We start from the raw sequence: 47,762 nt of genomic DNA on the forward strand, positions 1-47,762 counted from the left end.
ATGTCCTGGCGGTGGTGTGAGTTACAGTCAGCACAGTTCAATACTCGGAAATGAGGAAGCGGATTATGAAATCACTACAACAATTGAAAAGTCAATACGTCCCGGTAGAGGTGCCGAAGCAATCGGCAGAGAAGATGCAGTGGTTCCGGGATGGCAAGTTCGGCATGTTCATCCACTGGGGGCTCTACTCCCTGCTTGGTCGCGGAGAATGGGTCATGTTCAATGAACGGATGGCTGCCGAACAGTATGCCGAACTCGCCAAGCAGTTCGACGCCTCGGGCTTTGATCCGAAAGCCTGGGCTAGAACGGCCAAAGAAGCAGGAATGAAATATATGGTGCTCACGACCAAACATCATGACGGCTTTGCTCTATTTCAGACGGAGGCAAGCGCGTTTAACAGTGTCAATTCCGCTGCGGGGAGAGATTTGGTCGCTGAATACGTGGAAGCTTGCAGAAGCGAAGGGTTAAAAGTCGGCTTCTATTACTCTCCGATGGATTGGCGCTTCCCGGGTTACTTTTTTCCGGAAATGTATATCAGCAGCGCGTTGGAAATGAAAGAACAATGCTGGACGCAAATTCGGGAACTGATGAGCAACTATGGAAAAATAGATATGTTGTGGTATGACGGGGAGTGGTTGGCGCATGGGGGCATTCACTACGACACTCGCATCCCGGGATGGATTACGAACAAAGAATGGATGCACGACGAGACGTATTTCAAAGTGAATTACTTCTGGGAGTCGGAACGGCTCAACGCGATGGTTCGTGAACTTCAGCCAGACATTATGATTAACAATCGGTCTGGTTGGGAAGGCGATTTCGTCGTTCGGGAACGTTCTATTGGAGAAATACGGACGGATAAGCCATGGGATTCCTGCGATTGCTTGGCCGATTCGTGGGGGTGGATGCCGGACCGCCAGATGCTCTCGCTGCGACAGCTTGTCGACAGATTCATCCGCATTGTCACGAGGGACGGCACTTTCTTGTTGAACGTCGGCCCTCAAGGAGCCGGCGAGATCGAGGCGGCGCAAGCGGAGCGCCTCAAGCAAATGGGGGACTGGTTGGCACGCTATGGAGAATCCGTATACGGAACGCGGGGCGGGCCCTTTCTTCCGGCTGCCTGGGGAGGCTCCGTCTACCGCGATTCCACGGTGTACCTGCACATTACGGAATGGGTGGATGATACCATTGTGCTGCGCGATGCGCCTCCCAATTTGTTGACGTCTAGCAGCTTGACTTCCGAGGGCGTCACAGTTAGCCGAACTGACGATAATAAGCTGCTGATAACTGTTCCTGAAGGCGAGCGTCATCCGCTTGATACGATCATCGTGCTGCAGTTCAAAGACCCGATTAAGTGGGAAGGGCATGCCGTTGAAGAACAAATTACGCATGGCCTGGGCGATGGCTTGGCATAACTTTGCACTTAGAGATAGAATAAGCTTGAGAGCTGAGGAGCTGGATCATGGGAAAATCGTTAAAAACCGACCGTTTTACACTAGGCGTCTGCTACTATCCCGAGCATTGGGACGAAGCGTTGTGGGAAGAAGATTTCCAGCGCATGAAAGCGATGCGCTTTGACATCATTAGAATTGCTGAGTTTGCTTGGGCGATTTTCGAGCCGGAGGAAGGGCGTTATGACTTCTCACTGTTCGATCGCGCGCTTGATGCCGCGCATCGCCATGGACTGAAAGTGATCATGGGGACGCCGACTGCGACGCCGCCGGCGTGGCTGACGACGAAATATCCCGAGGTGCTTAACGCGACAATCGACGGTCTGCCGTATCATCATGGGGCGCGTCGCCATTATAACTACAGTTCGACGAAATATCGGGAGCTGTGCGCGAATATTGTACGGCGGATGGCCGTGCATTTCAAGGACCATCCTGCGATTGTCGGGTGGCAGATCGACAACGAGTTCAACTGCCAGATCGATACGTACTACGCTGAAGCCGATCATCTCGCGTTCCGGGAGTGGCTGAAGCGCAAATACGGTACGTTGGACAAGTTGAATCAGGCGTGGGGGACGGTCTTCTGGAGCCAGACCTATACCGATTGGGAGCAGGTTCATCTGACACGTCGTGTCGTGTCCAATACGCCGAACCCACATCAGGCGCTGGATGAGAAACGATTCATTTCTGACAATACGATCGACTTTGCGAAGGTGCAGACCGATATTTTGCGCGACATTGCGCCGCACCACTGGTTGACGACAAACGGTCTGTTCGGTCATTTGGACAGCCATCGGCTGACGGACGAGCAGCTCGATTTTTTCTCGTATGATACGTATCCGTTGTTTGCGACGATTTTTAACGATCCAAATGAAGAGGAACCGCTCCTCGACCGAAAATGGAGTTTGAACCTGAGCGCTGTACGTGATGTAAGTCCTAACTTCTGTGTCATGGAGCAACAGTCGGGTCCGGGAGGATGGACGAACAGCATCGAGTTGCCTACGCCCGAGCCAGGGCAAATGCGGCTCTGGACGTACCAATCGATCGCGCACGGCGCGGATATGGTTCTGTTCTTTCGCTGGCGGACGGCAACGGTCGGTACGGAAATGTACTGGCACGGCATTAACGATTACCATAACCAGCCCAATCGGCGCGTGGCGGAAGCGACCATTATTGGCGAGGAATTGCAACGGCTTGGCGAAGGGCTCGTCGGCCGTCGGTACGTTGCCGAAGTGGCGTTGCTCGACGACTACGACAATGAATGGGACGGCGAGCACGACACCTATCCGGGCGCGCTGCGCGGCGCGAGCTACGGCGCGTGGTACAAGCAGCTCCAATACCGTCACATTCCGGCGGACCGGGTGAAGTTGCGGACGGGGGTCGGGCTGGACGAGCTGCGCAAGTACAAATTTGTCGTCTATCCGCATCCGGCGATTTTGACGGAGGAAACGGCAATGCTGCTGAAGGAGTACGTGAAAGGCGGGGGCAAAGTCGTATTCGGTGCGCGCACCGGGTACAAGGACGAAACCGGCCGGTGTCGGATGATGCCGTTCCCGGGTTATGCAGCCGAGCTGTGCGGCATTCATCTAGAAGACTTTACGCGTATTGCAGGTACAGTGAAGCCTGCGTTGGTCAGGATGGTTGGCGAAGCAGCAGGATTGACGGCGGGAGCGGTCGCGGAGGCTGCCTCAGAATTCCCTGCGATCAAGTTTAATGACATTATTGCGGTGGATCAACCGAGCGTGACGGTCGAAGCGGAATATACGACGGCTTATTACGCGGGCAAACCGGCCATGACCTGCAACCGCGTCGGCGCGGGTGAGGCTTGGTACTACGGCGCGGCGTTCTCAGAGGCGGTCGTCGACAAGCTGATTAATCGGCTCGGGCTGCAATCACCGGTCGCTGACTGGTGCGAGCTGCCGCGCCAAGTGGAGCTGGCTGTCCGCGTCGATGATGCCGGGGAAGCGTGGCATTTCCTGCTGAACTACGGGGCCAACGAAGCGTACATTCGCGTCGCAGAAGAAGTCGAGGACGTCATTAGCGGTGAATGGCTGACTGGCGATGCGACGATACCGGGGTACGGAGTGCGAATTTTGCGAAAGAGCGATAAAAGCTGATACTGGCTTGGAGACAGAGTCGATCAAATAAGTAGATAAAGCTTTGGAAGTTGATGTTATATTGAAGAAACCCGCCGATAAAGCGGGTTCTTTTGTTGTACACCCACATGGACGTCAAAAATCCGCAATGGATGCCGTTTGAGTGAATGTAGGCCCGCTTGTTTCTTGTGGCAGGAAAGCAGAAGTTTAACATCGTACATGCTTTCGTTTAAAGCCAAGTTTTCCTCTCGCTGCAGTCTTTTGAATATTTCCGACAGCGTTTAGGAACTTGCTTTTTCCCGTGTCACTTTTGACCTCTACCGGGCTTACTGCATTCCCTGTAGCCACCGCCTTGTCGTGAAGTGGTAAATAGGAAGTCGCCACCGTGTATATAAAATTGCTCATTGAATATTTCGTTCGCTCGGGAGCAGCGTGGATCGTATTCTCCACCTGTTCAAGCATCTTGGTAAGTTTGCTTTTCGAAAATTCGCTGTCCGGACGGCTCCCCAATAACCAGCAATAGCAACTCCAGCCTGCTGACATTCTCAGATCTTCGCCACTTGCAATCCACTTATCGGCAACCTCTTGCGCAATATCCGCTTCCGACAAAGTGACCGCTACTACAAAATCGGACAACATATAAAAATATGCCGAATCCAGCCAACGGTCATAATCCGCCTCAGTCATGGAATTTGGCTCAGCTATGATTCCGGCAAAGTACATTGCGTCGTAATTCCCCGAGGCATAAAGCTGCTCCGCCAAAGGTTGATTGAGCTTGGTCTTCTTGAAAATTGGTTTCATTTCTCCTGTCGCCACTCCAAAAAGCGGCTCCTGCGCGCCATTGGAAAGGTACATTTTCTTGAGTCGTTCCTTGCCGAGAGCTTCGAGTTCCTGCATCACCGTTTCTGAATTCATCGTTTTACACTTCCTTCGCCTGGAGGGTTGCCGATATATTTCTTAAGTATATGATACCTGACTCCACTCAAAGGTGCCACTGCCTAACCCACTCCCTATCAGCTTGCGCCGCTCGAACACAAGCTTTGCAAAAGGAACATGGGGAGGAAAATTCCATCCTGATTTTCAACCGCAGAAAATGATGTCACCACGTATCGCATTCTATAGGCCTATGGGACGATGAATTGTCCGTAAGTTTACTTTTTCCCAGCTGTCCAATAAATAATTTCAACTACCTGCTATCGAATATATAGTAAAATCATACTACACATATAGACCTATTGCGAGTATACTAAAAGAGTATATTCCAAAAATGGAAGGGGGAGGTAAGCCCTGCGTAGGTAAGTGCTTTTCGGCTTTAAATTTAGGGGAGGAGACATAATGGGGTACGGAATCCGGCTTCTGGTTTGGGGAAGCTATGCTTGCTTTGCCCGTTCCGATTATAAGGATAGACGGGTAAGCTATGATGTAATGACTCCTTCTGCTGCAAGGGGAGTCTTGGAGTCGATTCATTGGAAGCCAGCTATCCGATGGGTAGTCGATCGGATTGATGTCATCAATGAAATTCAGCTGGAGAGGGTTTCACGTATCGAGATGGACCCGACGGCTGCGGTATCCGGGCTCAGGGAGCCGATGAGCGGCAAGCGGCCGTTATTGTCTCCGATGCCCGCGGGAGAGCAGAACCTTCATGAGGGCCTGCTGCTGCGGGATGTGAAGTACGTCATTCATGCGCATTTTGTCATGACGCCGCGCGCTGGGGAGCAAGATCATCCGGAGAAGCACTATAATATTTTTTTGCGGCGCGCCCGCAAACGTCAGTGCTTTTACCATCCGTACCTCGGAGCCAGAGAGTTTCCGGCCATTTTTACCTTGCTTGAGGACCATGACATGACACCTTTATCCTGTTATAAAGATCAGCCCGACCGTGAGCTGGGATGCATGCTGTGGGATTTAGACTTCAAGCATGAAATGAAGCCTTTGTACTTCAAGGCTATTATGAGGGGAGGGACGATTGCCGTCCCGGATCTGCTGCAGAAGGATGCGAAATCCTGATCTGTCACGCAAAATACCCTGCCTGACATTAATGGGGCTTACTATATTAAGGAGGCATGGCAGACCGTAGCTTATGGTACGCGTCTGTCTTTTTTTTCGCGAAACGAAGCCTTCATCCGTCATAGGACGACAAAGCTGTTAACGCTTGTTGCCAATGTACGTCAGCAGCGCGATTCCGATGATGCCAATAATGCTTCCTGCACCTGCCGCTGCGCTGAGAATCCCAAATCCGAGACCGCGAAAGCCTCCCGAAGCCAGACTGATGATCAAGGCGATGATACTGATCAAAAGGACAAGCCCGGACGGGAAGAATAGCGAACGTAAGTTATTTGGTGAGCGCTGATAAGTAAAGTGGGCAATAATTAGCAGTGCGAGTGCAACGCCGCCGCTGACAGCAGCTAAAAACAATATGTCCACGTTCAACATCCCCTTGCAATGGCTATTTTTGTACCAGTATACCACAACGGGAATTCCATTTATTTGAATTGTTCCTTTCAACCGTTTAAAATAAAGATAACAACCAAGCGCCATTCGCGTTCTTCCAGCACCGTGAGGCCCGTTCATCTCAGCCAGCTCTAAAAATATGTAAAAGACAACAAAGAGGCTCTAGCTCGTGAATATCAGCTGGGGCCTCTTATGTTTTATTAATGGACGCCAGATAGAACAAGCGGGCATATAAGCCGACTCGCACATGAGAAGCCTCGGACAGGTTGGCTGACTTGCCAAGCTCTCTATACGAGTGCGAAAAGGAAGGTGATCTCTCCCACTTCAAGCCCAACAGGCTGAGTGAAGGCCGGTCGAAATTGATAGGATGCGGACAACTCGGCTGCACCCTGCGACCCGGACGGAGCCGATATATATTTTTTTCGGCGCGATCTTCCTTTCTTGCCGCGGCCCTTGACGGCTATGCCTTCGGGTTTAGATGGGCGGCGAACGGTCTGCCCCCCTTCAGGTCCGTTCAGCACGACCCGACCGCCGCGGCATGAATGCAGGACGCCGATATAATGGTGGCCTTTTTTGCTCACGGCGCATACAAGCTGTCCCCTAAGGGATTGAAGACGTTCCTCATTAATTGGAAAGATGCGTTCCATTTATAAAACACCTCCATCGAATTCTATGAGCAGTCTATGCAGGGCAGGGCATGTGCGTATAGATGGATACCCATTTTACACGATAAGAATTGAGGCGGAGAAGGAACAAGGCTTGCAATGTTCATAAAAACTCTGCACAGGAGGTAGGAGTCCGTATGGGAGTAAATATCATGCGAGGTCGAGCAGACAGGCGGCGGAAAGATAGAGGAAAGGCAATATTATTCTCCCTTCTTGCCGTACTCGCGTTGGGGGCGTGGCTGATCGGTACAGAAGGCGGTCAAAAAACGATGGATACTGCAATTGGCAGTGTATCGCCGCTTCAGCACGATGCGCTTGTACTTTGGGAGTGGGCGGACCCGCTGCTGGAGGGCGGGTCGACATCGGCAGCGTGGTCTTTCCGATGGGACGCGAAGGGTTCGGCTGCAAGAAGACAGGCGGACGAAGTAGCGGCTGCGCTGGGTCTTCCTGACGGCCCGGACACGCTCAAGGAAAATAGCGGCGGGGAAAAAGTGTGGCAAAGCTCGGATACGATGGAGTCGGCCCGGGTTACGTTATGGTATCGTACTCAGACGGAGGGCAAGGGCGGCGATCAGGGCTTGCTCGTGCTGCTGCTGGACAATGTGGAGGGGACGCCGCAAAGCCAGTTGGAGGAATCGTACGGCAAAATTGAGGAGGCGTTGAAGGATGCCGGTGTATCCGCATCACCAAGCGTGACCTTCCGCGGAATCGCGCAATCTGCGGACGCAGCGAACCAACTGGCGGAGAGGGCGGAGGCCCAGCGGCTAGAAAGTTATTCGGACAAGCATACCTTGAGCGAAACGTACTGGACTGAGCAATTGAACAGCGTGGCACAAAGCGGTATGTACAAGGTCAATTTGCAGCTGGCAACCCGGCAGGATCAAGAGATTGGGAAGACCCGATTGATCGTCGGCGTGCCGTTAATTACGGGCGATTATTTGCAGTAGAAGACAGGGAAATAAATACATTATATTAGAAAAATAATTGAAAATGAGTATGAGCGAGAAGACACAGTGAATTTGAGGATAAACTGTGGCCGAGTGATCAAAAATAATTGATGCTATCATTAGTTTTTTTTATGGAGCAATTCATAGCGATTCAGTGGCATATATGCTACACTACATAACATGTAACCTAATGAGATGGAACCTATAAAATGACATAGGAGAGAGTCTAGTACGATGACAGATCAACATAAATCAGAAGCTCTGCCGGCTTCAGGCGCTGTTTATTACTTATTCGGGGCGACAGGAGACCTTGCCAAGCGCAAGTTGTTCCCCGCGCTGTTCAGCTTATATAAGGAAGGCAAGCTCGCAGAGGATTTTGCAGTGGTCGGATTGGCGCGCCGCAGCCGTACAGATGAGCAATTCCAGGCCGAGGTTTATGAGTCCATCAACGAATTTTGCCGTTACAAGGCAGATGACGCAGAGCTTTGGAATCGATTTGCGCAGCATTTTGTCTATATGTCCTTGGATATCAACGATGTGGAAGGCTTCCGCGAGCTTACCCGTCTGTCTGAGAAGCTGGATGAGCGCTTTGACATTCCGGGCAACCGCCTGTTCTATCTGGCGCTGGCTCCTGAGCTGTTTGGCCCGGTTTCCTTCAATCTTCGCGACGGCGGTCTGCTGGAGAGCAAGGGCTGGCATCGTGTTGTTATCGAGAAGCCGTTCGGATACGACCTCCCTTCTGCCCAGAAGCTGAACGACCAGATCAATCAGGTATTCAAGGAAGAAGAAATTTTCCGTATTGACCACTATCTCGGCAAGGAAATGGTTCAGAACATCGAAGTCATCCGATTTGCGAACGCGTTTTTTGAGCCGCTTTGGAATAACAAGCATATTGCCAACGTGCAAATTACACTATCCGAAACTGTAGGGGTCGAGGACCGCGGCGGGTATTATGACAAATCTGGCGCCCTGCGCGACATGGGCCAGAACCACATGCTGCAAATGCTGACGATGATTGCAATGGAGCCGCCTAGCCGTCTGCATGGCGAAGATATCCGTGACGAGAAGGTGAAAGTGCTTCGTTCCCTTCGCCAATACGAAACGTTTGAGGATGTGCGCAAAAATGTCGTGCGCGGCCAATATTCGGAAGGTGTACACAAGGGCAAGCCGCTTCCGGGCTACCGCCAGGAAGAATCGGTTGCGGGCGATTCGGTCACCGAGACTTATTTTGCTGCCAAGGTTGCCGTCGATAATTTTCGTTGGGCGGGTGTGCCGTTCTACATTCGGACAGGCAAGCGCCTCCCGGTAAAAACTACTGAGGTTGTGATCGAATTCCAGAACATGCCGAACAATGTGCTGTTCGCAAGCCGTCACAATCTGGCGCCGAACTTGCTCGTTATTCGCGTTAACCCGATGGAGGGCATCTACATCAAAATCAATGCCAAGCAGCCGGGCTCGGATACGCAAATTCAGCCGGTGGCCATGGAATTCTGCCAAAGCTGCCAGGTCGGCATCAATACGCCGGAAGCGTATGAGCGCTTGATCTATGACGCGGCACGCGGCGACTCCACGTACTTCACGCGCTGGGATGAAGTATCCCATGCATGGGCATTCGTAGATAAGATCGCCGCTGCATGGCATGACGATACATCGGACATCCGTCCATATCCGGCAGGATCATGGGGGCCGACAGAAGCGAGCGATCTGCTGAAGCAGGACGGTTTCCGCTGGTGGCCGGTGAACGGCCAGGAAGAAGACAATGTCATTTGGGTTAGCAACACAGGCAAATAACGAAGCTGGTGCTTCGTTAATATAATGTACAATAAGGGCTGGGGGTTCTTCGATTGCTGAAGAGTCTCCAGCCTTGCAGCGTAAATTTGACCGAATCGGTCATCATCAATTTACTGAAATCTCAAGACGAGAGGACGGCTGGAATGAGTACGAATTTAGAGAATGACATTAAGCAGGAAGTGGAGCGGAGAAGAACCTTCGCCATTATATCTCACCCGGATGCGGGGAAAACAACACTAACGGAAAAGCTGTTGCTGTTTGGGGGCGCGATTCGTTTGGCCGGTACGGTCAAAGCGAGGAAAGCAAGCAAGCACGCGACGTCCGACTGGATGGAAATTGAGAAGCAGCGCGGAATTTCGGTTACATCCAGCGTCATGCAATTTGACTATCTGGGGCATCGGGTGAACATTCTGGATACCCCGGGTCACCAGGACTTCAGCGAAGATACCTACCGGACACTGACGGCTGCGGACAGCGCGGTCATGCTGATCGACGTCGCCAAAGGGGTGGAGGCGCAGACGATCAAGCTGTTCCAGGTATGCCGCAAGCGCGGGATTCCGATCTTCACCTTCATCAACAAGCTGGACCGCGAAGGGCGCAGCCCGTTCGAACTGATGGAAGAACTGGAGCAGGTACTGGGCATTCGCTCGGTGCCGATGAACTGGCCGATCGGAATGGGCCGTGAACTGTGCGGCGTCTATGACCGCATGAACAATCAGGTCGAGCTGTTCCAGGGGAATGACCATAGCAAGATTGAAGTGCGAAAGGTTGAAGATTACAATGATCCGATTATCCGCGAGATGGCGGGTGACTTTTTGCATGATCAATTGACAGGGGAACTGGAATTATTGGATGTAGCGGGCGATCAGTTCGATTACGAGAAGGTCAGCCGCGGCGAATTGACGCCGATCTTTTTCGGCAGTGCGGTTAATAACTTTGGTGTACAGACCTTCCTGGAGAACTTCCTGAAACTCGCGCCTTCGCCAACTCCGCGACAAAGCACCGAGCGGCTGGTAGAGCCGACAGAAGAGAAGTTCTCCGGCTATGTATTCAAAATTCAGGCGAACATGAACCCGGCTCACCGCGACCGGATTGCGTTCCTGCGCATTTGCTCCGGCCGTTTTGAGCGTGGAATGAGCGTCAAGCACGTGCGCGCGGGCAAGGACATCAAGCTGTCTCAGCCACAGCAATTTTTGGCGCAGGACCGTGATATCGTCGAGTCGGCTTATCCGGGCGACATTATCGGGTTATTCGACCCGGGAATCTTCCGGATTGGCGACACGCTATCCCAGGCGGGCGAGCTGACCTTTGATGAGCTGCCGACATTCTCGCCGGAGATTTTCGCGAAGGTCACGGTCAAAAATGCCCTCAAGCATAAGCAGTATCAGAAGGGAATCGATCAGCTGACAGAGGAAGGCACCATTCAGGTGTTCCACTCGACAAGCGGATTTGATGAGATAATTCTGGGCGTTGTCGGCCAGCTCCAGTTCGAAGTATTCGAATATCGGATGAAGGGCGAATACGGCGTAGATATCCAGCTGCATCGAATGACTTACCAATTCGCGCGCTGGCTGGTGGACGACAAGATCGATCCGTCCAAGTTCCGCATCAACTCGGTGCTGGTGAAGGATAAAAAGGATAATTACGTGGCGCTGTTCGAGAACGAGTACGCGATGCGTACAGCTATTGAGAAAAACCCGACTACGAAGTTTTTGGAGATGGCTCCTTAAAAATATACATGCAAGGCCCGCTATGCGGCATCTGTATGTCCCGGAAAACGTTCCGCAAGACATCTGAAGGCCGAGTGGCGGGCCTTTTGGCTTATCGTTCACTACGAAACGGAGTTTTGCCCGTTCAAGGACGGTAAAGCCGTCTACGCCTGATTCACTGGACGAATACAGATGAGTACTCATAATAGTAAAGCCGGGGTTTGAATTGCTGCTTGCTAGTATCGTTGTAGCGGTGTACCCGTTTGTAGAGGTAAAAGGCATCGATCGCCCACCAGAGCAAGGCAATAGGCAGACCTATAATCGTTAGAGATAATGCCAGAACGCCCCAGCCGCTTTTGCGTCTGCCCGTATAGAAGTGATGGCCGCCAAACAGGCCCAGGAAGTACCAGATCATATAAGCAAACACCACATTCTTGACCAGATGTGCAGGCGGCTGCTGGAATTCATTCAAGTCCGGCTGGGCAGGCCGCAAGGATGGATAATATGGCGTCAATAGAGAATTGTCCAGATTCAAAAGGTTTCACTCCCTTGCAATGCAGCTTGGTGTCTTGAAGCGCTCTTTGTATGCTATGAAGAAATTATATGGAATATCGAACGGTATCACAAGTTCCCCATTGACATGAAACAGCTTTCATGCAACAATGTACGCGTGTACATTATGGGCCAATGAAAGCGGAGGAATGCATCATAAGCAGAAGAGAAGTCGCAAAGCTGGCCGGCGTGTCGGAGGCAACAGTATCGAGAGTATTGAACGGCGTTGGCCCGATTCGGGAGGAAACGAAATTAAAAGTGCTGGAGGCGGCCCGGCAGCTTAACTATGTGCCCAATGTGCTTGCCCAGCAGCTGGCCCGCAGGAGAAGCGGGAACCTGGGCGTCATACTGCCTTACGTGCCGAAGGTCAAACTGTTCTCAACCTATTACTTCGCGGAAATCTTGAGCGGAATCGGGGAGACGGCAAGACGCATGGGCTATGATCTGTTGATTATCCCGCTGTCCCCGGTCGAAGCGCGGAGCTACACGAATCTGTTCCAGACGCAGAAGGTCGATGCTTGTATTATGCTGGGCTCGCAGGATTCGGCAGAGGAGCGGGAGGCGCTCAGACAGCTTCATGAGGAGGGCTATCCTTTTTGCCTGGTGAACCAGCATTTCGATGACGAGCCGTTCAAGACGATTGAGGCTGATCATGTCAAGGGTGGGCAGCTTGCTGCTACTCATCTGATCGAGAGGGGCTGCCGGCGCATTGCCTTTCTCAATGGCCCGAATGTTTATTCCAATAGCCGTGATCGGATGAAGGGCTACAGCCTGGCTCTTCAAGAGTACGGAATAGAACTGGATGAGCAGTTGCTTTATTTGGGAAACTACAGCCGCAAGAGCGGCTACCAGTACGCAGGGCAGCTTGCCGAGGCCATCCGGGAGGGGCAAGTGGACGGTATTGTAGCGGCGAATGATCGGATGGCGATCGGTCTGTTGCAAGGTTTGCGTGAGCATGGCGTAAAGCCAGGCAGGGATGCAGCCTTGATCGGCTATGACGATGCGGAAGGCGCGCGCTTTACAGAGCCGCAGTTGTCTTCCGTGGCCGTTCCCTTCTATGAGATGGGCGAGCAAGCTGCTCAGTGGCTGCTGGATAGCTTGCATGCGCCAAGCTTTCAGCCGGATGCAGCTGATTCTGGAGAACCGGCGGAGCATCAGGGGGCAAAGGATGCGGCGCAATCGGTCGTCCGGCTCCCGGTCCGGCTTGTCCCAAGAGCATCGTCGCTTCGTTATCCGAACTGGCAAGGAGATTCCTGATTTATCGCAAAACCAGTATATATGTGAAAGCCGGAATTATACGAATTGCTTGAATAACAAATGCATTCATTTCAATCGGGAGAGGTGCAAGTTCATGAGTAACGTTCGTATTGGCATGGTTGGCTATAAATTTATGGGTAAGGCGCACAGCAACGCTTATCGCGCGGTGCCGATGTTCTTCCCGGATGCGCTGAAGCCGGAGCCGAAGGTCATTTGCGGACGCGATCCGCAGGCCGTCGAGAAGGCCAGAGCGCAATTCGGTTGGGAGAGCGCAGTGACAGATTGGCGTGATCTGGTTAGCCGGGATGATATTGATCTGATCGACATTAATGCGCCGAGCGATGCGCACAAGGAGATTGCCTTGGCTGCTGCGGCTAACGGCAAGCATATTTTTTGCGAGAAGCCGCTGGCGCTCAATTTGAAAGATTCCAAAGAGATGCTGGAGTCGGCCGAGAAGGCGGGCATCAAGCATATGGTCGGCTTCAACTATCGGTTTGCCCCGGCTGTGCAACTGGCCAAGAAGCTCATCAGTGAGGGACGGATTGGCAAGATTTATCACTACCGCGCCTGGTTTTTGCAGGACTGGATTATTGATGAGCAATTCCCGCTCGTATGGCGTTTGCAAAAGGACATTGCCGGTTCGGGCTCGCATGGTGATCTGGGCGCACATTGTATCGATTTGGCCCGCTACCTGATCGGGGAGTTCAAGGAAGTCATCGGGATGAGCGAAACATTTGTGAAGCAGCGTCCGCTGCCGTCCGAGATGACGGGACTGACCGCCAAAGGCAACAAGGATGCACCGCTTGGAGATGTGACTGTTGATGACGCCACGCTGTTCATGACCCGGTTCGAGAGCGGCGCGCTGGGCAGCTTTGAAGCGACCCGCTTTGCCGCCGGACACCGCTGTACGAATGCATTCGAAATCAACGGGAGCAAGGGCAGCATCAAGTTCGATTTTGAGCGTCTGAATGAATTGCAAGTGTACTTCACCGGTGATGATGAAGATGTCCAGGGCTTCCGCCGTGTGCTCGTCACAGATGCGCCTCACGCTTATATGGATGCCTGGTGGCCGGCCGGACATACGATTGGTTACGAGCATACTTTCACCCATGAAATACATGAGTTTATGAAAGCGATCGAGGAAGATCGCCAGCCGGTCCCGAACTTCGTTGATGGCGTGAAATGCCAGGAGATTCTGGAGGCGGTCGACCGCTCCATCGAGGAGCGCAGATGGGTTGCGATTAAGGAACTGCAAGAAGAATAGCTGCAGGGCAAATATAGATTGGAGAGGCAGGCGTTGCATATGAAAAAAGCATTGATTGTATGGGGTGGCTGGGACGGTCATGAGCCGCAGCAGGTGGCAGGAATTTTTGCAGAGGTGCTGAAGCAGGAACAATTTGAAGTCGAAGTGTCCGATACCTTGGAGGCTTTTGCCGATGTGGAGAAGCTGAAGGGTCTCGATCTGATTATACCCGTATGGACGATGGGCCGGATTGAGCAGCACCTGGTTGACAATGTATCGTCTGCCGTGCAGAGCGGCGTCGGACTGGCAGGCTGTCACGGGGGAATGTGCGATGCGTTTCGCGAAAATGTCGACTGGCAGTTCATGACCGGCGGCAATTGGGTTGCTCATCCGGGCAATGACGGTACGGAATACGTGGTCCACATTAAGCAAGGCTCCAGCTCGTTAGTGGAGGGGATGAAAGATTTTACCGTGAAGTCCGAGCAATATTACCTGCATGTTGATCCTGCCGTTGAAGTGCTGGCGACAACTCGTTTCCCGGTCGCTGACGGCCCCCATGCAGCGAATGGGCCTGTGGATATGCCGGTCGTCTGGACGAAGCGCTGGGGAATCGGCCGCGTCTACTACAATTCGCTGGGCCATGTGGCGAATATTGTGGATTTGCCGGAAGTGAAGGAAATGATGCGCCGCGGATTCCTGTGGACAGCGGAAGGCAAAGAGCTTGCAGCCCGCCAGGGAGTTGAGGCAGGGGCGGCTTATACAGGCATGGCGGATAACCAGCTTTAAGTTTGAAGCGCAATGAATCTTGGATCACTTGCCATAGAGGCGGCACGGGTGGACTGGCCGCAGCAGCTTCGGATAACGTTCAGTTCATAATATTTCTTTGGAGAGGGACGGAAGATACGAGATGGGAAAAATGAAGGTAGGCATTATCGGATGTGGCAATATTAGCAGAATCTATTTTGAGAATCTGCAAAAATACGATGAGGTTGAAGTCTATGCCTGTGCGGACCTGGACGTCAGCCGCGCAGAGGCGCGGGCAGCCGAGTTTGGTATCCCGAAGGCGTACTCGGTCGAAGATCTGATCGCGGACCCGGTGGTGGAGATTGTCGTCAATTTGACAATCCCGCAGGCTCATGCGTCTGTATCGATTCAGGCGCTTGAGGCAGGCAAGCATGTCTATGTGGAGAAGCCGCTGGCTGTTACCCGAGAAGAAGGGCTGAAAATGTTGGAGACCGCCCGCAGCAAAGGAGTGCGTCTGGCAGGCGCGCCGGAGACATTCCTCGGCGGCGGCATTCAGACTTGCCGCAAGCTTATCGATGACGGAGCCATCGGCACGCCGATATCCGCGAGCGGATTTATGCTGTGCGGAGGTCATGAGGGCTGGCACCCGGACCCCGCTTTCTATTATCAGGTTGGCGGCGGGCCAATGTTCGACATGGGACCGTACTATCTGACCGCATTTGTAGCCCTGCTCGGCCCGATTCGCCGCGTGACCGGCTCAGCGGTCATCTCCTATCCAGAGCGGACGATTACGAGCGAGCCGAAGCGCGGACAAAAGGTCAAGGTGGAAACGCCGACTCATCTGGCGGGTGTCCTCGACTTCGAGAGCGGCGCGGTTGGCACGCTCATTACAAGCTTCGACGCAATCGCGGGAACCTCGTTGCCGAATATCGAGATTCACGGCAGCGCGGGCACGCTGCTCGTTCCCGATCCAAACGGCTTCGGCGGCACGGTGAGACTGCGCCGGGCAGGGAGCCACGAGTGGGAGGAAATCCCGCTGACTCATGGCTATACAGACAATAACCGCGGCATTGGCGTTGCCGACATGGCCCGCGCCATCCGTGAAGGCGGACAGCACCGCGCCAATGGAGAGATGGCTTACCATGTGCTGGAGGCGATGCACGGTTTCCATGATGCATCTTCCGAAGGACGCCATTATGTGATGCAAAGCAGCTGCCAGCGTCCGGCTCCTATGTCCCCATTAGCACCCTGATAACTGGGAAAAAGATGAATATGTCATATATGCTCCCGTCCACTGGACGGGAGTTTGTTTTAAACACGAACTTTCAATTCGAAAATAATTGGAATGTTCGTGTTTTGGCGTTGACAAGCCTTGTAAGGATTGCTAAACTAAAAGAGGTTATTTTGCGTGTGCAGGGGCAGGGAGTATGAGCCCCGATTGCCGTCGATATTTGGATACTCGTATAAATTTGGGGATATGGCCCGAAAGTTTCTACCCGAGAACCTTAAATTTTCGGACTACGAGCAATGTATAAGGAACAGGTTGTCTCTTTCAGGGGCAGCCTTGTGCTTTCTTTCCTTGTGTTCCTTCTCATTGCTTGTTTTGTCCCTCAGTCCGTGCAGTTCGGGTAACAGCACAACGACTGGGTTTTTCTGTTTTAATGAGGATTTTTATTGTGAAAACTAAGATGAAAGCTTGGTAAATCGCCGAACATTCTTATTTTTCTTCCGCGAAATGTTCGCTGCTGTGGCATTTGAGTGAAGCGGCCGTTCGCGCTTATCCTATACTTTAAATGGAAAGTGGGTTATGACATGTCTCCGAAAGTCGGCGTCATCATGGGCAGCAAGTCAGATTGGGATACAATGAAGTTAGCCTGTGACGTTCTGGACGAATTGGGAATCAGCTATGAGAAAAAGGTTGTATCGGCGCATCGGACGCCGGACTTGATGTTTGAATATGCGGAAACGGCTGCCGAACGCGGATTGAAGGTGATCATCGCGGGAGCAGGCGGCGCCGCGCATTTGCCCGGTATGGTCGCTGCGAAGACGGCTCTACCGGTTATTGGCGTTCCCGTCAAATCCTCGAATCTGAACGGCATCGATTCCCTGCTCTCGATTGTGCAGATGCCGGCAGGCATCCCGGTTGCGACAGTTGCGATCGGCAATGCAGGCGGCTCCAATGCCGGACTACTGGCAGCGCAGATTCTTGGCGCGTTCGATCCTGAGGTTCAGGCGCGCGTGATTGCCCGTCGCGAGCAGACGAAGCAGGCTGTGCTGGAAAGCAGTGACACGTTATGACGCAAAATGCGAAGCAGGCTGAGACGAAGATCATTCGCCCAGGGGCTACGATTGGCATTCTAGGCGGCGGTCAGCTTGGTCGAATGATGGCTTTGGCCGGCAGCAATATGGGGTATCGCTTTGTCGCGCTGGAGCCGGTGCAGGATGCGCCATGCGGTCAGGTAGCTGGCCAGATTGTTGCGGCTTATGACGATCGTGAAGCGGCAAGGGAACTGGCCAAACGGGCCGATGTAATTACGTATGAATTCGAGAACGTCGATTCCGGCGTAGCGGCAATGTTAATGGAGGAATCCTATGTGCCGCAGGGCAGCCAGCTTTTGCACACGACACAGCATCGTTTGCGCGAGAAGCGCGCAATTGAGGCGGCAGGCGTGCAGGTTGCTCCGTATGCCGAGATCGGCAGCGAGCAGGAATTGCGGGAAGCGGCAGAGCGGCTGGGTCTGCCGAGCGTGCTCAAGACCGCGACCGGCGGGTACGACGGCAAAGGGCAATGGGTACTGCGCAGTGAGGCGGATATTGCTCCGGCCTATGCGGAACTGAGCCGCTCCGGCGCTCAGCTGGTGCTTGAGCAGTTCATCCGCTTTGACAAGGAATTGTCCGTCATCGCAGCCCGCAGCTCGCTGGGAGAGATCAAGACGTTCCCGGTAGCGGAAAATATTCATGTGGATAATATTCTGCATCTGTCCATTGTCCCGGCGCGCATTTCGGAGGACATAGCCGAGCGGGCGAGAGAGCTCGCGATGAAGATCGCCGAAGGGCTGGGCGCAGTCGGATTGATTGCAGTGGAGATGTTCCTGACTGCAAGCGGCGAGTTGTACGTGAATGAGTTGGCGCCGCGTCCGCACAACAGCGGGCATTATACGATGGAAGCTTGCCGCACCTCGCAGTTCGAGCAGCATGTAAGGGCGATCTGCAGCTTGCCGCTCGGCGATACTTCCCTGATGACGCCAGTCGTGATGGTGAATGTGCTGGGAGAGCATGTCGAGCCGGTAATCGAACGGTTCGCCAAGGCAGATGAGGCCGCTGTAAAGCGCGGTGTTGCACCGAAACTGCATTTGTACGGCAAGAGCGAGGCGAAGGCAAAGCGCAAGATGGGGCATGTCAATGTATTGGCAGCATCCGTAGATCAGGCGCTGGCGTGGATCGACGAAACAAATATATGGAGGGCGTAAACACATATGTTGGAACGTTATAGCAGACCGGAAATGAGAGCGATCTGGACCGAAGAGAACAAGTTCAAGGCATGGCTGGAAGTTGAACTGTGCGCATGTGAAGCGTGGGTAGAACTGGGTGTTATTCCGAAGGAAGATGTTGAAGCGCTGCGCAGCAAAGCAACCTTCGATATCGACCGGATTTATGAAATTGAGCAGGAGACCCGCCATGATGTCATTGCCTTCACCCGTGCAGTATCCGAGACTGTAGGTCCGGAGCGCAAATGGGTGCATTACGGCTTGACCTCCACGGACGTTGTGGATACGGCGAACGGCTACCTGCTGCGTCAGGCAAATGAAATTTTGCTGCGTGACATCGAGCAGTTCATCGAAATTTTGCGCGACAAGGCGAGAGCTTACAAAGATACGCCAATGATGGGACGGACGCATGGCGTACATGCCGAACCGACTACGTTTGGCTTGAAGCTGGCGCTTTGGTATGAAGAGATGAAACGGAACCTGGAGCGCTTCCACCATGCGGCGGACGGCGTGCAATACGGCAAAATCTCCGGTGCGGTAGGCACCTACGCGAACATTGATCCGTTCGTTGAAGAATTTGTATGCCGCAAGCTGGGCACGAAGCCGGCTCCAATCTCGACCCAGACGCTGCAGCGTGACCGCCATGCCGAGTATATGGCGACTTTGGCGCTCATCGCGACTTCCCTGGACAAATTCGCAACCGAAATCCGCGCGCTTCAAAAGAGTGAGTTCCGCGAGGTTGAAGAAGCATTCGCCAAGGGGCAAAAAGGCTCATCGGCAATGCCGCACAAGCGCAACCCGATCGGCAGCGAGAACATTTCCGGCCTGGCCCGCGTAATCCGCGGTCATATGGTATCTGCTTATGAGAACGTACCGCTCTGGCATGAACGCGACATCAGCCACTCCTCGGTAGAGCGCGTTATTTTGCCGGATGCGACGATGCTGCTGAATTACATGCTGAATCGTCTGGGCAATATTATCAAGAACCTGACTGTATTCCCTGAGAATATGAAGCGCAACATGCAAGCAACGTACGGCGTGCCGTTCTCCGGCCGCGTATTGACGAAGCTGATCGACAAGGGCTTCAGCCGCGAGCAGGCTTACGACACCGTGCAACCCCGCGCGATGCAAGCTTGGGAAGAACAGCGCCAGTTCCGTGATATTGTCGAGTCGACGCCGGAAATTACCGAGGTGCTGTCTGCCGACGAAATTGCCGACTGCTTCAATCCGGCATGGCATCTGAAGCATGTAAACACGATTTTTGAACGTCTTGGCTTGAACTAAGAGAGAGGAGCGGCATCCTAATGGCAACAAGCGCAATGAACAGCGAGGCCATCGCGACCGCACAGCCTTATGTCAAGGCTCCCCTGCTGTACAAAGGGAAAGTGCGCGAGCTTTATGATCTGGGCGAGCATTTTCTGATTGTGGTAACAGACCGGATTTCCGCTTTTGACTATGTGCTGGAGCCTGCGGTCCCGAACAAGGGCAACGTGCTGAACCGGCTGAGCGCCTACTGGTTTGAACAGACGGCGGACATTATGAACAACCATGTGGTGCATACCGATGTGGATAAGCTTGGCGATGTAGTTACACGCCCTGACCTGCTGCGGGACAGAATTATGGTGACGCGCAAGGCGGAGCGAATTGATATCGAATGCGTCGTGCGGGGCTATATCACGGGAGGCGGCTGGAGACAATATGTAAAAACGTCCGCGATCAATGGCATCGAGCTGCCGGCCGGCCTGCGCAAGAACGAACGCTTTGCAAAACCGCTCTTCACGCCGGCGGCGAAGAACGATGTGGGCCATGACGAGGACATTCCGTTCTCCCGCATGCAGGAGATGATCGGCGCTGAACTGGCGGAGGACCTGCGCGACCGCAGTATCCGCCTGTATGAATTCGCTCATGCACATTGCGAGAAGCAGGGTATCATCCTTGCGGACTGCAAATTCGAATTTGGTCTCATTGACGGCGAGGTTATCGTGATCGACGAAATTTTCACCCCGGATTCCTCGCGCTTCTGGGCGCAAGACAAGTACGAGTTGGACACCGAGATCGACAGCATGGACAAGGAACCTGTGCGCACGTATCTGCTGAACTCGGATTGGGACCAGAGCGGTCCGCCGGCTCCGCTGCCTGAGCAGGTTGTTGCCGAAACAACACGCCGTTATCTGGATATTTACAAGCGGCTGACCGGAAACTAGCTTCCGGTACCCCTGGTAAAGGCGGCGTGCCAACGATATTACGTTTGGCCTGATCGTTCGTTTATAAGATAAATAGTTTAACAAATAAATTATCAGTCATCTCTCATTTCTAGGAGGAGTAACAAAGCGATGAAAGCAACCGTATATGTCACGATAAAGCAAAATGTATTGGACCCTCAAGGAAGCGCAGTACAAGGAGCTTTGCATACCATGGGCTTTGCAGAAGTCGGCAAGGTTCGCGTCGGCAAATATCTGGAGCTTGAACTGGACACCACAGACCGTTCCGAAGCGGAAACACGCCTGACAGCTATGTGCGAGAAGCTGCTTGCGAATACGGTCATTGAAGATTACCGCTTTGAATTGGAGGGCTAATCAATGAAGTTTGCAGTAATCGTATTCCCAGGCTCGAACTGTGATATCGACTGCTATAAGGCGGTAGAAGATACGATCGGCCAGAAGGTTGATTACGTATGGCATACAGCAACAGATTTATCGGACTATGATTGCATTCTCGTACCGGGTGGCTTCTCCTACGGCGACTATCTGCGCTGCGGCGCGATCGCGCGTTTTGCACCGGTTATGAATGAGGTGCGCAAAGCGGCTGACGCTGGCAAATATGTGCTGGGCATCTGCAACGGTTTCCAAATCCTCACCGAAGCTGGCCTGCTCCCGGGCGCATTGCTGCGCAACAACGGCATGAAATTCCGCTGCCATGCCACTGAGCTGGAAGTGGTCAGCAACAACACAGCTTTCACAAACCAGTATGCGCTTGGCGAAAGCATCAATATCCCAATCGCACACGGCGAAGGCAACTACTATTGTGATGACGCGACACTGGCTGAACTGAAAGCGAATAATCAGATTGTGTTCCGCTATGCAGCGGGCGCCAATCCGAACGGTTCGGTTGAAGATATTGCGGGCGTAAGCAACAAGCAGGGAAATGTAGTCGGCATGATGCCGCATCCGGAGCGCGCAGTGGATCAATTGCTCGGCTCCGAGGATGGCAAACGGATGTTTACATCGATTTTGAATGCATGGAGGGAACAACATGGCGCAGCAATTAACAGCTAAGGAACCGACGCCGGAGCAGATTGCCGATCAGCAAATCTACAAGCAAATGGGCGTAACGGACAATGAATATGAACTGATCTGCGGTTTTCTTGGCCGCCAGCCAAACTATACGGAGATTGGGGTATTCAGCGTAATGTGGTCGGAGCACTGCTCCTACAAAAACTCCAAAAACGTTCTGAGACGCTTCCCGACCAGCGGACCGAAAGTGCTGATGGGTCCAGGCGAGGGCGCAGGTATTGTAGATATCGGCGACAATCAGGCCGTTGTTTTCAAAATTGAATCCCATAACCACCCGTCGGCAATCGAGCCTTATCAGGGTGCAGCAACCGGGGTAGGCGGCATTATCCGCGATATCTTCTCCATGGGCGCGCGTCCTGTAGCGCTGTTGAACAGCTTGCGTTTTGGCCGTCTTCAAAATGAGCGCGTGCGCTATCTGTTCGAGCATGTAGTCAGCGGGATTGCAGGCTACGGCAACTGTATCGGGATTCCGACTGTCGCCGGAGAGGTGATGTTCGATGAGAGCTATGAAGGCAATCCGCTTGTTAACGCGATGTGCGTCGGTCTGATCGATCATGATAAAATCCAACGCGGCGTAGCGAAAGGGGTAGGCAACCCGGTATTTTATGTAGGTCCAGCAACTGGACGCGACGGTATTCACGGCGCAACCTTTGCCTCGGAGGAACTGACAGAAGAATCCGAAGCAAAACGCCCTGCCGTACAAGTAGGCGACCCGTTCATGGAGAAGCTCGTTATGGAAGCTTGTCTCGAACTGATTGATACAGGCATCGTGCTTGGTATTCAGGATATGGGAGCGGCAGGTTTGACATGCTCCAGCGCGGAGATGGCTTCCAAGGCAGGCAACGGCCTGGAGCTGTATCTGGACGAAGTACCGCAACGCGAAGAAGGCATGACCCCTTATGAGATGATGCTGTCCGAGTCCCAGGAGCGCATGCTGTTCGTGGTTGAACCGAAGGATGAGGCGCAAGCGCGCGAGATTTTCGAGCGTTGGGGCATTATTTGCGCGAAGGTCGGCAAAGTAACGGATGACGGACGTTTGCGTCTGTTCCACCAAGGCGAGCAAGTGGCGGATATGCCGGTAACTGCGCTCGTTGATGAGTGTCCGGTATACGACAAGCCTAGCAAGGAGCCTGCTTACTACGGTGAAAATGCGAAGATCGACACGGCAGCTTACCCTGAGGTGAAAGACCTGACGGGTGCGCTGAAGCAGGTGCTTGCTTCTCCAACAGTGGCAAGCAAGGAATGGGTTTACAACCAGTATGACTATATGGTTCGCACCAGCACGGCTGTACAGCCGGGATCGGACGCTGCGGTTGTGACCATCCACGGTACTCGCAAGGCGCTGGCGATGACCACAGATTGTAACGGACGCTATGTGTACCTGGACCCTGAGGTGGGCGGACGAATTGCTGTAGCCGAAGCTGCGCGCAATATCGTATGCTCCGGCGCAGAGCCGCTGGCGATTACAGACAACCTGAACTTCGGCAACCCGGAGAAGCCTGAAGTGTTCTGGCAGATTGAGAAATCAGTTGACGGTATGGCAGAAGCTTGCCGTGAGCTGGACACCCCGGTTATCGGCGGAAATGTCAGCTTGTACAACGAAAATGCCAAAGGCGCAATCTATCCGACACCTGTAGTCGGCATGGTTGGTCTTGTGCATGATGTCGACCATATTACAACGCAAAGCTTCAAGTCCGAAGGCGACCGTATTATTCTCGTTGGAAACACCAAGGCAGAGCTGGGCGGCAGTGAGCTGCAATATGTCGTGCATGGTGTGACTGAGGGACGTCCTCCGACGCTTGATTTGGCGGGAGAGAAGAAGCTGCTGGACGCTGTGCTTGGCGCGATTCAAAAAGGGTATGTTGCTTCTGCGCATGACCTTTCTGAGGGCGGACTGGCAGCTGCACTGGCTGAATCCGCTATTAGCGGCAAGTTGGGTGCGCAAGTAAATGTACAAAGCGACTTGCGCCCAGATATCGCATTATTTAGTGAGAGCCAATCGCGTATTTTGCTGACGGCCAAACCCGAGCAGGCAGAAACGCTGAATAAATGGCTGGCAGAGCAAGGCGTTGTAAGCGCTGAAATCGGTATCGTAAAAGGAACAGAACTGAACATTCAAGTGAACGGACAGCCGGCAGTACAAGCTCCGGTTGAACAATTGGAGAAGGTCTGGAAGGATGCGATTCCATGTCTGATGAATTAAGACAGCCTCCCAAGCTGTGGACAGGCGATCATTATAACGAAGGAATCGGCAGGGATGATATTTTCGACAAGCTGAGAGAGGAGTGCGGCGTATTCGGGGTATTCGGTTACCCCGATGCTTCCGCGCTTGCCTATTACGGCCTTCATGCCCTTCAACACCGCGGCGAGGAAAGCTGCGGGATCGCGACCGTGGATTCCGCAACCAAGGGCTTTCACTATCACCGAGGCATGGGACTGGTCAAGGAAGTCTTTCCGCAGTCCCAGCTTGATGAGTTGACTGGCGACCGAGCGATCGGCCATGTGCGTTATTCGACATCCGGCTCCAGCAAATTGGCGAACGCACAGCCTCTGATCTTCAAATACAGAGACGGCGATCTCGCAGTTGCAACCAACGGCAATATCGTCAATGCTCCGGAAATCCGGCATGAGCTGGAGATGCAAGGCTCCATCTTCCAGACAACGAGCGATACGGAAGTTATCGCGCATCTGATTGCGCGTTCGTCGAAAGACTTCGTAACCGCGACGAAGGAAGCATTGCAGCGGATCATCGGCGGCTTTGCCTTCCTGATCATGACCAATGACAAGCTGATCGTCGCCTCGGACCCGAATGGTCTGCGCCCGCTTTGTATGGGGCGTCTTGGCGACGGTTATGTATTCGCTTCTGAGACCTGTGCACTCGAGACCGTAGGGGCGGTCTATGAGCGTGATGTGCAGCCGGGCGAAATGCTGGTTCTGGACAGCGCCGGCATGATCGAGGACCATTATACAGTTATGGAGCGCCGCGCTATTTGCTCCATGGAGTACATTTATTTTGCACGCCCGGATTCGGATATTAACGGCATTAACCTCCATTCCGCGCGCAAGCGGATGGGCTACCAGATGGCGATGGAATCCTTTGTGGATGCGGATGTGGTTACCGGGGTGCCGGATTCCAGTATTTCCGCAGCGATCGGCTACGCCGAGCAGACGGGCATCCCGTATGAGCTTGGATTGATCAAAAATAAATATACCGGACGGACCTTCATCCAGCCTTCGCAGGAATTGCGTGAGAAAGGCGTCAAGATGAAACTAAGCGCGGTGCGCAAAGTCGTTGAAGGCAAGCGGGTAGTTATGATTGACGACTCTATTGTACGCGGCACGACCTCCCGGCGCATTGTGAACATGCTGCGTGAAGCGGGAGCGACCGAGGTGCATGTGCGCATTACTTCGCCGCCGTTTGCCAACCCGTGCTACTACGGAATTGACACGCCTGACCGCAAGGAGCTTATTGCTTCGGAGAAGACGGTTGAGGAGATTTGCAATATCATTAATGCGGACTCTCTGGCGTTTATCAGCAAGGAAGGCTTTATTGAATCGGTAGGCGGCAATGACGGAGAATTCAATCGCGGCATGTGCCTGGCCTGCTTCGACAATGACTATCCGACAGTGATTGATGCGGAATCGGAGAAAAGCTGCAGTTGTTGAGACTGCTGCCATCTTAGTGTCTGGAACAAGCTAAATATGGTCGATTCTTCAATCAAAGCCCGTCTGAAAATAAATGAACAGTGTACGTGGAATTTCAATCTTGATAGGGAGTTGAATCGAGTGGCTGAAGCATACAAGCAGGCCGGGGTGGACATTGCCGCGGGCAATGAAGCGGTCGAGCGCATGAAAAAGCACGTGAAGAAGACATTTCGTCCGGAAGTTCTGACGGATTTGGGCGGATTTGGCGGCTTATTCGGACTGAACAAAGACAAGTATGAGGAGCCTGTACTCGTATCGGGCACAGACGGCGTCGGCACGAAGCTTATGCTGGCGTTCGCCATGGACAAGCATGACACCATCGGTATTGATGCGGTTGCCATGTGTGTGAACGATATTGTCGTACAAGGGGCGGAGCCGCTCTTCTTCCTCGATTATCTGGCTTGCGGCAAAGTTGTGCCGGAGAAGATCGAAGCGATTGTCAAAGGCATCGCCGACGGCTGCGTTCAATCCGGCTGCGCGCTTATTGGCGGTGAAACTGCTGAGATGCCGGGCATGTACAGCGAGGAAGAATACGATATCGGCGGATTTACAGTTGGTGTTGTCGACAAGAAGAAAATTATCGACGGCAAAACGATCGCTCCGGGCGATGTGCTGATCGGTCTTGCTTCCAGCGGCATTCACAGCAACGGCTTCTCGCTTGTGCGCAAGCTTCTGCTTGAGAAGTGCGGTTATGCGCTGACGGATGAGCTGCCTGAGCTTGATGGCAAGCGTCTGGGCGATGTGCTGATCGAGCCGACCAAGCTGTATGTGAAGCCGGTACTGGCGCTGATCGAGAAAATCAAGGTGAAGGGTATGGCTCATATTACTGGGGGCGGCTTCATCGAGAATATTCCGCGCGTGCTGCCGGAAGGCGTGAACGCTCATATTGAATACGGCTCCTGGCCGATCCAGCCCATCTTCCAGCTGATGCAGGAGAAGGGCGCGATCACGAACCGCGACATGTTCACCACGTTCAACATGGGTGTAGGAATGGTCGTTGTCGTGCCGGCGGATCAGGCAGAGGAAGCGCTTCGTATTGCAGGTGAGCTTGGCGAGCAGGCTTACCGGATCGGTACCATTACGGAGGGCAGCCGCGTTGTCACCTTTACGGGGGCGGAAGTCTGATGGCGGGTTTGAAAATCGCCGTATTTGCGTCAGGGCAGGGAACGAACTTTCAAGCTCTGGTCGATTCGGTAAAGGAAGGACGGCTCGATGGCTCCATCGAGCTTCTTGTTTGTGACAAGCCGCAGGCCGCGGTCGTCGAGCGGGCGGAGCGTGCCGGGATTGCAGCATGGCTGTTCAAGCCGAAGGAGTATGCTTCCCGCGAAGCCTATGAGACGGAAATTCTCGCGGAGCTTGAGCGCCGCGGCATCGAGTTGATCGTGCTGGCGGGCTATATGCGGATTCTTACCCCTGTCCTGGTCGAGCCGTATTACGGACGCATGATTAATATTCACCCGTCGCTGCTCCCGGCTTTCCCTGGGGTGAACGGTATCGGGCAAGCACTGGAGTATGGCGTAAAAATGACAGGCGTCACCGTGCACTATGTAGATGGCGGCCTGGACAGCGGCCCGATCATTGCCCAGCGCGCGGTTGAAGTGGCGGATGATGATGCGGAAGAAACGCTTGCCCCGCGAATTCACGCGGCGGAGCAAGCGCTGCTTCCATGGGTTGTGCAGCAGATTGCACATGGACGGGTACAATTGGACGGACGCAAGGTGAAGCTGTCGCCCTTGCAATAGTAAGCAACCGACCCACCGACTCTACCACAAGTCGTTGGCTTTGCAGCACCAGGCACGGAATGTCATGGGCAGGAGAACCGTTATGGCACGCAACCATTCTTTCTGTGCCCATAGCATACGGGAACTTTTATGGCAGCTTCACGGCAGCCTGCAATATGTACGTCAATGTACGGTGAAAATTTTATCCATATCAGGAGGGTGACAAGCGTTGGCTATCAAAAGAGCGTTAATTAGTGTATCGGACAAAACAGGCATTGTAGAATTTTCGCGCGAATTGTCCAAGCTCGGTGTAGAGATTATTTCCACAGGCGGAACAGCTACACTTCTGGAGAAGGAAGGCGTGCCGGTAATCGGAATCTCCGATGTGACAGGCTTCCCTGAAATTATGGACGGTCGCGTTAAAACCTTGCATCCGGCTGTACACAGCGGTTTGCTGGCTGTTCGCGATAATGAGGAGCATCAGCAATCCATGAAGGAGCTTGGTCTGGACTACATCGATCTCGTTATCGTGAATCTGTATCCTTTCCAACAGACGATTGCCAAGCCGGACGTTTCCTATGAGGAAGCCATCGAAAATATCGATATCGGCGGACCAACGATGCTGCGCTCTGCTGCGAAGAACCATGCGTTCGTTACCGTTGTTGTTGATGCTGCGGACTATGCTTCTGTTCTTGAAGAAATCCGTGCCGGAGAAGATACTACGCTGGAGACGCGCAAGCGCCTGGCTGCAAAAGTATTCCGCCACACCGGAGCCTATGATGCGCTGATTTCAGATTATCTGTCCAAACAGACAGGCGAGCCGCTCCCTGAGCGTTATACCGTAACCTACGAAAAGGTGCAAGATTTGCGCTATGGCGAGAATCCGCATCAGAAGGCGGCCTTCTACCGCAAGCCGCTTGCTGAACAGGGCAACATTACGACAGCCGAGCAACTGCACGGCAAGGAATTGTCTTACAACAACATCAATGATGCCAACGCCGCGCTCTCCATTGTCAAGGAGTTCACAGAGCCTGCGGTTGTTGCGGTCAAGCATATGAACCCTTGCGGCGTCGGGATCGGCAAGGATATTCATGAAGCGTATCAAAAAGCTTACGCTGCCGATCCGACATCGATCTTCGGCGGGATTGTTGCTGCCAATCGTACGATTGATGAAGAAACAGCATCGCTGCTCAAGGAGATTTTCCTGGAAATCATCATTGCGCCTGACTTTACGCCAGCAGCATTCGAGATTTTATCGGCGAAGAAGAACATTCGACTGCTCAAGCTTGGCGAGTTGACAAGCTCCGCAGACCGCAAGCCGGAATGGCTCGTAACGAGCGTAGACGGCGGTATGCTCGTACAGGAGAGCGATGTGCACAGCATCACGGATGCGGACCTGAAAGTTGTGACCAACCGTCAGCCAACTGAAGAAGAACTAAAGCAGTTGCTGTTCGGATGGAAGGTTGTGAAGCATGTGAAGTCCAATGCGATCTTGCTGGCGGCTGACAACATGACCGTAGGCGTAGGCGCAGGACAAATGAACCGTGTCGGTGCGGCTCGCATTGCCATTGAGCAAGCTGGTGAAAAGGCAAAAGGCGCGATTCTTGCTTCCGATGCATTCTTCCCGATGGGCGATACGCTGGAGTTGGCTGCCAAAGCGGGCATTACAGCAGTTATTCAGCCAGGCGGCTCCATTCGTGACGAGGAATCCATTGCGGTAGCCAATGCGCACAACATTGCGATGGTACTTACGGGCGTAAGACATTTCAAGCATTAATACAGCACATAGGCACGGAGATGAGAGCAACTGGTTAACCTGGTTAGCCCTTCACACCGTTAACCTGTAACCACATCAATAATCAATTGCATGAATCATACAGCTGCTTAAAAATAAGCCGGATGAATAATGCAAACAACGCATCCAGCTTCGCATCGTTGGCGTGAAGCCGGGTGCTTGTTTTGTACTTGAAAGCCAATTTTATTTACTTATCAAGGGGGAAATTATTCGTGCGTTTGTTAGTCGTCGGCGGCGGTGGCCGTGAGCATGCTATCGTATGGGCATTGAAGAAGAGCGAGAAAGTATCGGAGATTTATTGCGCGCCGGGCAATGCGGGAATTGCCCAATTGGCAGAATGTGTCCCGATTGCAGTGGACAAATTCGATGAACTGGTTCAATTTTCGATTGATCATGCCATTGATCTTGTCGTTATCGGCCCGGATGATCCGCTGGCTGCAGGTATCGTCGATGCTTTTGAAGCCAAGAACATTCCGGTCTTTGGACCGCGCAAGAATGCGGCGGAAATTGAAGGCAGCAAGATTTTCATGAAGGGGCTGCTCAAAAAGTACAATATTCCGACAGCCAAATATGAGACATTCACGAATTATGCCGAGGCTTCCGCTTATTTGGCGGAACAGGCGCTGCCGATTGTCATCAAGGCGGACGGACTAGCTGCCGGCAAAGGGGTGACAGTTGCTTTTACAATGGAAGAGGCACAACAGTCACTGAAAGATATGATGGTGAACAAAATATTCGGAGCGTCCGGTGATCAAGTTGTCATTGAGGAGTTTCTGGAAGGACAGGAAATGTCCATTCTGGCATTCGTTGACGGAGAAACGGTTCGCCCGATGGTTCCGGCTCAGGACCATAAGCCGGCATTTGATGGAGATAAAGGACCGAATACAGGCGGTATGGGCACGTATACGCCGCTGCCGCATATTCCGCAATCCATTGTCGATGATGCGATTGAACATATTATCAAGCCGACTGCCAAAGCGATGGTCAGCGAAGGACGTCCGTTCCGCGGCGTGTTGTTTGCCGGTCTGATGATTACGAAGGATGGTCCGAAGACCATTGAATTCAATTCACGGATGGGCGATCCGGAAACTCAGGTCGTACTGCCGCGTCTGAAGACAGATCTGGTCGACATTATTCTCGCTGCACTGAACGGCTGTCTGGATCAATTGGAGATCGAATGGAGCGACGAGGCGGCAGTATGCGTCGTTCTCGCATCCGAAGGTTATCCTGCGAGCTATCCGAAGGGACTTCCGATCTCTGGACTGGAGGAGGCTGCAGCAAAGGACGGCGTACTGATCTTCCACGCAGGCACGGCGTCCAAGGATGGGCAGTTCGTAACAAATGGCGGCCGTGTGCTTGGTGTCGTAGGCGTAGGCGCAGATACAGCGGATGCGCGTGACCGTGCTTATGCTGCTGCGCGTTCCATTCACTTCGATGGCGTCCATTACCGTTCGGATATTGCCGTTAAAGCGTTGCAGGGCTTGCAAAGCTAATCAACAAACGTAATGAAGCGGTCGGCATTGGAACCTTTCGTAAGGCGTGTCTTAATCGAAAGTTATTCGCCCAACTTATATAGACCGGAATGTGGAGGAGGTGTGTCCTTTAAGAGAGGACATTGCCTCCTTTTTGTCTGTCAAATGGTGGACACAGAGGGTATACAAAGGTCCGTGCTACTCTTCATTAGAGGTTCTATATATAGTTGAGGTTTCGATAGTTATATCTATATATAGGGTGAGGGCTGGTTGGGAAAAGGTATGCCCTATGTCCACTATTTGATGGACAAAAAACATGAAAAATCCACTCTAAGCTTACAAATTGTAAAGAGGTTACATCATTTAATTAAACATTATAACGTTATATTTATTTTAAAAGTCAGATGTGTTAAGCTGATTGCAGTGAAATGTACGATATAACTTGAACGAATCAAAGTCGAGCAGGGCCTCCGTATGAAGGGTTCTTCGGATCGCTGTTGTTCCCGTATTTCTTGCATGACATGAATGTTAGTGAACTCCTTATTTACACGAGAACAAGAAAGGAGGAATGGAGTAATTATGGAAAATGTGCTGCGCAATGTCCGGCTGTTGCATGGTGGAGGCGTTGCTGCTGATGGACCTATAGTTCGTGTTGGCGATCAGGCTGGCGATCAGGCTGATGGCGACGCGCCAATGGTCGATATTACATTCGCTGGGGAGCGGATTAGCGGAATTGTCCCGGCAGGCATTGGAGAAGGAAATACGCTATGGGACGGCGTAGGGAGCGAAACCTATGTCTCCAGCGGCTGGATCGATATGCATGTGCATGCAATGAGCGAGCTTCATCCCTATGGGGATGAAATCGATGAGATCGGCATCAAACAGGGCGTGACGACAATCGTGGATGCCGGAAGCTGTGGGGCGGACCGAATTGCCGAACTTTATGAAGCAGGCAAGGACTCGGATACTAGGCTGCTGGCGTTCCTGAACATATCCCGAATCGGTCTGGAACGGGTCGATGAGCTGTCCCGGCTGGAGTGGCTGGATGAAGCGCTTGTGCGCCAAGCGACCCGACAATACCCGGAATTTATCGTGGGCTTGAAGGCGAGAATGAGCCGGAGTGTTGTGAAGGAACAGGGGATTGAGCCGCTCGAGATTGCGCGCAAGCTGTCTGGAGGGGCGGGACTGCCGCTGATGGTTCACATCGGCTCTGCGCCGCCGGCTATCCAGGAGGTGCTTCGTCTCCTGGAGCAGGGGGATATTGTGACCCATTATTTGAACGGTAAGCCGAACAATGTGTTTGGCGCCGATGGCCAGCCGCTGCCGGAACTGCTGGACGCGATAGCAAGGGGCGTTCATCTTGATGTCGGCCACGGAACGGCTAGTTTCTCCTTCCATATTGCGGAGAAGGCGAAGCTAGCTGGCATTCCACTGCATACAATCAGCACGGATATTTATCGGGGGAACCGTCTGAATGGGCCTGTATACAGCATGTCTGCGGTTCTCACGAAATTTCTGCACTTGGGCTATAGTCTGGGAGAGGTCATTCGCGCTGTTACGGTGAACGCTGCGGCATGGCTCGGAAGGCCGGAACTTGCCGAAATTCTGGTTGGTTCGCCAGCAGATTTGACTGTTTTTACAGTGGAGCAGGGTGAACAGGTGTTAATGGATTCAGAGGGCGCTAAGCGGACAGCGGAGCGAATCATTCAACCAAAGGGGGTTGTTCGAAATGGATCATTCATTGCATGCTAGATACGGATTGAAACGGGTGGTCAATTCAAGTGGAAGAATGAGCATTCTTGGTGTGTCGGCTCCGACGGATGGGGTCATGAACGCCATGAGGACCGGTGGTCAGCAGTATGTGGAAATGGCCGATCTGGTGGAGAAGTCCGGACAATATGTAGCCCGTATCCTTGGGTCGGAAGCGGCTGTTGTCGTCAATTCCGCATCGAGCGGGATTGCGCTGACCGTAGCAGCAGCCGTTACGCGCGGCAATCGCCGCACGAGCCTGCGGCTCCATCAGGAGAAGGTCGAGAAGAACGAGATCATTTTGTTCAAGGGGCATAACGTTCAGTACGGAGCGCCCATAGAGACAATGGTATGGCTTGGAGGCGGGCAGATTGTGGAGGTCGGTTATGCCAATGAAGGGCGCAAGGAGCATATCGAAGAGGCGATCAATGAACGTACCGCCGCGATTCTCTTTGTCCAGTCTCATCATTGCGTGCAGAAGAACATGATTAAGGTTGAAGAAGCCTGGGAGGTTGCGCAAAAGCATGGCATCCCGCTGATCGTCGATGCGGCGGCGGAGGAGGATGTTCGGAAGTATGTGCAGTGCTCCGATCTGGCTATCTACAGCGGCTCGAAAGCGATTGAGGGACCAACATCCGGTATCGTCGGCGGCAAGGCTGCATACGTGGATTGGGTAAAAACGCAGCTTCACGGCATCGGCAGAAGCATGAAGGTTGGCAAAGAGACGATCTTCGGACTGCTGCAAGCTCTGGATGAGTATATCGTCAAAGAAGACAAAAGCGAGCAGGAAAAGGCTGCTCTTGAAACGCTCCAGCAACTTGCGAAGCTCCCCGGCGTGAATGTCAGTATTGTGCAGGATGAGGCGGGAAGAGCAATCTTTCGCGGGCGCATCCGTATTGATGAGCAGGCGGCTGGCGTATCTGCCAAAGCGGTGAATAATCAGCTTCGTGAGGGTCAAATTGCGGTCTATACCCGGGATTATGGCGTGCGTCAGGGGTATTTTGATATTGATCCGCGCTCCTTGCAGGGTGACGATCTTCAGGTCATTGTGAATCGCATTGAAGAAATTATAAGGGGGAGCAAATAAATGTCCGGTATTTATAATCGTTTGTACAAAAATAAAGCGGCGCTCAACGTACTTGCACATGGTATTGATAATGCAAAGGAAGTGTTCGAGGCATCGGAAGGACATGTACTCGTCGGCATCCTGTCCAAGGATTATCCGAATGCGGAGGCAGCAGCAGAGGCGATGCAGGCCTATGGACGGGAGATTGAAGATGCCGTATCTATCGGCCTCGGAGCAGGGGACAACAGGCAGGGAGCCGTTGTGGCGGAAATCGCCAAATCGTATGCGGGCAATCATATTAATCAGATTTTTCCTGTGGTCGGGGCGACACGCGCCAATCTCGCAAGCCAGGGCAAGGATAGCTGGATTAACAGTCTTGTATCGCCATCCGGCCAGGCGGGGTATGTGAATATCTCTACGGGCGTACACAGCGCGGGCGTTGCCGACAAAGCGATTATCCCGATTAAAGCAGCGATTGCGCTCGTTCGCGACATGGGCGGCAATGCGCTGAAATATTTTCCGATGCAAGGGCTCAAGCTGGAAGAGGAGTATCGGGCTGTTGCCAAGGCTTGCGGCGAGGAAGGCTTTGCACTGGAGCCGACAGGCGGCATTGATCTGGACAACTTCGAACCGATCGTGGAAATTGCGCTGGCCGCAGGTGTGCCTCAAGTTATCCCGCATGTGTATTCCTCCATCATTGATGGGGCAACAGGCCGAACCAGAATTGAGGATGTTCGCACCCTGCACAGCAGCCTGAAAGCTCTCGTAGACCGGTATGTTTAAGGTAGCCGCTTTCGGAGAGGTCATGATGCGTCTGGAGGTTCCGGGCTATTCCACGCTGGCGCAGGGAAACAGCCTGGATTATTCATTTTCGGGAACCGGGGTCAACGTCATGTCGGCTCTTTCCCGGTTCGGACATGAAGCCTATCTCATCAGCACGCTGCCGGATAATCCGCTCGGAGAAGCTGCTATGGCTTACTTGCGCAAGCTTGGTCTACACACGCTCTGGATTCAGCGCGGCGGCAAATATGTCGGCCAGTACTTCCTGGAGCATGGATTCGGCGCCCGTCCCAGCAGGGTTACGTATACGGACCGTCTCGGCAGCAGCTTCAATACGGTGGCGTACCCGGAGGAAGCATGGAGCCGAATTGCCGAGGGACTCGATGCTGTGCATGTATGCGGGATTACGCTGGCCATGAATAATTTGGCGCGAACTCAAATGAAGCGGCTAGCCAGTGAGGTGAAGCGACGCGGCGGCATCATTATTTTCGACTGCAATTATCGTCCTTCCCTGTGGGGGCCGGATGGTTACACGCAAGCAAAACCTCATTATATCGACATGCTGCAAGCGGCGGACATCGTGTTCATGAACGAGAAAGATGCGATGTTTACGCTTGGCATGGAGACGGAGGAATGTGATCGAATAGCGCAGTTGGAGCATTTGATTCCGCAGGTTGCAAGGGAGTTTGGCATTCGAACGATTGCAGGAACACACCGACAAATTAACGGGGATCATACGCATACATTGACGGGCTACATCTATAAGACAGAGACAGAGACAGACAGAGAGGTTGGCGACAGCGGATTCACTTACTCCATGCCGCTTACGTTCCCGGTTTATGACCGGGTTGGAGCTGGCGATGCCTACGCGAGCGGAATTATTCACGCCCAGTTGCTGGGGTATGAATCGGAATATGCGGTTGAATATGCAGCTGCCGCCGCGATGCTGGCTCATACGGTTCATGGCGATACGCCGATTTCCTCGGAAGCTGATGTAGTAAAGGCCATGTCGGGCCGAACCCGCGATATTGAAAGGTAGTGTGATGATAAGGTGTCTATTTCGCGGAAAAAAGGGCCTTTGTATTTGCAAGTAAAAAAGATTGTCAAGGATCGGATTCTGCACGGCATATATCCGCTGGGGACGAATATTCCTCCCGAGCCGCAGCTTGAGAAGGAATTTCAGGTGAGCAAAATGACGGTGCGCAATGCGATTCGCGAGCTGTCGCTTGAAGGCTACGTGGAGAAGAAGAGCGGTGTCGGGACGATTGTGCTTCGGAACACCTCCCTATCCAAGCTGTCCAAAGGGAAGCGATTCACCGAGCTGCTGGTCGAGGAAGGCCATCGGCTGGAGAAGAAACTCGTTTCGTCGGCTCCTGTTCGCCTTGAGGAAGGTAGTGAGCTTCGTGAGCTGTTCGGCGCCGAATGCTACCGGATTGAACGGCTGTATGTACTGAATGATCAGCCCTATATTCATATGGTTCATCTGTTGTCGCGCGAGGCGAATCTGGGTAGTGAAAGCGTTGTGATCGAGTCGGAAGTATCCGATATGCAGTCTTTGTACGAACTGCTCGAGGAAAAAAATATGGTGTTAGACCATTTCCGTGATGGGTTCCTGGTGGATTTCGCGACGCCGGAGACAGCGAAGTTGCTTGGCTTGCAGCCTGGAGCACCGGTGCTTAAGCGGATTCGCTATTCTTATGATGCTGAAGGGAACCTGATTGAATACAGCATGGGCTGCTACAATACGGACCTGCACCATTATGTCGTCAACTACGATACATGAATAATGTCCTACTGGAAAGAGCCTGTACGGATCATCCTTTTGCCAAAGGGGGTCTGGACAGGCTTGTTTTGCAATAAGGACAATCGATTCAATTTTTATTAAACAGCTCATTCCGCTTCGAGTAAATGAAAAGGACGGCGACGATTATCCCTGCAACGAGCAGTACGACCAGCCAGTTTTGAGCCAGCCAGTTGAAAAACCCGGCCATTGGCAAGCACCTCCTTCTTTGCTCTTTAGTATGACCAGGGAATGAAGCGGCAAACCGCTGGTCTGACAATTGACTGCTTTTCACGAGGGCAGGTCCCAAGACAAAGGCAGCATTGTATGGTTTAATAAGGAATAACAGGTGTCGGCAGCGAATCTTGTAAAGGATGGGATGTATGTTGCGAGTAATAAAGAGAATGCAATGGAACAGAAAGTCGTGTTCGCTGCTGCTTTTAATGATGACGATGATCCTGCTCTCGGCTTGCGGCGGAGAAAAGGAACTGCGCTCTGAACCTAACAATAAGGGGGATGTAGGCGAAATTATCGATCCGGTGACGCCTGTTTCAGAACCAGAGCAGGGATTCAAAGCGCCGTTCACGGGCTTGAAGCTGGAAGAGAAGACGGAAGCCCGCCCGATTGCCGTAATGGTAAACAATTACAAGGCGGCACGGCCCCAGTCCGGCCTGACCAATGCCGATATTATATGGGAAGTGCTGGCGGAAGGCGGCATCACCCGTCTTGTAGCGATCTTCCAGAGCTATGAGGGGACAGAGCGGATTGGCCCGATCCGCAGCATTCGGCCGTATCTGATCGAGATGGGCGAGATGTACAAGGCGGTGCTTGTCCATGCCGGAGCGAGCAATGACGGCTATGCGATACTGCAGCAGCAGCGCAAAGAGCATCTGGATGAAATCTCGAATGCAGGTCCGTTCTTCTGGCGGGAGAAATTCCGCAAGCCGCCGCATAATCTGTACTCCAATCTGGAGAAAATGCGCGAGGGCGCCCAGCAGAAGAAGTACACGGAGCAGGTACAAATCCCTTCTATGACGTTTGTTGCTGAAGGAGAGGTTCCACCGGCTACAGCAGCAGGCGTAAAGGCGGAAGAAATTGATTTGTATTTTTCTCTGAAGAATTATCATGTCTCCTATACCTACGATGCTAACACAAAATTGTATAGCCGGTTCATCAACAAGGAGCCGCATATTGATTTGGATAATGAGCAGCAGTTGACGGCTTCCAACTTGGTGGTGCTCGGCACCCGTCATCGGACGCTGGATGATGTGGGGCGGCTGTCCGTTGATCTGACCGGCGGCGGTCCGGCGATGCTGTTCCAGGAAGGCAAAATGGTGGAGGCCGAGTGGGTTCGCAGCTCTGCCGACGATATTATCCGTATTATGAAAGACGGGCAGGAGCTGCCATTTGTGCCGGGCAAGACGTATTATCATCTGGTGCCGCTGACGCCTTCGTTTGAAGACCATGTGACCATTGGATAAAGTAGGCCGATTTGGCGAACAATGAAGGCGCAAAGGTTGCGTCTTTTTTGCTTTGTCCGCGAAGGTTCTCGTATTGTATTGTAGCAAATCATGAATGGCAGCGGCAGGAAGTTGTCGTTCGGGATGGATGAAAGATCATCCAAATGTAAAATAATTTGAATGATTTTGTAAATGGATATAGAAGTATTAACTCCAAATTTTACATGTAGAAAACACTTATCAAGAAAATTCGAGAAAATGCGATATTTTTTCATAAACGTTGACATTGCCTTAACAATTCTCATGTAAAGTATGTTAAGATAAGTTTCGGCTGGTCAGCTTAGCAATAAGCGGAGCATGCCGCTTACTGTTGCCCAGGCAAGGCATGACTAGATGCCCAGCCACATTTGCTTGCGCCAAAGAGCAGGACGAGCTAATTGCCCGTCTGTGATTGCGGCCTTGGGGATGGTCGGCTTCAGAGCTGCTGGCTGTTGTTTTAACTTACTAATAATGCTCACTGCAAAGGGGATTTTTCGAAGGTGAAGAAAAAGAATATATTTTTCAAGACGCTTGAAGAGATGTCCGACACGATTGTAGAGGCCGTGGAATACTTTTCTGCAAATGTGGCCGACCTCAAGGATATTCCGGCGTTCGCCAAGGATATGAAGGAATTTGAATCCAAATGCGACCGCTATGTGCATACCATCCTGACCGAGCTGAACAAAACGTTCATCACGCCGATTGAGCGTGAGGACATTATGGCTCTCACCACCTCCCTGGACGATGTGCTGGATGGTATTGAGGCGTGCGCTTCCCGTTTTGAGATGTATCATATTCAAGAGCCGGATGAGTATATTGTGCTCTTCGCAGACAATCTGGTTCGCAGCGCGCACCAGATCAAGAAGGCGATCTACCTGCTCAGCGAGAAGAAGCTGCTTGCCATCCGTGAGCCGGCGATTGCGATTAACGAGTTGGAGAATCAGGCGGACGATCTGCTGCGTGTCTGTGTGAAGAGCCTGTTCGCTTCCGAGAAAGACCCGATTGAACTGATCAAGCGCAAGGAAATTTACGAGCGTCTGGAACAGACTACGGATTGTTGTGAGGATGTTGCCAATACACTCGAATCTATCGTGATGCGGAATAGCTAGGAGCGAGGGCTAAATGATGGATTCAGCTTTTATTATCTTATGTGTCGTTGTTTTTCTGGCCCTTGCTTTTGACTTTATTAACGGCTTCCATGATACGGCCAATGCGATTGCGACATCGGTATCGACACGGGCATTGTCGCCGCGGGTGGCTATTTTGCTAGCTTCCACAATGAACTTCGTCGGCGCGTTAACCTTCACCGGCGTAGCGAAGACAATCGGAGGCAGCGTGGCAAACCCTGCAGATTTGGAGCACGGGGTACAGATTGTCATAGCCGCTTTGCTGGCTGCGATTATATGGAACCTGGTTACCTGGTGGTTCGGCATTCCGTCCTCTTCCTCACATGCGCTTATTGGCGCGCTGGCAGGCTCGGTTATCGGAGCAGCAGGCATTGCGGGCATTAACGGCAGCGGCTTTACGAGCATTATTCAGGCGCTGATCTTCTCACCGCTGATCGCCTTTACGTTGGGTTTCACCCTGATGTGGCTGCTCAAAAAGATTTTTGCCAATCGCAGTCCGCACCAGATCAACAAGGGCTTCCGCACGGGACAAATTTTTACCGCGGCGTTCCAGGCGTTCACGCATGGTACGAACGATGCACAGAAGGCGATGGGGATTATCACCTTTGCCCTCGTTGCCGCAGGCGTTCAGGACAATCTGGATGTACCGTTGTGGGTTAAATTGTCCGCTGCTACGGCGATGGCCCTCGGAACTTCTGTCGGTGGATGGAAAATCATCAAGACGATGGGGACAAAAATATTCAAAATCGAGCCGATCAATGGTTTCGCTGCTGACGCGGCGTCCGCGGCGGTTATTTTGGCGGCGACCATTACGCATTTTCCGGTCAGCACGACGCATACAATCACCTCCTCGATTCTCGGGGTGGGCAGCGCCAAGCGTTTCTCTGGCGTAAAATGGTCGGTAGCCGGACGGATCATCATTGCATGGGTTATCACAATCCCGATCTCCCTTGTACTCGGCATGATTCTATTCCAATTGATCAATTGGATCTGGCTGTAATCCATAGCCGGCAAGATGAACAACTATCAAGCATAAGCATTAGATATCAAAGAAGGCTCTCCCTGCAAAAACATGCTCCCTTGAAGCGGTCAGGATGAATGGAATCAACCTGCCGCCTGACAAGGGAGCCATGTGCGACGCGAAATTCGCGCAGGGGAGCTTTCTTTTTTTTGAGCGTACAACGAAGCTTTTGAGCATCGGAGGAAGGTGAGGCGATTTACGTTTGCGGGGAAGCGGCTAGCGGCGTGAACGCCGTCTTGAGCTGCGACCTGCTGTGGTTCTCCTGCCCGTGCGTCGTCTGGTCCCAGAGGGGCGGCGCGCACGTCCCCGGCCAGTTTTGCGTCCGCGTCTACGTCTTCTTCTTGCAGATGTATCCCAATCATCGACGTCATCGGATGCGGTAGTCGATGCGCCCTTTTTGCCAAAAGTACTCATCAGCAGCTTGAACATGGGGGCCATCTGTTGAAAGCTGGATACCATCTTCTGAACTTTGCCCACGGTGCCGATGATGCCGTCGATGCCGCCCATTCGGTCAATGATGCCTTTAATATCTCCTAATTTGTCGAGGGAGAGGGGGCCTTTGCTTTCGCTCGGGATCAGAGATGTGCTGGCGGGTGAAAAGCCGGAATCTGCTCCACCCGGTATTTGTCCTCCGCCCTGACCGAAGGAATCGGAAAGACCCGGGAAGGCGGAGACTTGCCCGTTCTGGTTTCTGCTTGGATGAGAATGATGGGAAGGCGGGTAACGATGATTCACAGAAATCACGACCTTTTTCAAAATTTCGCCTGCGACACGGAGAATAAGGGCCAATTGGCTCCATAATGTTCGTGTCAAGAGTCCGTTGTCCGCTCGCCAGACGTTTTCGTATACTTCCGTCTATCCTGCGTTAGTTTATGTAGTAGGCAAACATAAGGTTTGGACGAATGTCCCGAGTTGGTCGGATTTGTAAAAGTTTGCGATGTTTTTCGGGAAGGTGCTTACCTTCCTTTTTCTCTGTAAAGCGTGAATACGGTAACGGTTGAAAAATCATACCAATACTTATACAATGTAGAAGAGTCATGCATGTGCGGTAAAACAAGATAAGCTTGCTTTATAGGTGAACAAGCTTGTTGCGGAAAAAATTTTGTTGTTTTGCGGAACGCTGCTTGCTATACCGGGGTATCGGTTGGACGGCTGTTTACGCTTATATAGGGGTGAATACATCGTATGCAATTGAAAAAATTGAATGATAAAGCCATTGACCAACTGTTTGAGGCGGTATTGACGCTTAAATCGGTAGAGGAATGTTATATCTTTTTTGACGACTTGTGTACTGTCAACGAAATTCAGTCGCTGTCTCAGCGTCTGGAGGTTGCGCGCATGTTGGGGAAAGGCTCGACGTACAGTCAGATTGAAGCGGAGACAGGAGCGAGTACGGCTACTATCTCGCGGGTCAAGCGCTGCCTGAACTATGGGAATGACGGCTATAAGCTGGCATTAGAGCGTCTGGAGCGTTAAGTTTATGCAGCCTGGCATTCTGGTCATCAGCCATGGTTCAAGGGAGGAAGCTTGGGTTAAGCTGGTAGATGAGGCTGTGGCTCGGATAAAGCTGACGCGGCCTGTGCCGGTTGTCTCTGCATTTCTTGAGATTGTGGAAGGGCGTTTGATTCAGGACGGCATTGATCAATTGGAGGCGGAAGGCGTAACGGATATGTACGTGCTTCCGCTCTTTGTGTCTTCGGGCAGTACGCATGTGGACGATATCGGACAGGGTTTCGGCGAGCCGCGGGTATCTCCGGACCGTGAAGGTGAGTTGGCGACATTCGCAATTCGCACTGCCCGTGTGGAATACGGGCAACCGATCGACAACGATCCGTTCATTGCCGAGCTGCTGTATGAGAATATCCGGGAGCTGTCGGAGCAGCCTGAGCAGGAGGAATTGCTGCTGATCGGACATGGCAGCCGGGAGAAGATATTTCACGGACGCTGGCGCGACGGGCTTGCCCAGCTTGCGGAGCGGGTGCGCGAACTGGGCGGCTTCGCGGGTGCCCGTACGGCAATGCTGCTGCCGAATCAGGCGGCGTGCGTGCTGCGTGCGATGAACAACAAGGCCCCGCAGCGGGCGGTACTCGTGGTGCCGCTCTTTTTGAGCAAGGGTTATTTTACAAATAAAGTGATCCCGACAAGGCTGGACGGGCTGGAATATCGATATAATGGAAGAACGTTGCTGCCGCACCCTTTTGTCACAAGATGGATGGAGCAGCAGATTGAAGAATGGCTGGAGCGGATCGCTGCTGGTGAACATGCTGTTGCAGAAGTGGAGGCTGAACACTAGCACAAGAATAGCACGAGTAAACGCAGAATCAAAAATAAAAGGCAATGCGTTCCGGCAGTGAAAGGAGCGGGAAATGAATGGACTATAAACGAGCGCGATTAATCTATAATCCTACCTCGGGCCGTGAGGAGATGAAGCGGCGTCTGCCGGATATTTTGCAGCGGCTTGAAATGGGCGGTATTGAAACAAGTTGTCATGCCACGACCGGAGAAGGAGATGCGACGCGGGCAGCGACGGAGGCGATAGAACGCGGCTTCGACATGATCATTGCCGCAGGCGGTGACGGGACGTTGTATGAGATTATCAACGGCATGGCCGAGCAGGAGTACAGGCCGCCGCTGGGTATTTTGCCGTTAGGGACGACGAACGACTTTGCCCGGGCGCTTGGCATCCCGAAGCACTGGGAATATGCGTGCGATCTGATCATTCAACAGTATACGCGGATGATGGACGTCGGCAAGGCCAATGATCGTTATTTTATAAATATTGCGGGTGGGGGCTCGCTGACCGAGCTGACGTATGAGGTGCCGAGCAAGCTGAAAACGATGATTGGGCAGCTGGCTTACTATATGAAGGGTCTGGAGAAGATGGTGCGGCTGCGGCCGACAGAGTTGCTGATTCAGGGCAATGGCTTTGCGCCGATTCATGAAGAAATTATGCTGTTCCTGATTTGCAACAGCAATTCCGTAGGCGGCTTTGAGCGGCTGGCGCCGGAGGCGAGCCTGGATGACGGCTTGTTCGATGTCATTGTATTGCGCAAGTGTAATCTGCCGGAGTTTATCCGCATTGCATCGATGGCGTTGCGCGGCGAGCATTTGAACGATCCGCATGTTATTCATTTCCGCACGGACCAAATGACCGTGACGACGCCGGATTACGTGCAAATCAACCTGGACGGCGAGTATGGCGGCAATCTGCCGGGTGCATTCCAGGTGCTGCCGGCGCATTTACCGATTATTGTCGATGAATCCGGGCATTCGTCGTATAATTAGGAGATTAAGCGTGTGAAAGATTTCGGGGGAGCGGGGCGCTCACCCTTTAGTTAAAAGAAATGAAGAAGGCAATGGAACGGAGCGCAGTTAAATAATGAGTATACCAGTACAAAAAAACGATGTCGTGGTAACCGATGTAATCGGCTTGACGCATGATGGCGAAGGGGTAGGCCGTGTGGACGGCTTTACCCTTTTTATACAGGGGGCGCTGCCCGGCGAGCAGGTGCGGGCCAAGGTATTGAAAGTGAAAAAGCAATATGGCTATGCCAAGCTGCTCGACACGCTGAAGGCGAGCCCGGATCGCGTGGATGCGCCTTGCGCGATCTACGAGCAATGCGGCGGCTGCCAACTGCAGCATATGAGCTACGAAGCGCAGCTTCGCTGGAAACGGCAGCATGTCATTGACAATTTGCAGCGGATCGGGAAGCTGCAAATTGCAGATGGAGATGCAGATGCAGGAGTGCCAGGGGTAGGACAGCGTGGAGCGGGCATCATCGTGCATGACACAATCGGGATGGACGAGCCATGGCGCTACCGGAATAAGGCGCAAGTGCCGATCGGGATGGGTGGTGCAGGTCAAGGGACACCAGATTCACTCGTGGGCGGGTTTTATGCGCGCGGCAGTCATCGCATTATTGATATGGATGAGTGCCTGATCCAGCATGAGCGCAATGATGATGCTGTTCGCAAGGTGAAGCAGATCGGCAGGAAGCTAGGCGTAACCGCCTATGATGAGGAGAGCGGCCGTGGCTTGTTGCGCCATGTGATGGTACGGAGCGGTTTTGTCAGCGGCGAGGTCATGGTAGTGCTGATCACCAATGGCTCCCGTATTCCGCAGGTAGAGAAGTGGATTGAAGGGATTCGCGAAGCGCTGCCTGACGTGACCAGTATTGTGCAGAATGTGAATCAGAAGAAGACGAATGTCATCTTCGGCGAGGAGACGAAGGTTCTGTGGGGCAGTGAGGTTATCTATGACGAACTGGACGGCATTCGTTTTGCAATCTCGGCAAGATCGTTCTATCAGGTGAATCCGTTGCAGACGGTTGCCTTGTACCGCAATGCGGTGGAATACGCGGGATTAAGCGGTACGGAGACGGTCATTGACGCTTACTGCGGTATTGGAACAATTTCGTTGTTCCTGGCACGGCAGGCGGGACGAGTGTACGGCGTTGAGATTGTGCCGGAGGCGATTGAGGATGCGGGGCGCAATGCGGCGCTGAACGGGATTACGAATGCCGAGTTCGAGGCGGGCCCGGCCGAGGTTGTCATTCCGCGCTGGCGCGAGGAAGGCATCGTCGCCGATGTCATCGTCGTTGATCCGCCCCGCAAGGGCTGCGACCCTGCGCTGCTGGACACGATTCTGAAGATGAAGCCGGAACGGGTAGTGTATGTGAGCTGTAATCCTTCGACGTTGGCAAGGGATTTGCGAGTGCTGGAAGACGGCGGGTACAGGGCGGTGGAAGTACAGCCGGTGGATATGTTTCCGTGGACGGTGCATATCGAAAGTGTTTGTTTACTGGTTAAGAATTAATACAGGGTTTAATTTTCCTTGATTTATAAGGGGTTTCGGGGTTGGTACAGAAAGTTTTTTTGGACTATAACAGCGGGGTTTTGCGGCGGTTGGTGCGAAATTGGTGCGAATCTATCTTCAGACGACGTTCAGGGCAGACGAACGTCGTCTTTATTTCGTCTTCCTGGCTGGGAGGAACAGAATGTCGCTGACCTTGTTTGCCGCGTCCTTGTCGGCAGCTTGCAGCGCATGGCCGTAAATGTTCATCGTTGTTGTAATGTCACCATGTCCCAGCCGCTCTGCAATTACTTTAGCGTGAACGCCTTGATTAATCAAAAGCGTTGCCGCTGTGTGCCGCAGATCGTGGAAGCGGATATAGCGTAGCCTGTTCTTTTTAAGGAATATTCTGAACCACTGATACGGACGTTCGTGATGGAAGGCCTTGCCGTCTGGGTGCGCGAAGATGAATAGTTTATCGCCGCCCTGCCAGTCTTCTATAGCGTTCCGTTCTTCGGCTTGGTGCCGCTGGTATTCGCGTAAGAGTTCCAGCATTGCCGCCGACAAGCCTACCTTACGCCGGGATTTCTTCGTTTTCGGCTCCTTAACCTTTGCTACTCCGGCTGTAGTGGACGATACGCTTTGCTGTACCTCTATATGGCCGCGATCCCAGTCCACATGCCGCCATTCCAGCGCCAGCAATTCCCCGCGCCGTAGGCCTGTGTGTATCGCAAGTTTGACCATGACTTGCCAGTGTATCGGTTCTTTTTCTAGTGCCTGCATGAGCGTTTTGACTTCCGTTTCATCGTACGGTAAGACGTCTTTATAGCTTACCTTCGGCTTTTGCACTGGGGCGACCGGGTTCCGTTTTATAACCTCCCATTCGACCGCCCGTGAAAAAATGTTTTTGAGAATCCTGTGATTGTATTGGACGGAGCCTGACGACAAGCTGCCGTCTTTTCCGTCTTTTCTGCCCCCGGTCTTGCCAAGCGATTTCAGGTAGTCTGCGATTAATAGAGGTGTAATATCCTCCATCCGATAATGCCCAAATGTCGGGAGAATTCGAAGCTTTAAGTTGGAATCATACGTGTAAAGCGTCCGCTCTGCTAAATGTTCGTTTGCGTACTTTTCCCGCCACTCTTCCATAAATGCGCTGAACGTCATGCGCTGCGGTTTAATGTACTGGCCTGTTTCAATTTCCATTTTGAACTTTGCATACTCGCTTTCCGCTTCTCGCTTGGTACGACACTTTACGGTTTTCGTGTGACGAATGTATTTACCTTCTGCATCCTTGCCGCAGTTTACCGTTAGTCGCCAAGAGTCTTTCCCGCGCTTAACAATATTGGCCAATTTTACCCCTCTCTTTCCGCAAATAGAAATTCTACTACACCAGCTATACGTTGCTTGTCATGATCGGACAGAACCTTGCCTTTGTAGGTAATGTCTGATTTGCTCAAAAACTCCATTAATTCTGTTACGCGCCCCATTTCCTCCAGCCAAGACAGGTCATGTTCTGCGGCCTTTCGTTCCGCTCTTGCTGCTTCCAATTCTTTGTCTGCTTGTTCTACACGTTTCGTTGCTTGCTGATATTCTGAATGCAACCCTTTTAAGAGTGTTAGTTGGTCAATTTTCTGCGCCAGTTCTTCGGGTACATAGCCCGCTTTCAACATTAACTCTGAATAGTTGGTACCAAGTGCGGAAGCTAATTTTTTCAAAATTTCCGGCGAAGGCCCGCGCTCCCCACGTTCTATCTGCGAGATATACGGCTGGGACACTCCTGATTGTTCGGCCAGTACGGCCATAGATAGACCCGAAGCCTTTCTTATCGCTCTGAGGTACTCTCCAAAATTATTCACTTCCAAGCGCCACGCCTCCTTATAACAGAAATAATAAACGAGAATATCGCAAATAGCAATATTATAATTGCAATCTGAAATAAAATGATTTATGATAATATTGCAAATAGCAATTTATTGCAGATATCAATATTAAGGGGTTTTGCCAATGAGTGCTTTATGGGATGCTGCAAAGCTTGCAGACTTTTTAGGGGTTAGTCCATCAACGGTCTACGCAGGAGTAAGGGAAGCTGGCCCCGGTCGTATCCCGCATGTGAAAGTGAGGGGGCGTATCTTATTCCAGCAGGAAAAGGTTGTGGAGTGGCTTGAAAACCAGCCCTCCAACAAAATTCCAACTGGTGCTAGGGAGAATGAAAAAGGTGAGATTGTACAATGAACGGAGAAGTTCGGAAATTCAGCCGTAAAGCAGTTTGGCTGGCTGTTGATAGCGAATACGGTGACCGCCTTATGGAAATTACGCGGGAGCATGTCGCGCTGGCAAAGGAATTAATCGTAAATCGCGAAAGCGTTACAGAGCCTGACCGGGAGATTTATACAGCCTGTATTGAGCAATTGCGCCAGAAACGCGACAGCATTATTTCAAAATTCGAAGGAGGAAACGGCAATGATTGACGAGCGCGTGTTAGATGAAATCGAAAATTCAGTTGTCACGAATCCGGAATACAATAAACTAGTGGATGAAGCAATTCGGCTTTTGGAATTGCTGAATGACCGTCTTGACCTTGACCAGGAAGGCAAAGCAGCGCTAGATGCCCTGGAACATGCTTTAGCGGAAGCACAAGGCGTAGCGGTTCGCCAGGCATTCCAGAAGGGGTTGGCGTTCACAGCGCCGTGCGTTGAAGCATAGACACCCCGCATTTGCAATGATAAAATTTATCTATATTCATAGACAACTTAAAGGCGTTTGCGGGGGTTCGACCGAAGAAAATCCCCAGGTGTAACGAACAGCAAGCGGTACGCTGTTCGGCCATGATGCGGGGCCGCTGGACGGCCACAAACGGGCTTCCTAACATGCGTAATTAATACGTGCTGTAGGAAGCCTATTTTCATTTTCCATGAAAGGGGCGGCGAATTGGATAACAGCGAAGCAAAGGCAGAAGCCCGACGGGCCTATAAGGCGGCCTGGGGGCGTGAATGGCGCAAGCGAAACCCGGATAAGGCCAAGCAAGCACAGGAACGCTACTGGCTGCGACGCTTGCAGCGGCAGCTTCTGGCGACCGTAGGGCCGCGTAGCGGGATTAACCAGGCTTGAAGACGTTCCTACGCCCTTTAAAGACGCCACGGCTGTACTGACCGTCTGACGACGCTAGGGATTGTACGGTCATGGAATGGTCTACGGCTAGAGGTTATGAAGAAGGGCGGATAGAGGACAAAATACGAAAATGGAAGTAAAACGTAGCTACAAGGAGGAAATAAAAATCGGCGGCTAGACAGGGTACATTATCAAACCTGAAAAACAGCGAATTTGGCTGATTATAGCTGATTTTGGTTATACGAACGTATGTTCAGCATATATAAATGCGCCGGAAACGCTTAGGGGTACTTACAGCGGTTAGAAACTTTCTGTCTTTGAAAAACTTTTTAGACCCCTCCTAAGAATCCGAGGTGCATTATGTATTTTCTAGAACTCCAGCAGGTAATGCAAGGAATTAAAGAGTAACAGCGGTAGTAGTATTACTACTACTACTAGTAAGTATATATACTACTATATATAT

At 52.4% G+C, this 47,762-nt stretch carries 46 protein-coding genes and 1 riboswitch (1 of these 47 only partly in view); of the genes, 39 read left to right on the top strand and 7 right to left on the bottom strand.

Annotated features, from left to right (window positions below; all coding sequences use genetic code 11):
* The 3 genes in view from JFN88_RS07465 to JFN88_RS07475 are tightly spaced (at most 47 nt apart) and all read left to right on the top strand, a layout consistent with a single transcriptional unit that may run on beyond the window.
* On the top strand, nucleotides 1–20 hold the end of the coding sequence (locus tag JFN88_RS07465; protein WP_199018701.1) for a glycoside hydrolase family 95 protein. 2,350 nt of this gene lie to the left of the window's left edge; the window shows 20 of its 2,370 coding nt (coding positions 2,351–2,370); its start codon lies off the left edge, out of view; it ends in the stop codon at nucleotides 18–20.
* A 45-nt stretch (nucleotides 21–65) separates the two neighbouring features.
* Nucleotides 66–1,415, top strand: coding sequence for an alpha-L-fucosidase (locus JFN88_RS07470; protein WP_199018702.1), 1,350 nt, complete (start codon nucleotides 66–68; stop codon nucleotides 1,413–1,415).
* A 47-nt stretch (nucleotides 1,416–1,462) separates the two neighbouring features.
* Nucleotides 1,463–3,565 (top strand): beta-galactosidase, encoded by a 2,103-nt coding sequence (locus JFN88_RS07475; RefSeq protein ID WP_199018703.1) that lies wholly within the window; start codon nucleotides 1,463–1,465, stop codon nucleotides 3,563–3,565.
* A 186-nt stretch (nucleotides 3,566–3,751) separates the two neighbouring features.
* Here JFN88_RS07475 and JFN88_RS07480 read toward each other — a convergent pair whose 3' ends face one another.
* Nucleotides 3,752–4,459: a DNA alkylation repair protein gene (locus JFN88_RS07480; protein ID WP_199018704.1), complete on the bottom strand. Its 708-nt coding sequence runs from the start codon at nucleotides 4,457–4,459 to the stop codon at nucleotides 3,752–3,754.
* A gap of 420 nt (nucleotides 4,460–4,879) precedes the next feature.
* Here JFN88_RS07480 and cas5c point away from each other — a divergent pair, with 420 nt between their 5' ends.
* Nucleotides 4,880–5,551 carry a type I-C CRISPR-associated protein Cas5c gene (cas5c, locus tag JFN88_RS07485; RefSeq protein WP_199018705.1) on the top strand — a complete coding sequence of 224 codons (672 nt, stop codon included), beginning with the start codon at nucleotides 4,880–4,882 and terminating at the stop codon, nucleotides 5,549–5,551.
* A 138-nt stretch (nucleotides 5,552–5,689) separates the two neighbouring features.
* Here cas5c and JFN88_RS07490 read toward each other — a convergent pair whose 3' ends face one another.
* On the bottom strand, nucleotides 5,690–5,968 hold the full coding sequence (locus JFN88_RS07490; protein WP_199018706.1) for a YesK family protein: 279 nt from the start codon (nucleotides 5,966–5,968) through the stop codon (nucleotides 5,690–5,692).
* 314 nt (nucleotides 5,969–6,282) lie between these two features.
* Nucleotides 6,283–6,642 carry a hypothetical protein gene (locus JFN88_RS07495; protein ID WP_199018707.1) on the bottom strand — a complete coding sequence of 120 codons (360 nt, stop codon included), beginning with the start codon at nucleotides 6,640–6,642 and terminating at the stop codon, nucleotides 6,283–6,285.
* A gap of 155 nt (nucleotides 6,643–6,797) precedes the next feature.
* On the opposite strand from JFN88_RS07495, the gene JFN88_RS07500 reads away from it, so the two are divergent.
* The 3 genes from JFN88_RS07500 (at nucleotide 6,798) to JFN88_RS07510 (ending at nucleotide 11,128) form a co-directional block, all read left to right on the top strand.
* Nucleotides 6,798–7,607 (top strand): YwmB family TATA-box binding protein, encoded by an 810-nt coding sequence (locus JFN88_RS07500; protein ID WP_199018708.1) that lies wholly within the window; start codon nucleotides 6,798–6,800, stop codon nucleotides 7,605–7,607.
* Nucleotides 7,608–7,841: 234 nt separating this feature from the next.
* A complete protein-coding gene (zwf, locus tag JFN88_RS07505; protein ID WP_199018709.1) occupies nucleotides 7,842–9,398 on the top strand; it encodes a glucose-6-phosphate dehydrogenase in 1,557 nt (518 codons plus the stop codon).
* Nucleotides 9,399–9,541: 143 nt separating this feature from the next.
* Complete coding sequence (locus JFN88_RS07510; RefSeq protein ID WP_199018710.1) at nucleotides 9,542–11,128, top strand: peptide chain release factor 3; 1,587 nt, start codon at nucleotides 9,542–9,544, stop codon at nucleotides 11,126–11,128.
* Between the two features lie 154 nt (nucleotides 11,129–11,282).
* Here JFN88_RS07510 and JFN88_RS07515 read toward each other — a convergent pair whose 3' ends face one another.
* On the bottom strand, nucleotides 11,283–11,642 hold the full coding sequence (locus JFN88_RS07515; RefSeq protein WP_199018711.1) for a TM2 domain-containing protein: 360 nt from the start codon (nucleotides 11,640–11,642) through the stop codon (nucleotides 11,283–11,285).
* Nucleotides 11,643–11,761: 119 nt separating this feature from the next.
* Between JFN88_RS07515 and JFN88_RS07520 the strand changes: the two genes are divergently transcribed.
* The 24 genes from JFN88_RS07520 (at nucleotide 11,762) to JFN88_RS07635 (ending at nucleotide 39,378) form a co-directional block, all read left to right on the top strand.
* Nucleotides 11,762–12,916, top strand: coding sequence for a LacI family DNA-binding transcriptional regulator (locus JFN88_RS07520; RefSeq protein WP_233167540.1), 1,155 nt, complete (start codon nucleotides 11,762–11,764; stop codon nucleotides 12,914–12,916).
* A gap of 94 nt (nucleotides 12,917–13,010) precedes the next feature.
* Nucleotides 13,011–14,180 carry a Gfo/Idh/MocA family protein gene (locus tag JFN88_RS07525; RefSeq protein ID WP_199018712.1) on the top strand — a complete coding sequence of 390 codons (1,170 nt, stop codon included), beginning with the start codon at nucleotides 13,011–13,013 and terminating at the stop codon, nucleotides 14,178–14,180.
* Nucleotides 14,181–14,219: 39 nt separating this feature from the next.
* Entirely contained in the window at nucleotides 14,220–14,945 is a 726-nt protein-coding gene (locus JFN88_RS07530; RefSeq protein ID WP_199018713.1) for a ThuA domain-containing protein, read from the top strand.
* 121 nt (nucleotides 14,946–15,066) lie between these two features.
* Nucleotides 15,067–16,155, top strand: a complete 1,089-nt coding sequence (locus tag JFN88_RS07535; protein ID WP_199018714.1) for a Gfo/Idh/MocA family protein — start codon at nucleotides 15,067–15,069, stop codon at nucleotides 16,153–16,155.
* Nucleotides 16,156–16,342: 187 nt separating this feature from the next.
* Nucleotides 16,343–16,444: riboswitch (purine riboswitch) on the top strand.
* A gap of 271 nt (nucleotides 16,445–16,715) precedes the next feature.
* The gene (gene purE / locus JFN88_RS07540) at nucleotides 16,716–17,201 is read left to right on the top strand and encodes a 5-(carboxyamino)imidazole ribonucleotide mutase (RefSeq protein WP_199018715.1); all 486 of its coding nucleotides are present in this window, start codon (nucleotides 16,716–16,718) and stop codon (nucleotides 17,199–17,201) included.
* Nucleotides 17,198–18,373, top strand: coding sequence for a 5-(carboxyamino)imidazole ribonucleotide synthase (purK, locus tag JFN88_RS07545; RefSeq protein ID WP_199018716.1), 1,176 nt, complete (start codon nucleotides 17,198–17,200; stop codon nucleotides 18,371–18,373). The genes purE and purK overlap by 4 nt, the downstream gene beginning before the upstream one ends.
* Before the next feature lie 6 nt (nucleotides 18,374–18,379).
* Entirely contained in the window at nucleotides 18,380–19,675 is a 1,296-nt protein-coding gene (purB, locus tag JFN88_RS07550; protein ID WP_199018717.1) for an adenylosuccinate lyase, read from the top strand.
* Between the two features lie 20 nt (nucleotides 19,676–19,695).
* The gene (locus JFN88_RS07555; RefSeq protein WP_379166274.1) at nucleotides 19,696–20,595 is read left to right on the top strand and encodes a phosphoribosylaminoimidazolesuccinocarboxamide synthase; all 900 of its coding nucleotides are present in this window, start codon (nucleotides 19,696–19,698) and stop codon (nucleotides 20,593–20,595) included.
* A gap of 129 nt (nucleotides 20,596–20,724) precedes the next feature.
* Nucleotides 20,725–20,967, top strand: coding sequence for a phosphoribosylformylglycinamidine synthase subunit PurS (gene purS, locus JFN88_RS07560; RefSeq protein ID WP_199018718.1), 243 nt, complete (start codon nucleotides 20,725–20,727; stop codon nucleotides 20,965–20,967).
* Nucleotides 20,968–20,970: 3 nt separating this feature from the next.
* Nucleotides 20,971–21,666, top strand: a complete 696-nt coding sequence (gene purQ / locus JFN88_RS07565; RefSeq protein ID WP_199018719.1) for a phosphoribosylformylglycinamidine synthase subunit PurQ — start codon at nucleotides 20,971–20,973, stop codon at nucleotides 21,664–21,666.
* Nucleotides 21,644–23,887 carry a phosphoribosylformylglycinamidine synthase subunit PurL gene (purL, locus tag JFN88_RS07570; RefSeq protein WP_199018720.1) on the top strand — a complete coding sequence of 748 codons (2,244 nt, stop codon included), beginning with the start codon at nucleotides 21,644–21,646 and terminating at the stop codon, nucleotides 23,885–23,887. The genes purQ and purL overlap by 23 nt, the downstream gene beginning before the upstream one ends.
* Entirely contained in the window at nucleotides 23,872–25,350 is a 1,479-nt protein-coding gene (gene purF, locus JFN88_RS07575) for an amidophosphoribosyltransferase (protein ID WP_199018721.1), read from the top strand. Before purL ends, purF begins: the two co-directional genes overlap by 16 nt.
* Before the next feature lie 120 nt (nucleotides 25,351–25,470).
* On the top strand, nucleotides 25,471–26,514 hold the full coding sequence (gene purM, locus JFN88_RS07580; protein ID WP_199018722.1) for a phosphoribosylformylglycinamidine cyclo-ligase: 1,044 nt from the start codon (nucleotides 25,471–25,473) through the stop codon (nucleotides 26,512–26,514).
* Entirely contained in the window at nucleotides 26,514–27,131 is a 618-nt protein-coding gene (gene purN / locus JFN88_RS07585; protein ID WP_199018723.1) for a phosphoribosylglycinamide formyltransferase, read from the top strand. The genes purM and purN overlap by 1 nt, the downstream gene beginning before the upstream one ends.
* Before the next feature lie 208 nt (nucleotides 27,132–27,339).
* Nucleotides 27,340–28,887 carry a bifunctional phosphoribosylaminoimidazolecarboxamide formyltransferase/IMP cyclohydrolase gene (gene purH / locus JFN88_RS07590; protein ID WP_199018724.1) on the top strand — a complete coding sequence of 516 codons (1,548 nt, stop codon included), beginning with the start codon at nucleotides 27,340–27,342 and terminating at the stop codon, nucleotides 28,885–28,887.
* A 230-nt stretch (nucleotides 28,888–29,117) separates the two neighbouring features.
* Nucleotides 29,118–30,398, top strand: a complete 1,281-nt coding sequence (purD, locus tag JFN88_RS07595) for a phosphoribosylamine--glycine ligase (RefSeq protein WP_199018725.1) — start codon at nucleotides 29,118–29,120, stop codon at nucleotides 30,396–30,398.
* Nucleotides 30,399–31,070: 672 nt separating this feature from the next.
* Entirely contained in the window at nucleotides 31,071–32,129 is a 1,059-nt protein-coding gene (locus tag JFN88_RS07600; protein WP_199018744.1) for an amidohydrolase/deacetylase family metallohydrolase, read from the top strand.
* Entirely contained in the window at nucleotides 32,107–33,213 is a 1,107-nt protein-coding gene (locus JFN88_RS07605; protein WP_199018726.1) for a DgaE family pyridoxal phosphate-dependent ammonia lyase, read from the top strand. Before JFN88_RS07600 ends, JFN88_RS07605 begins: the two co-directional genes overlap by 23 nt.
* The gene (gene dagF, locus JFN88_RS07610) at nucleotides 33,214–33,975 is read left to right on the top strand and encodes a 2-dehydro-3-deoxy-phosphogluconate aldolase (RefSeq protein WP_199018727.1); all 762 of its coding nucleotides are present in this window, start codon (nucleotides 33,214–33,216) and stop codon (nucleotides 33,973–33,975) included.
* Complete coding sequence (locus JFN88_RS07615) at nucleotides 33,968–35,011, top strand: sugar kinase (protein ID WP_199018728.1); 1,044 nt, start codon at nucleotides 33,968–33,970, stop codon at nucleotides 35,009–35,011. Before dagF ends, JFN88_RS07615 begins: the two co-directional genes overlap by 8 nt.
* Before the next feature lie 12 nt (nucleotides 35,012–35,023).
* Nucleotides 35,024–35,755 carry a GntR family transcriptional regulator gene (locus tag JFN88_RS07620; RefSeq protein ID WP_199018729.1) on the top strand — a complete coding sequence of 244 codons (732 nt, stop codon included), beginning with the start codon at nucleotides 35,024–35,026 and terminating at the stop codon, nucleotides 35,753–35,755.
* 380 nt (nucleotides 35,756–36,135) lie between these two features.
* Nucleotides 36,136–37,233, top strand: coding sequence for a DUF3048 domain-containing protein (locus JFN88_RS07625; RefSeq protein ID WP_233167544.1), 1,098 nt, complete (start codon nucleotides 36,136–36,138; stop codon nucleotides 37,231–37,233).
* Between the two features lie 518 nt (nucleotides 37,234–37,751).
* A complete protein-coding gene (locus tag JFN88_RS07630; RefSeq protein ID WP_332908446.1) occupies nucleotides 37,752–38,360 on the top strand; it encodes a DUF47 domain-containing protein in 609 nt (202 codons plus the stop codon).
* Between the two features lie 16 nt (nucleotides 38,361–38,376).
* Nucleotides 38,377–39,378, top strand: coding sequence for an inorganic phosphate transporter (locus JFN88_RS07635; protein ID WP_199018747.1), 1,002 nt, complete (start codon nucleotides 38,377–38,379; stop codon nucleotides 39,376–39,378).
* Nucleotides 39,379–39,615: 237 nt separating this feature from the next.
* Here the strand turns inward: JFN88_RS07635 and JFN88_RS07640 are convergent, their stop codons facing one another.
* The gene (locus JFN88_RS07640) at nucleotides 39,616–40,212 is read right to left on the bottom strand and encodes a hypothetical protein (RefSeq protein WP_199018730.1); all 597 of its coding nucleotides are present in this window, start codon (nucleotides 40,210–40,212) and stop codon (nucleotides 39,616–39,618) included.
* 372 nt (nucleotides 40,213–40,584) lie between these two features.
* Here JFN88_RS07640 and JFN88_RS07645 point away from each other — a divergent pair, with 372 nt between their 5' ends.
* The 4 genes from JFN88_RS07645 (at nucleotide 40,585) to rlmD (ending at nucleotide 44,215) form a co-directional block, all read left to right on the top strand.
* Nucleotides 40,585–40,875, top strand: a complete 291-nt coding sequence (locus JFN88_RS07645; protein WP_199018731.1) for a YerC/YecD family TrpR-related protein — start codon at nucleotides 40,585–40,587, stop codon at nucleotides 40,873–40,875.
* A 4-nt stretch (nucleotides 40,876–40,879) separates the two neighbouring features.
* On the top strand, nucleotides 40,880–41,692 hold the full coding sequence (locus JFN88_RS07650) for a sirohydrochlorin chelatase (RefSeq protein WP_199018732.1): 813 nt from the start codon (nucleotides 40,880–40,882) through the stop codon (nucleotides 41,690–41,692).
* Between the two features lie 77 nt (nucleotides 41,693–41,769).
* Nucleotides 41,770–42,684: a diacylglycerol kinase gene (locus JFN88_RS07655; RefSeq protein ID WP_199018733.1), complete on the top strand. Its 915-nt coding sequence runs from the start codon at nucleotides 41,770–41,772 to the stop codon at nucleotides 42,682–42,684.
* A gap of 94 nt (nucleotides 42,685–42,778) precedes the next feature.
* On the top strand, nucleotides 42,779–44,215 hold the full coding sequence (gene rlmD / locus JFN88_RS07660; protein ID WP_199018734.1) for a 23S rRNA (uracil(1939)-C(5))-methyltransferase RlmD: 1,437 nt from the start codon (nucleotides 42,779–42,781) through the stop codon (nucleotides 44,213–44,215).
* A gap of 150 nt (nucleotides 44,216–44,365) precedes the next feature.
* Here rlmD and JFN88_RS07665 read toward each other — a convergent pair whose 3' ends face one another.
* Both JFN88_RS07665 and JFN88_RS07670 read right to left on the bottom strand, forming a co-directional pair.
* Nucleotides 44,366–45,541, bottom strand: a complete 1,176-nt coding sequence (locus tag JFN88_RS07665) for a tyrosine-type recombinase/integrase (protein WP_199018735.1) — start codon at nucleotides 45,539–45,541, stop codon at nucleotides 44,366–44,368.
* A gap of 2 nt (nucleotides 45,542–45,543) precedes the next feature.
* Nucleotides 45,544–46,047 (bottom strand): helix-turn-helix domain-containing protein, encoded by a 504-nt coding sequence (locus JFN88_RS07670; protein ID WP_332908447.1) that lies wholly within the window; start codon nucleotides 46,045–46,047, stop codon nucleotides 45,544–45,546.
* Nucleotides 46,048–46,195: 148 nt separating this feature from the next.
* Between JFN88_RS07670 and JFN88_RS07675 the strand changes: the two genes are divergently transcribed.
* From JFN88_RS07675 to JFN88_RS07690, 4 genes are all read left to right on the top strand, one after another.
* Nucleotides 46,196–46,423, top strand: coding sequence for a helix-turn-helix domain-containing protein (locus tag JFN88_RS07675; protein WP_199018736.1), 228 nt, complete (start codon nucleotides 46,196–46,198; stop codon nucleotides 46,421–46,423).
* A complete protein-coding gene (locus JFN88_RS07680; RefSeq protein WP_199018737.1) occupies nucleotides 46,420–46,659 on the top strand; it encodes a hypothetical protein in 240 nt (79 codons plus the stop codon). The genes JFN88_RS07675 and JFN88_RS07680 overlap by 4 nt, the downstream gene beginning before the upstream one ends.
* A complete protein-coding gene (locus JFN88_RS07685) occupies nucleotides 46,652–46,894 on the top strand; it encodes a hypothetical protein (protein ID WP_199018738.1) in 243 nt (80 codons plus the stop codon). The genes JFN88_RS07680 and JFN88_RS07685 overlap by 8 nt, the downstream gene beginning before the upstream one ends.
* A 225-nt stretch (nucleotides 46,895–47,119) precedes the next feature.
* Nucleotides 47,120–47,299, top strand: coding sequence for a hypothetical protein (locus JFN88_RS07690; RefSeq protein ID WP_199018739.1), 180 nt, complete (start codon nucleotides 47,120–47,122; stop codon nucleotides 47,297–47,299).
* Nucleotides 47,300–47,762: the final 463 nt, after the last annotated feature.

Source organism: Paenibacillus roseus, assembly GCF_016424485.1.
GTDB lineage: Bacteria > Bacillota > Bacilli > Paenibacillales > Paenibacillaceae > Paenibacillus_D > Paenibacillus_D roseus.

What these genes read in the sequence shown, in the direction of transcription:
- JFN88_RS07470 (WP_199018702.1), top strand. Translation starts at nt 66, where the DNA reads ATGAAATCACTACAACAATTGAAAAGTCAATACGTCCCGGTAGAGGTG.
- JFN88_RS07475 (WP_199018703.1), top strand. Translation starts at nt 1,463, where the DNA reads ATGGGAAAATCGTTAAAAACCGACCGTTTTACACTAGGCGTCTGCTAC.
- JFN88_RS07480 (WP_199018704.1), bottom strand. Translation starts at nt 4,459, where the DNA reads ATGAATTCAGAAACGGTGATGCAGGAACTCGAAGCTCTCGGCAAGGAA.
- cas5c (WP_199018705.1), top strand. Translation starts at nt 4,880, where the DNA reads ATGGGGTACGGAATCCGGCTTCTGGTTTGGGGAAGCTATGCTTGCTTT.
- JFN88_RS07495 (WP_199018707.1), bottom strand. Translation starts at nt 6,642, where the DNA reads ATGGAACGCATCTTTCCAATTAATGAGGAACGTCTTCAATCCCTTAGG.
- JFN88_RS07500 (WP_199018708.1), top strand. Translation starts at nt 6,798, where the DNA reads ATGGGAGTAAATATCATGCGAGGTCGAGCAGACAGGCGGCGGAAAGAT.
- zwf (WP_199018709.1), top strand. Translation starts at nt 7,842, where the DNA reads ATGACAGATCAACATAAATCAGAAGCTCTGCCGGCTTCAGGCGCTGTT.
- JFN88_RS07510 (WP_199018710.1), top strand. Translation starts at nt 9,542, where the DNA reads ATGAGTACGAATTTAGAGAATGACATTAAGCAGGAAGTGGAGCGGAGA.
- JFN88_RS07520 (WP_233167540.1), top strand. Translation starts at nt 11,762, where the DNA reads ATGCAACAATGTACGCGTGTACATTATGGGCCAATGAAAGCGGAGGAA.
- JFN88_RS07525 (WP_199018712.1), top strand. Translation starts at nt 13,011, where the DNA reads ATGAGTAACGTTCGTATTGGCATGGTTGGCTATAAATTTATGGGTAAG.
- JFN88_RS07530 (WP_199018713.1), top strand. Translation starts at nt 14,220, where the DNA reads ATGAAAAAAGCATTGATTGTATGGGGTGGCTGGGACGGTCATGAGCCG.
- JFN88_RS07535 (WP_199018714.1), top strand. Translation starts at nt 15,067, where the DNA reads ATGGGAAAAATGAAGGTAGGCATTATCGGATGTGGCAATATTAGCAGA.
- purE (WP_199018715.1), top strand. Translation starts at nt 16,716, where the DNA reads ATGTCTCCGAAAGTCGGCGTCATCATGGGCAGCAAGTCAGATTGGGAT.
- purK (WP_199018716.1), top strand. Translation starts at nt 17,198, where the DNA reads ATGACGCAAAATGCGAAGCAGGCTGAGACGAAGATCATTCGCCCAGGG.
- purB (WP_199018717.1), top strand. Translation starts at nt 18,380, where the DNA reads ATGTTGGAACGTTATAGCAGACCGGAAATGAGAGCGATCTGGACCGAA.
- JFN88_RS07555 (WP_379166274.1), top strand. Translation starts at nt 19,696, where the DNA reads ATGGCAACAAGCGCAATGAACAGCGAGGCCATCGCGACCGCACAGCCT.
- purS (WP_199018718.1), top strand. Translation starts at nt 20,725, where the DNA reads ATGAAAGCAACCGTATATGTCACGATAAAGCAAAATGTATTGGACCCT.
- purQ (WP_199018719.1), top strand. Translation starts at nt 20,971, where the DNA reads ATGAAGTTTGCAGTAATCGTATTCCCAGGCTCGAACTGTGATATCGAC.
- purL (WP_199018720.1), top strand. Translation starts at nt 21,644, where the DNA reads ATGGCGCAGCAATTAACAGCTAAGGAACCGACGCCGGAGCAGATTGCC.
- purF (WP_199018721.1), top strand. Translation starts at nt 23,872, where the DNA reads ATGTCTGATGAATTAAGACAGCCTCCCAAGCTGTGGACAGGCGATCAT.
- purN (WP_199018723.1), top strand. Translation starts at nt 26,514, where the DNA reads ATGGCGGGTTTGAAAATCGCCGTATTTGCGTCAGGGCAGGGAACGAAC.
- JFN88_RS07600 (WP_199018744.1), top strand. Translation starts at nt 31,071, where the DNA reads ATGGTCGATATTACATTCGCTGGGGAGCGGATTAGCGGAATTGTCCCG.
- JFN88_RS07605 (WP_199018726.1), top strand. Translation starts at nt 32,107, where the DNA reads ATGGATCATTCATTGCATGCTAGATACGGATTGAAACGGGTGGTCAAT.
- dagF (WP_199018727.1), top strand. Translation starts at nt 33,214, where the DNA reads ATGTCCGGTATTTATAATCGTTTGTACAAAAATAAAGCGGCGCTCAAC.
- JFN88_RS07615 (WP_199018728.1), top strand. Translation starts at nt 33,968, where the DNA reads ATGTTTAAGGTAGCCGCTTTCGGAGAGGTCATGATGCGTCTGGAGGTT.
- JFN88_RS07625 (WP_233167544.1), top strand. Translation starts at nt 36,136, where the DNA reads ATGTTGCGAGTAATAAAGAGAATGCAATGGAACAGAAAGTCGTGTTCG.
- JFN88_RS07635 (WP_199018747.1), top strand. Translation starts at nt 38,377, where the DNA reads ATGGATTCAGCTTTTATTATCTTATGTGTCGTTGTTTTTCTGGCCCTT.
- JFN88_RS07645 (WP_199018731.1), top strand. Translation starts at nt 40,585, where the DNA reads ATGCAATTGAAAAAATTGAATGATAAAGCCATTGACCAACTGTTTGAG.
- JFN88_RS07650 (WP_199018732.1), top strand. Translation starts at nt 40,880, where the DNA reads ATGCAGCCTGGCATTCTGGTCATCAGCCATGGTTCAAGGGAGGAAGCT.
- JFN88_RS07655 (WP_199018733.1), top strand. Translation starts at nt 41,770, where the DNA reads ATGGACTATAAACGAGCGCGATTAATCTATAATCCTACCTCGGGCCGT.
- rlmD (WP_199018734.1), top strand. Translation starts at nt 42,779, where the DNA reads ATGAGTATACCAGTACAAAAAAACGATGTCGTGGTAACCGATGTAATC.
- JFN88_RS07675 (WP_199018736.1), top strand. Translation starts at nt 46,196, where the DNA reads ATGAGTGCTTTATGGGATGCTGCAAAGCTTGCAGACTTTTTAGGGGTT.
- JFN88_RS07680 (WP_199018737.1), top strand. Translation starts at nt 46,420, where the DNA reads ATGAACGGAGAAGTTCGGAAATTCAGCCGTAAAGCAGTTTGGCTGGCT.
- JFN88_RS07685 (WP_199018738.1), top strand. Translation starts at nt 46,652, where the DNA reads ATGATTGACGAGCGCGTGTTAGATGAAATCGAAAATTCAGTTGTCACG.